The sequence below is a fragment of the Vibrio sp. TMPB1044 genome, from assembly GCF_030442075.1.
Classification (GTDB): Bacteria; Pseudomonadota; Gammaproteobacteria; order Enterobacterales; family Vibrionaceae; genus Vibrio; species Vibrio satsumensis.
Map to the genome: position 1 here is coordinate 125,668 of NZ_JAUJED010000019.1, position 57,671 is coordinate 183,338.

The 57,671-nt window shown below is 42.7% G+C and carries 49 protein-coding genes and 2 pseudogenes; 19 read left to right on the forward strand and 32 right to left on the reverse strand.

What is annotated here, in order from left to right:
• Positions 1-122 precede the first annotated feature (122 nt).
• Positions 123-485 (forward strand): NirD/YgiW/YdeI family stress tolerance protein, encoded by a 363-nt coding sequence (locus QQ041_RS12495; RefSeq protein WP_285954073.1) that lies wholly within the window; start codon positions 123-125, stop codon positions 483-485.
• Positions 486-921: 436 nt separating this feature from the next.
• Here QQ041_RS12495 and QQ041_RS12500 read toward each other — a convergent pair whose 3' ends face one another.
• From QQ041_RS12500 to QQ041_RS12515, 4 genes are all read right to left on the reverse strand, one after another.
• The gene (locus QQ041_RS12500; protein ID WP_285954074.1) at positions 922-1,164 is read right to left on the reverse strand and encodes a hypothetical protein; all 243 of its coding nucleotides are present in this window, start codon (positions 1,162-1,164) and stop codon (positions 922-924) included.
• Positions 1,165-1,341: 177 nt separating this feature from the next.
• Complete coding sequence (locus tag QQ041_RS12505; protein WP_285954075.1) at positions 1,342-2,430, reverse strand: acyltransferase; 1,089 nt, start codon at positions 2,428-2,430, stop codon at positions 1,342-1,344.
• Between the two features lie 269 nt (positions 2,431-2,699).
• Entirely contained in the window at positions 2,700-3,425 is a 726-nt protein-coding gene (locus QQ041_RS12510; RefSeq protein ID WP_285954076.1) for a metallophosphoesterase, read from the reverse strand.
• Positions 3,426-3,503: 78 nt separating this feature from the next.
• Entirely contained in the window at positions 3,504-3,998 is a 495-nt protein-coding gene (locus QQ041_RS12515; RefSeq protein WP_146491259.1) for a YcxB family protein, read from the reverse strand.
• Between the two features lie 536 nt (positions 3,999-4,534).
• Between QQ041_RS12515 and QQ041_RS12520 the strand changes: the two genes are divergently transcribed.
• On the forward strand, positions 4,535-5,626 hold the full coding sequence (locus QQ041_RS12520; RefSeq protein ID WP_285954077.1) for a transporter substrate-binding domain-containing protein: 1,092 nt from the start codon (positions 4,535-4,537) through the stop codon (positions 5,624-5,626).
• A 42-nt stretch (positions 5,627-5,668) separates the two neighbouring features.
• On the opposite strand, the gene QQ041_RS12525 is transcribed toward QQ041_RS12520, so the two are convergent.
• Entirely contained in the window at positions 5,669-5,872 is a 204-nt protein-coding gene (locus QQ041_RS12525; protein WP_102530138.1) for a hypothetical protein, read from the reverse strand.
• Between the two features lie 1,169 nt (positions 5,873-7,041).
• On the opposite strand from QQ041_RS12525, the gene QQ041_RS12530 reads away from it, so the two are divergent.
• The gene (locus QQ041_RS12530) at positions 7,042-8,592 is read left to right on the forward strand and encodes a PAS domain-containing methyl-accepting chemotaxis protein (protein ID WP_146491256.1); all 1,551 of its coding nucleotides are present in this window, start codon (positions 7,042-7,044) and stop codon (positions 8,590-8,592) included.
• Between the two features lie 210 nt (positions 8,593-8,802).
• On the opposite strand, the gene QQ041_RS12535 is transcribed toward QQ041_RS12530, so the two are convergent.
• From QQ041_RS12535 to QQ041_RS12560, 6 genes and pseudogenes are all read right to left on the reverse strand, one after another.
• Positions 8,803-9,702 carry a VirK/YbjX family protein gene (locus tag QQ041_RS12535; protein ID WP_285954078.1) on the reverse strand — a complete coding sequence of 300 codons (900 nt, stop codon included), beginning with the start codon at positions 9,700-9,702 and terminating at the stop codon, positions 8,803-8,805.
• A 344-nt stretch (positions 9,703-10,046) separates the two neighbouring features.
• Positions 10,047-10,190, reverse strand: a complete 144-nt coding sequence (locus tag QQ041_RS12540) for a hypothetical protein (RefSeq protein WP_017059112.1) — start codon at positions 10,188-10,190, stop codon at positions 10,047-10,049.
• A gap of 25 nt (positions 10,191-10,215) precedes the next feature.
• Positions 10,216-10,491 carry an HU family DNA-binding protein gene (locus QQ041_RS12545; RefSeq protein ID WP_017059113.1) on the reverse strand — a complete coding sequence of 92 codons (276 nt, stop codon included), beginning with the start codon at positions 10,489-10,491 and terminating at the stop codon, positions 10,216-10,218.
• 358 nt (positions 10,492-10,849) lie between these two features.
• Complete coding sequence (locus QQ041_RS12550; protein ID WP_285954079.1) at positions 10,850-11,545, reverse strand: VC0807 family protein; 696 nt, start codon at positions 11,543-11,545, stop codon at positions 10,850-10,852.
• Between the two features lie 203 nt (positions 11,546-11,748).
• Positions 11,749-12,107 (reverse strand): annotated as a pseudogene (locus QQ041_RS12555) (MarR family winged helix-turn-helix transcriptional regulator).
• Between the two features lie 38 nt (positions 12,108-12,145).
• The gene (locus QQ041_RS12560) at positions 12,146-12,769 is read right to left on the reverse strand and encodes a cytochrome b/b6 domain-containing protein (protein WP_285954080.1); all 624 of its coding nucleotides are present in this window, start codon (positions 12,767-12,769) and stop codon (positions 12,146-12,148) included.
• Between the two features lie 178 nt (positions 12,770-12,947).
• Here QQ041_RS12560 and QQ041_RS12565 point away from each other — a divergent pair, with 178 nt between their 5' ends.
• Positions 12,948-13,409 (forward strand): cytochrome c, encoded by a 462-nt coding sequence (locus tag QQ041_RS12565; RefSeq protein ID WP_285954081.1) that lies wholly within the window; start codon positions 12,948-12,950, stop codon positions 13,407-13,409.
• Between the two features lie 589 nt (positions 13,410-13,998).
• Positions 13,999-15,885, forward strand: a complete 1,887-nt coding sequence (locus QQ041_RS12570) for a methyl-accepting chemotaxis protein (RefSeq protein ID WP_285954082.1) — start codon at positions 13,999-14,001, stop codon at positions 15,883-15,885.
• Between the two features lie 106 nt (positions 15,886-15,991).
• On the opposite strand, the gene QQ041_RS12575 is transcribed toward QQ041_RS12570, so the two are convergent.
• On the reverse strand, positions 15,992-16,393 hold the full coding sequence (locus QQ041_RS12575; RefSeq protein ID WP_285954083.1) for an ACT domain-containing protein: 402 nt from the start codon (positions 16,391-16,393) through the stop codon (positions 15,992-15,994).
• Positions 16,394-16,868: 475 nt separating this feature from the next.
• Here QQ041_RS12575 and QQ041_RS12580 point away from each other — a divergent pair, with 475 nt between their 5' ends.
• The 3 genes from QQ041_RS12580 to QQ041_RS12590 all read left to right on the forward strand — a co-directional run bounded on the left by QQ041_RS12580 (position 16,869) and on the right by QQ041_RS12590 (position 22,043).
• Positions 16,869-18,461, forward strand: a complete 1,593-nt coding sequence (locus QQ041_RS12580) for a S8 family peptidase (RefSeq protein ID WP_285954084.1) — start codon at positions 16,869-16,871, stop codon at positions 18,459-18,461.
• A 460-nt stretch (positions 18,462-18,921) separates the two neighbouring features.
• Complete coding sequence (locus QQ041_RS12585) at positions 18,922-19,737, forward strand: TauD/TfdA family dioxygenase (protein ID WP_285954085.1); 816 nt, start codon at positions 18,922-18,924, stop codon at positions 19,735-19,737.
• Between the two features lie 257 nt (positions 19,738-19,994).
• The gene (locus QQ041_RS12590) at positions 19,995-22,043 is read left to right on the forward strand and encodes a response regulator (RefSeq protein WP_285954086.1); all 2,049 of its coding nucleotides are present in this window, start codon (positions 19,995-19,997) and stop codon (positions 22,041-22,043) included.
• A gap of 153 nt (positions 22,044-22,196) precedes the next feature.
• Here QQ041_RS12590 and cqsA read toward each other — a convergent pair whose 3' ends face one another.
• Positions 22,197-23,378, reverse strand: a complete 1,182-nt coding sequence (cqsA, locus tag QQ041_RS12595; RefSeq protein WP_285954087.1) for an alpha-hydroxyketone-type quorum-sensing autoinducer synthase — start codon at positions 23,376-23,378, stop codon at positions 22,197-22,199.
• A 268-nt stretch (positions 23,379-23,646) separates the two neighbouring features.
• Complete coding sequence (locus tag QQ041_RS12600; protein WP_285954088.1) at positions 23,647-25,029, reverse strand: PLP-dependent aminotransferase family protein; 1,383 nt, start codon at positions 25,027-25,029, stop codon at positions 23,647-23,649.
• Positions 25,030-25,132: 103 nt separating this feature from the next.
• Between QQ041_RS12600 and QQ041_RS12605 the strand changes: the two genes are divergently transcribed.
• On the forward strand, positions 25,133-26,026 hold the full coding sequence (locus QQ041_RS12605) for an EamA family transporter (RefSeq protein ID WP_239717910.1): 894 nt from the start codon (positions 25,133-25,135) through the stop codon (positions 26,024-26,026).
• A 42-nt stretch (positions 26,027-26,068) separates the two neighbouring features.
• Here the strand turns inward: QQ041_RS12605 and QQ041_RS12610 are convergent, their stop codons facing one another.
• Positions 26,069-26,833, reverse strand: coding sequence for a helix-turn-helix domain-containing protein (locus QQ041_RS12610; protein ID WP_285954089.1), 765 nt, complete (start codon positions 26,831-26,833; stop codon positions 26,069-26,071).
• A 128-nt stretch (positions 26,834-26,961) separates the two neighbouring features.
• On the opposite strand from QQ041_RS12610, the gene QQ041_RS12615 reads away from it, so the two are divergent.
• Together QQ041_RS12615 and ihfA are read left to right on the forward strand one after the other, a co-directional pair.
• On the forward strand, positions 26,962-27,693 hold the full coding sequence (locus tag QQ041_RS12615; protein ID WP_146491241.1) for an SDR family NAD(P)-dependent oxidoreductase: 732 nt from the start codon (positions 26,962-26,964) through the stop codon (positions 27,691-27,693).
• Positions 27,694-28,140: 447 nt separating this feature from the next.
• Positions 28,141-28,437, forward strand: coding sequence for an integration host factor subunit alpha (gene ihfA / locus QQ041_RS12620; protein WP_004734853.1), 297 nt, complete (start codon positions 28,141-28,143; stop codon positions 28,435-28,437).
• Positions 28,438-28,701: 264 nt separating this feature from the next.
• On the opposite strand, the gene QQ041_RS12625 is transcribed toward ihfA, so the two are convergent.
• Positions 28,702-29,478, reverse strand: coding sequence for a RelA/SpoT domain-containing protein (locus QQ041_RS12625; RefSeq protein WP_285954090.1), 777 nt, complete (start codon positions 29,476-29,478; stop codon positions 28,702-28,704).
• Between the two features lie 323 nt (positions 29,479-29,801).
• Between QQ041_RS12625 and QQ041_RS12630 the strand changes: the two genes are divergently transcribed.
• Positions 29,802-30,455: a thiopurine S-methyltransferase gene (locus QQ041_RS12630; protein WP_285954091.1), complete on the forward strand. Its 654-nt coding sequence runs from the start codon at positions 29,802-29,804 to the stop codon at positions 30,453-30,455.
• A 114-nt stretch (positions 30,456-30,569) separates the two neighbouring features.
• Here the strand turns inward: QQ041_RS12630 and purT are convergent, their stop codons facing one another.
• The 5 genes from purT to sbcB all read right to left on the reverse strand — a co-directional run bounded on the left by purT (position 30,570) and on the right by sbcB (position 35,652).
• The gene (gene purT, locus QQ041_RS12635) at positions 30,570-31,745 is read right to left on the reverse strand and encodes a formate-dependent phosphoribosylglycinamide formyltransferase (RefSeq protein WP_146491238.1); all 1,176 of its coding nucleotides are present in this window, start codon (positions 31,743-31,745) and stop codon (positions 30,570-30,572) included.
• Positions 31,746-31,912: 167 nt separating this feature from the next.
• Entirely contained in the window at positions 31,913-32,800 is an 888-nt protein-coding gene (gene cdd / locus QQ041_RS12640; protein ID WP_285954092.1) for a cytidine deaminase, read from the reverse strand.
• Positions 32,801-33,150: 350 nt separating this feature from the next.
• A complete protein-coding gene (locus tag QQ041_RS12645) occupies positions 33,151-33,828 on the reverse strand; it encodes an LrgB family protein (RefSeq protein ID WP_004734865.1) in 678 nt (225 codons plus the stop codon).
• Positions 33,829-33,830: 2 nt separating this feature from the next.
• Positions 33,831-34,202: a CidA/LrgA family protein gene (locus tag QQ041_RS12650; protein ID WP_004734867.1), complete on the reverse strand. Its 372-nt coding sequence runs from the start codon at positions 34,200-34,202 to the stop codon at positions 33,831-33,833.
• Positions 34,203-34,227: 25 nt separating this feature from the next.
• Complete coding sequence (sbcB, locus tag QQ041_RS12655; protein ID WP_146491237.1) at positions 34,228-35,652, reverse strand: exodeoxyribonuclease I; 1,425 nt, start codon at positions 35,650-35,652, stop codon at positions 34,228-34,230.
• 956 nt (positions 35,653-36,608) lie between these two features.
• Between sbcB and QQ041_RS12660 the strand changes: the two genes are divergently transcribed.
• From QQ041_RS12660 to QQ041_RS12675, 4 genes are read left to right on the forward strand one after another with little or no spacing between them, the layout of a single operon-like run.
• Positions 36,609-37,043 (forward strand): DUF4402 domain-containing protein, encoded by a 435-nt coding sequence (locus QQ041_RS12660; protein WP_146491236.1) that lies wholly within the window; start codon positions 36,609-36,611, stop codon positions 37,041-37,043.
• Positions 37,044-37,095: 52 nt separating this feature from the next.
• Positions 37,096-37,533, forward strand: a complete 438-nt coding sequence (locus tag QQ041_RS12665) for a DUF4402 domain-containing protein (protein WP_285954093.1) — start codon at positions 37,096-37,098, stop codon at positions 37,531-37,533.
• Positions 37,530-38,240, forward strand: a complete 711-nt coding sequence (locus tag QQ041_RS12670) for a molecular chaperone (protein ID WP_146491234.1) — start codon at positions 37,530-37,532, stop codon at positions 38,238-38,240. Before QQ041_RS12665 ends, QQ041_RS12670 begins: the two co-directional genes overlap by 4 nt.
• Before the next feature lie 47 nt (positions 38,241-38,287).
• The gene (locus QQ041_RS12675) at positions 38,288-40,726 is read left to right on the forward strand and encodes a carboxypeptidase-like regulatory domain-containing protein (protein WP_285954094.1); all 2,439 of its coding nucleotides are present in this window, start codon (positions 38,288-38,290) and stop codon (positions 40,724-40,726) included.
• A gap of 15 nt (positions 40,727-40,741) precedes the next feature.
• Here the strand turns inward: QQ041_RS12675 and QQ041_RS12680 are convergent, their stop codons facing one another.
• A complete protein-coding gene (locus tag QQ041_RS12680; protein ID WP_285954095.1) occupies positions 40,742-41,590 on the reverse strand; it encodes a sterol desaturase family protein in 849 nt (282 codons plus the stop codon).
• A 40-nt stretch (positions 41,591-41,630) separates the two neighbouring features.
• Positions 41,631-42,644 (reverse strand): DUF2804 domain-containing protein, encoded by a 1,014-nt coding sequence (locus QQ041_RS12685; protein ID WP_285954096.1) that lies wholly within the window; start codon positions 42,642-42,644, stop codon positions 41,631-41,633.
• Between the two features lie 170 nt (positions 42,645-42,814).
• Between QQ041_RS12685 and QQ041_RS12690 the strand changes: the two genes are divergently transcribed.
• Positions 42,815-43,849, forward strand: coding sequence for an AraC family transcriptional regulator (locus QQ041_RS12690; protein ID WP_285954097.1), 1,035 nt, complete (start codon positions 42,815-42,817; stop codon positions 43,847-43,849).
• Positions 43,850-43,853: 4 nt separating this feature from the next.
• Here the strand turns inward: QQ041_RS12690 and QQ041_RS12695 are convergent, their stop codons facing one another.
• Positions 43,854-44,804 (reverse strand): chromosome partitioning protein ParA, encoded by a 951-nt coding sequence (locus QQ041_RS12695; protein ID WP_285954222.1) that lies wholly within the window; start codon positions 44,802-44,804, stop codon positions 43,854-43,856.
• A gap of 39 nt (positions 44,805-44,843) precedes the next feature.
• On the reverse strand, positions 44,844-46,178 hold the full coding sequence (locus QQ041_RS12700) for a sphingomyelin phosphodiesterase (protein WP_285954098.1): 1,335 nt from the start codon (positions 46,176-46,178) through the stop codon (positions 44,844-44,846).
• A 402-nt stretch (positions 46,179-46,580) separates the two neighbouring features.
• On the opposite strand from QQ041_RS12700, the gene QQ041_RS12705 reads away from it, so the two are divergent.
• Positions 46,581-47,102 (forward strand): DUF2058 domain-containing protein, encoded by a 522-nt coding sequence (locus QQ041_RS12705; protein ID WP_016786196.1) that lies wholly within the window; start codon positions 46,581-46,583, stop codon positions 47,100-47,102.
• Between the two features lie 242 nt (positions 47,103-47,344).
• On the opposite strand, the gene QQ041_RS12710 is transcribed toward QQ041_RS12705, so the two are convergent.
• From QQ041_RS12710 to QQ041_RS12730, 5 genes are all read right to left on the reverse strand, one after another.
• Positions 47,345-47,527 carry a hypothetical protein gene (locus tag QQ041_RS12710; RefSeq protein ID WP_285954099.1) on the reverse strand — a complete coding sequence of 61 codons (183 nt, stop codon included), beginning with the start codon at positions 47,525-47,527 and terminating at the stop codon, positions 47,345-47,347.
• 179 nt (positions 47,528-47,706) lie between these two features.
• Positions 47,707-49,326 (reverse strand): M91 family zinc metallopeptidase, encoded by a 1,620-nt coding sequence (locus QQ041_RS12715; protein WP_285954100.1) that lies wholly within the window; start codon positions 49,324-49,326, stop codon positions 47,707-47,709.
• Positions 49,316-51,610: a hypothetical protein gene (locus QQ041_RS12720; protein WP_285954101.1), complete on the reverse strand. Its 2,295-nt coding sequence runs from the start codon at positions 51,608-51,610 to the stop codon at positions 49,316-49,318. Before QQ041_RS12720 ends, QQ041_RS12715 begins: the two co-directional genes overlap by 11 nt.
• A 187-nt stretch (positions 51,611-51,797) precedes the next feature.
• On the reverse strand, positions 51,798-53,270 hold the full coding sequence (locus QQ041_RS12725) for an aerolysin family beta-barrel pore-forming toxin (protein ID WP_285954102.1): 1,473 nt from the start codon (positions 53,268-53,270) through the stop codon (positions 51,798-51,800).
• A gap of 482 nt (positions 53,271-53,752) precedes the next feature.
• Complete coding sequence (locus tag QQ041_RS12730) at positions 53,753-54,514, reverse strand: YdcF family protein (RefSeq protein ID WP_285954103.1); 762 nt, start codon at positions 54,512-54,514, stop codon at positions 53,753-53,755.
• A 398-nt stretch (positions 54,515-54,912) separates the two neighbouring features.
• On the opposite strand from QQ041_RS12730, the pseudogene QQ041_RS12735 reads away from it, so the two are divergent.
• Positions 54,913-55,014: pseudogene (locus QQ041_RS12735) on the forward strand (heme-binding protein); the annotation flags it as partial.
• A gap of 98 nt (positions 55,015-55,112) precedes the next feature.
• Here QQ041_RS12735 and QQ041_RS12740 read toward each other — a convergent pair.
• Positions 55,113-56,486 carry an L-cystine transporter gene (locus tag QQ041_RS12740; RefSeq protein ID WP_285954104.1) on the reverse strand — a complete coding sequence of 458 codons (1,374 nt, stop codon included), beginning with the start codon at positions 56,484-56,486 and terminating at the stop codon, positions 55,113-55,115.
• Between the two features lie 185 nt (positions 56,487-56,671).
• Positions 56,672-57,367 (reverse strand): NAD(P)H-binding protein, encoded by a 696-nt coding sequence (locus QQ041_RS12745; protein WP_285954105.1) that lies wholly within the window; start codon positions 57,365-57,367, stop codon positions 56,672-56,674.
• Positions 57,368-57,671 lie beyond the last annotated feature (304 nt).

Consider the following 57,671-nt stretch of genomic DNA (forward strand, 5'->3'; position numbering starts at 1 on the left):
GGTATTGTCATTCTACGTATTTTCAACATGAATGAATTATGAACGCTACTTTCATCCGCGATTAATACCACCTCCTGCATAGTACACCAATCAAAACAAACTATGACTCTTTAGAGGTTCTTATGAAAAACGTACTTATTGCTACTACACTGGTTCTGGCTTCAGGCTTAGCAACAGCAAACACTTTACCAGCAACGGGCGGATTTAATGGCCCGACGGCTAGCGCTCCTGTTACGGTTGCTCAAGTCCTAGAAGCAAGAGATGATACCCAAGTTCAGGTGACGGGTAACATTGTGCACTCTTTGGGAGATGACGAGTACAAGTTTACTGATGGCAAAAACACAATTGTGATCGAAGTAGAGGATGAAGCTTGGGCTGGTTTGACGATTGCTCCAAATGACAAGATAACGATTGTTGGCAACGTTGAAAAAGATAACTGGGAAGAGGCCACAATTGAAGTTGATAGAATTACAATTGGTAGCTAAATCGAGTAAATGCAGTAGTAACTGAAGCGATAACTTAAACTTCAAAGGAGCTCATTGTGGCTCCTTTAAAGTTTTAGAACTATGACAAATAGAGAACATGTATTTACTTTGTATTCTTGCTCATAGCTCATGACACATAGCTAAGTGCTATAACCGTCCAACATTAATTCAGTAAACAGTCACGTTCTCTAATAAAGCTAGATTATTAGGTAATAGACTGAATTTCTGCTGTACCAACCCATTTTTGTGTTGGGGAGCAAATATAACGGTGACTCATTTTGGGGAAAACGGTGAGAGCAGGAGCTAACTCATTGACGCAAAAAGTATCTGCTCCATTGGTTGTCAGCATGAAATGGCTCATGTTGAGATTACTCGGCAGAGAGACTCAAAAAGCAGTCGTTAGAGAGCGTTGTAACTCTCTCTGCTCACTCGTTTACTATCTAGGCTGGTGGCCAGTCTTCTTCGCAAGCTCTTGCATAGCCTCGGCAAACGTTGTTGTCCCGCTTTTAGCTTTAACCTGTACCACCTTATACCCCAGATTTTCCAGCGCTTGGCGCTCTGCTAAAACAGCTTTATCATCTGGCTGACTGCCCTGTACTGGCTGATGAATGTAACACCCCTCGAGTTGACCATCTTCGACCAGTTGGTGGTGTTTTAATGCATTGATATCAAAATTCATAGTAAGTCTTTTCGTTTAAAATGGAGAGTCTCTGTGGCAAAGGCCGCAAGTCTTCAGAATTCTATGTTTTGTACCATACGGCATTTTAACCATAAGAAGCTAGTGTAAATACAGTAATTCAAAGGAATGCGACCTTTAAAAGGGCTGTGTAGGTTGAGCTATAGAGAGCGTTTTAGTCTAATAGCCGATTAAGTATCTTGTTTTTTTGCTGCCTCGAAATACCATCTTCATTATTTTCGCACAGAAAACGGATGTGACTACAATGCCACTGCAGATTCCTATGTAGAGAGTAATGTTAAAATCGCTTTTTAAGGTGCCACCAAAATATTTAGCGTCTGCGATTTCGAGGATCAGTAGCAACCACGGGTGGATGAAAAAAATCGCAAAGCTTGTATCTGAAATGGTGTCTAAATATTTGGATTTAAAACTCAATTTTTCAAGAGCTCCATACAGTAAAAAGATGAGGGCAACCTTTTGAATAAAAACAACATCTATCCCATCGTATTCAAAAAATGGCTTGTGTGAATTACCATTGATACCAGTGTGATTTTGATAAATAGACAGCATGACAACGATAAATAGCAACAGAAGTAGTGTCTTATTATTTAAGCACTCAGTGACCTTCTCTTTATTCATACACACGCTAATCCCTATCAAATATATTGGCGTAAAATACACCAGAGACTGGAGTGGGTTAGTCCCTTCAACCGCTCGATGAACGAACAGAGACAGTATCGAAAGGAAACAAATAACCATAAGCTGTGACTTAGGCGCTAATTTGATAAAACGCATGTGCATAGGAGCAGATAAGAAGCACAAAAGAACAAAGGGGATATACCAATAGGCAGTGAGGAAGTGCCCTGTAAACAAATACTTTATTGCGGTGATGATGTCTGGATCTGACTGTTCGAACAATACACCATTGCGGTATGCACTTTCCGGGTCAACCATGTTCTCAATAGGATTAAAGTAACCCCAATTAAGGTAATAGAAAGCGAGGGTGGCGATACTTCCGAGAATTAAGTAAGGCACACCAACATTTTTAAATTTCCCAAGAACGAATTTACTGTAGCCATAGCGGCTGTAGAAGACGTGGTAAAACATATAACCTGATATAAAAACGAAGAGCGATGTACCTCCAGTTATTATGTTTTTTAGAATATTTCCAATCTCATCGGTGCTCGATAGTCCGTAAGTATACGAATGTCCCATGACGATTAGAACTATTGTAATTCCTCTAAAATTACTTATCGATTGTAGAAACATATAAACTTCCCGTTTGATTTTAGCGTCGATCTCCCTTTGATTTAACTATAGACCTGATTAAAAGTTATTCTTGCCATTTTAAGAGCATACACAATTGAGCTGCCTAATTTTTATTATGAAGTAGAGGTTTAAACTTTGTTATTGTGTCTTCAGGTGGTAAGAAGCTTTAAAAAGTAAATTTTGAAGCTTTATGCCGCTAGGTATTTGTTTTCTAAAAAGCATGGGGAACACAAGGGTAAAAGTAGCAACAAGATTAAAGCGAGATAATTTTAAAAATAGATAGCTTGGCAGTCGATAGAATGCGCCGAGAATGAAATTCTATTTAACCCGACCTTCTCACTGCGATTGTATTCATTGATAGAGTGGTTAAATCCATAGGCTGTTGAAGGGGCCATATATTGAGTTATGCCCTGTTGTGTAGCCGTTATCCCATCATGGCCGTGACCACAGATAACCTCACGTACGCGATATTTTCTCAGCACGTTCATCACATCGGCATCGTTTTCTAGACGGATGGCTTTCATCCAATCTGCACCGACTGGAATGAGAGGGTGGTGAACAACTACGATAGGGTTGTTGGCCTTTTTTAGCTGTTGTTTTAGCTGAGCCTTACCACGGTTATCAATACGCCCAGACCCGAGTGGATGCTGGTCATCGAGCGGCTTGAAGCTTGAGTCTAGGAACAAAACTTCTCGTCCACAGATAGTGGCTTTATCAGTGACGAAAATTGTCGATCCTTTTAACTCTGTACGCATTAGTGAAGAGTCATCATGGTTGCCGGCAATGGCGTAAATAGATTTATCGCTAATGTGTCGCCTAATGAACGCTTCTAATCGAACGTAGTCGCCGTGTTTTGGATTACAACATATGTCACCAGTCAGAAAGATGGTCTTACATTTTGTGTCTTCATTGACGTATTCCAGTGCTCGACGCAGGTTCTCATAGCTGGATTTATCTGAAAGGTGACAATCACTGATTTGGTATACGGTGTTCATTGTTATAGTCCGGTCATTCCATACACACCGTTTACGGTGAATTAAAAATGCCTGCAAATTGGCAGGCATTCATTGGTGTTAGTTAGCTTTTGATGCGGCGTGGTGTTCAATCATGAAGGCAATGGCTTCATCGCTTAAGCAAGATTTACTGACGTATTGGCGCTGTTTGCCGACATGAAGGATAAAGCCGAGATCGGTCTGCTCAAGCTGGTCGATGTCACTCCAAGCGATAGTGTTGGTCGCTTTATGGTTTTTATAACTCACACCGTTCGTGTCACCTTGAAAGACTATTTTGCTGCCAGCGCCAGAGCTGATTCTTTGTCGCCATAACCACCATGTTCTTTTACAGTACACACTGAACGCTTCAATGACACTCAAAACAATAAAGAACCAGCCAACGTAACCGTTAGGTAATAGTTCAAACTCCAGTAGAACCACACCAAAAATTAGAAACAGTATGCCTTTCAAATAGGCTTTGGGAAATTGAGTCGGAAGGCTAGTTTGATCATAACACTCTGCGAAAAACGTTTTGTCGAGGGTGTATTCTGTGGTGAAACCGGGATCTTTAGACATGTCTGGCTACTTTAATGTTTTCTGTGAATGGGTTTACTAAGCTGCGTTCTTGCAACGTTAGTATTGTATCGCTTCTCATGGCTTATCTTTAGCTATTTTGGTTATCTTTTGTAAATCGATAATACCAATGGATGTACTTTCGCCATCGCTAACTTGCTGCTTAAACAGGTACTAAATGATGTTCATAAAGGCGATACTGAATTAGCAAAGCAGTGATTGAAGTCGTTTTGTTTAGAGCTAATGAAAAAGCCTGTAGCGAGACTTCAGGCAAAAACACATAGCGACCAGGTCGCGGTGGAGTTTGTGTGTCATCTATTGCACTTAATTCTGGCTGATTCCTCAATTGTTAAAACTGCTGCTCTATTTTTTTGAACAACAAGTAGAGGTTTTCTATAGTTAAAGCAGTAAAGAATAATACTAGGGCAGTACTGAATTCATCATAAATTTTTTCCACTTCTGAGCCACTGACGTTCATTTGTTAGGTTAGGCTTCTTACTTGATCTAATTCATCGCTGCCTCTTTCTGGAGGATTGCTGATGCTTTTGGTCTTCAAATCGACACTTCGTTATTGTGTAACTTTAGTCATATTTCTTTGTGCTTTGTTCAGCGCTTTATCGTCGGCTTCTTCTCTGAAAGTTGGTGTCTATCCGTGTCCTCCATTTGTGATTAGTTCGATGGAAAATGAATGGAACGGCCTGAGTATTGAACTTTGGGAGAGAATTGCAAAAGAAATGGACGTTGAGTACACGATAGAAAACCACCGCTTGGATGACTTACTCAATGCGATTGAAACCGAGCAAATCGACATCGGCGTGTCTTGCATTTCAATCACGCCAGAGCGAGAGATTTTTGCTGATTTTTCCCATTCCTTTTACGAAACTCACCTTGCCATTGCAGTGAAGAAGCAGGGTTATCTTCATACCTTACACGCTATATTCTTGAACCCTGCACTGTGGATTATCATTGGAGTCATCGTGATGATCTCAGGAGTGATTGGAGCGTTTTTCTACTTATTGGAGCATGGAGAGAACGAAAAGCTTTACTCGATGAAAAGCCGGACTGGCCGTTGGCTAGAAAGCTTCATACTGGGTTTACTTTTCATCACTCGAGGTCCATTCAATTACTTTGAGTTTAAGAGCCTAACTGGACGAATTGCCACGGTGTTTATTGGCGTATTTAGTATGCTTTTTATCGCCAGTATTACTGCTGTGTTAGCCAGTAAACTGACTCTAAGCCAAGGCTCTTCCCATATCAAAGGTGTGAATGATCTTGCGGGTGTGGAGGTGGGTGCCAAAGTTGCCACGACGTCTTCTCTGATGCTCACAAGTTTCGGTATTCGACACAAGAGTTACATTGATATGCCAAGGCTATTAGCAGCTTTAGAGGATGGCGAGGTTGAAGCGATTGTCGCTGATGATGTGGTGCTCAAATACATGATTGGTAATGGTAGGGTAGGCGGGCAATTTGAGGATTTAGAGGTGCTGCCTTATCAGTTAGAAAAGCAAAATTATGGCTTTATCATCACTGAAAACAACCAGTACGAAGAAGAGATAAACCGAGCACTATTGAAAATTCGTGAGTCACGGAAGTGGCGCAAAATACTGGTCGAATACTTTGCGGATAAGTAGTTTAAGTAAATTAGATACACCAGGGCTTCTAAGCTCTTTCTGCTAGAGTTGCTCAGAACCAGCGGCTTTATTTTTCTTGAAGTACTTGAATACTGTCCAAACCAGATAAGCCGCAACACCGACAATAAGTGCCGAACGAATTAAGATAGGAGCATCATGCTCAAGCTGGCCTACATGCGGCACAATACTGGCAAACAATCGACTTGTGAAAAGCAACCCCATTACTAACATTACAATTTTATTCATGTGACTTGCCATTCTATTAGGTGCGTTACACAGAACAAGCTTTGGGCATTTGACACTATCAATGCGACCAAGAACGGTTCTGCTCGGAAACAAAAGCATGCGCTTCTCAAGAATAGTCGTCAATGCAATATCCGCTTAAAACCAGTAAGCTAAAGTTTCGTTTTTGGAAGAGGTTTGTTCTGCCGGATACAGCTATAAAGCGAAGCGTATATGAGTGGAAATGGGTTTAAAATATTTATGTCAGTGTCTCTTAGATTACCAGCGAATTGAAAGCAGGAATTGATTGACGAAAAAGTTATTATCTTTGAAGTATACAACTTATTTGAAATTATCAACTTCAAAGATAACATTGCTCATGAGTTCATGATTATTCGGAATTTATCTCGTCGAATATATTTTTTCCACAATAGATAAGTCCATGCAAAAAATGAGGTTATGATCAAGGTTGGTATACATTATACCAACTTCACCAGTGTTGAAATCAACAGACTTTGCGACATCTTCTTGAAAGTTATCAATGACTAATTGTAATAAGCAATCCTTATCTAATACATTCATAAGTTTCCTTTGATATGTTTTGATACTAGTTGCATAGTAAAGGATAGATTGTGTTCATAATCAAGGTGATTTTGATAATCTTTTAATTTAGTGATTTTTATAAATTTTAATAGTCTCATTTCATAATGAGAGCCTAAATAAATACTAATTGATAATTAATACCATTTTGGGACTGATTTCATTAATCTTACAAGGATCGAGTTCAGGGTAACAGGTAAATAATCTCAAGTTTGTCGAAATATCAAGGTTAAAATAAAAAAATTTATTTTATTGCTATATTAGAGCTTAATTATACATAGATGCTGCTTTCTTAGTGATAAAGTTTGTGAGCAAGGTAGCGTGTAGGTAAATACGCTTCACTCTTGCAGGGGGAGATGTTTAACGCCCCCTGCTTTACTTTTCATAAGCTAGTCTTATCTAACATCATTATGAAATTGATGGCATTGATATTGGTGGTGTTAGTCTTGCTGAGTGAAAATTTCGTTGACTCAATAGCGAATTGCCGTTGAGTCAATGAGGTGAGCAGCAAGTGCCTTTACTTTCAGCACCGTGTGATATGGATGGCCACACAACAAGTTGATTGTTATCTAGTTTAAACAGGGAAGCATTTTATGGTAGAGCAAGAGTATGATTACCCAGAGTCGTACAATTTAATTTCAGTGACAGACCCTTCAAGCAAGATCAAGTACGCAAGCCCACACTTTAACGAAGTAGCAGGCTACAAAGAAGGAGAGCTAATAGGTGAATATCACAATGTAGTTCGTCACGGTGATATGCCTAAAGCCGCATTTAAAGACTTATGGGGTCATATTCAGTTAGGAAATAACTGGATGGGTATGGTAAAAAACCAACGAAAAGGTGGTGGCTATTACTGGGTTGATGCTTTTGCTTCTCCGTTAAAAGAAAACAACGAGATTGTTGAATATCAGTCGGTTCGGTTTAAACCAAAAAGAGAATATGTTGAACGAGCAGAAAAAGCGTATAGAATTTTAAATAAAGGAAAAACACCACTCAAACTCATATTACCCAAAACAAGGCTTTGGCAGCGTCAAACTTTTATATCCTTATTATTAATAGGAGTTGTTTATGCACTCCATATTACCCAATTTCTAACTGTACTACAAAGTTTCTCATTGCTCTTTTTCGGAGGGACTGTGTCAATTTATATTCTCACGCGTCGTTTGGAGAGTATTTGTAAAATAGCGAAAAGTGAATTCGATAATCCCCTAATGGAGCATATTTATTTTGGTAAGGTGGATGATCTCTCCGAAATTGCTTTAGGAATGAAGGTGCGGAAACAATATGCGAAAGCGTTATTAGGCAGAATACGAATTTCGGTGAGTGATTCATGTGAATTAACTCTAATGCAGGCGAATAAAACAGCTGAGTCGAACGCAACGGTGTCTGAAAATCTTGAAAGTCAGAAAACAGAAATTGATATGGCAGCGACAGCTATTAATGAAATGCAGGCGGCTTCAAGTGAAATCTCTCAAAATGCACAAGGGACTCTAGATTCCACCTTTAGCACCCAACAAGAACTATTATCTTGTCAGAACGAACTAAACCAAGTAGAAGAAAACTTTGTCGAGTTGACTAATGAATTAGACAACATATCGACAATATCGCTGTCTGTAGAGAGAGAGACACAGCAAATAAGCTCCGTTATTGAGATGATTAACGCGATTGCAGACCAAACTAACTTGTTAGCCCTCAATGCCGCGATAGAAGCTGCACGAGCGGGCGACTCTGGAAGAGGGTTCTCGGTAGTGGCGGATGAAGTACGAGTGCTAGCTCAAAAAACACAGGAAGCAACTACAGAGATTCAAGCGGTTATTGAAAAGCTATGCACAGGCAGTGGTCAGTCAGTAACGGCCGTTAATAATGGCACTGAAAAAGCGAAACGCACTCAAACAACGATTAAATCGACTCTAGAAAGCCTCACTTTGTTGAGTGAAAAGGTACAGGGAGTGGTTGATAGGAATAACCAGATCGCCGTCGCTATTGAAGAGCAAGTGAATGTCTCAGAAGAGATTAACCAGAATATTCTTTCCATCCATAGTAAAGCTGAAGCTTCACACGAACTAATGGAAGACAGTAAAAAGCAGTATGAACAAAGTGTACTTAGCTTGAATGAGTTAAGAAAAGGAGTGGCTCGATTTTAAACTCATAGAGTGAGTGACTCGCTACTTTGATGAGAGGCTAAACTGTGAATTCAGATTTGAACTAGCTTTAGCTTTGCTCGCAAATATAAAACCTCGCAATTGCGAGGTTTTATATTTTTGTTCGGTTGAGCTTACTTGGATGGGGCATCTTAACAGCCAGATCAGATGCCGGGTTAAGTCACTGCGCTAAATTAACTGGCCGTCGCTAGTTCAATTGTTGGTACTACATATGAAGGGTTGGGCGTGACGGCTCATTTCGTTCTTCAGATCTTGTTCATACTGATCTAGCCAGGCATAACGTTCGCGATACAACTTACGCTTTTGACGTTTTAGAGCTTCAAGATCTTTCCTGTTCGGGTTTGTCGGGATACGATAAAAATAGTCATCATGCAGCTGTCCATCGTGCTCTTCCCACAGACTGTTGTATTTAAGGCTGATGTCTTTGTTTTTCTTACCGTAGCGTAATGAGTTCGACACATGACCAGATTCTTTTACCGCATAGATATTGTCGATACCCAAGTTAATAGCGAGCAGTCGTAGTGTTTCTACCATGAAGGATTTAGGCCTTAAACCGTAAAAAGCTTTGGTGAATGTGCGGCTAAATCCATTGTCATTGGCGCCACCCTGTATACCGCCGATGTAGATGTTGTTGTCGAAAACAGTAAACGAAATGGTATACATTTTTTCGAGTTGAGAATTGGTCAATGAAACTGTGAGTTCACCCTCTTTTCTCGCGTTTCTTTCAAAGCTGAGATTAACTAGATAAACGTTGTCATCTATCTCAAGTTTTAAAAGATTGAGCCTTTCGTTATAGATTTGGTGTCTAGCTTCTGTTGCGAAGGTGTTTTCAAACCAGTCGTAGTGTTTGGATAAGATATCGATCTTTTCTTTATTGCTAAAGCCAGTACATAAGTAGGGAGTGACAAATTTAGAAAGGAAGTTGGGTTGTTTGATAAATAATAACTTTCTCTCTTCAGAGTTGAAATTATCACTCATTTTTCGAGTAGCTGAATAATAAAACAGGGCTCGAATAGTAAACTTAACTATCGCTTTGTACTTACCCTTATTTTTATGGGTATTTGCTTCAATCCCCATGCGAACGACATTCATAATCACCTCAAAGAAGAAGGATTGCGCGAACACAGTCGTGTCATGAACCCTTCCAATAATCTCACCAATAACAAGAAAATGATGATAGTGAAAAAGGTGATTTGGGTAAGTATGGATATGTATAGCTATGTAACTCAATCAGTTACTTAGCGTTCAGATTTTGGGCAGATGTGTTTGTCGCTTTAGTGGGAAGGGGTATGGGTATCAATGTTATTTATTGGAGGCGCTTGCTCCTAAATCAAAAATGCCACTACAAATATGCAGTGGCATTAGAACGATAACAAACTATCACTTTGCTTAAACCTAAACTTTAGTTCTTATATAAACTATAGTACTTACATAAACTAAAGCTCTAACAGTTTGGCCAGTTCACGCTCTTCGAGAAGCTCTTCAATGCGTTGACGAGTCTTAGGCGTTTCGGCTTGCGCTTTAGTCGACTTACCTGCTTTTTTGCTTCGGCTCGTTTTCGCTTTTTCCTTAGTCGTCATCGTAACCTTCCTTGTGTTTTCTGTGTTACAGGTTGCACGTCTCTTTTAGTGCCTTGCCCGCTTTAAATGCTGGCGTCTTTGATGCAGCAATCTGAATCTCTTCTCCGGTTCGCGGGTTACGACCAGTGCGAGCTGCTCGAGAGTTAACTTTAAAGCTACCAAATCCAAGGATCGATACGTCATCACCGTTAGCAAGCGAAGTAGAGATCCCTTCAACTAGCGCATTTAGTGCTGTGCCTGCTTGGTCTTTTGAGATGTCTGCAGAAGTCGCGATGTGTTCAACTAATTGAGATTTGTTCATAATCTATATTCCTTATTGAGTACGGCTGGCGTCTACCTTTAGCACCTAGCTTATGCGATCTTATCAACAGCAACTGAAATAATGTCAGTGATTGGGTAGAGCTTTGTAAAGTAACCAACAGAATTGACTATAAAAGCATCTGTCGGTTCAATCAATGCAATTCATTGATTATTATTGGTTTATAGACATGTTGCCCAAATTTACGTGAGAAAAGAGCATTAGGGTTGCCCGATCGATTCATAATCCAAATTGAGGCTGTCATCTATCACGTTGACAAACGAAACTGCAAAAACAAAGAAGCCCAGCTTAATTGCTGGGCTTCTTTGTTGTGCAGTCAGAGCGATTTGTTAATTCAGAACTATTTAGTAATAAAAATTTGTTCTGTTTCTAGTGATGTCATCGTGCGAATTTGACGCCAAATGTAGTAGAAAATACCTAACATCATCAGCATGCTTGGGATAGCGATTGCTGGGTAGCTGTAAAGTGTCAGCTTGCCAAGTTCTTCATTAAAGGCAGCGGTGCCAGCAGGGCTTGTCACAATCCAAGTCGCTAGGAAGTAGTTCATAGCTGAAGAAAATGCGAAAGTACTCGCGAATAGGTAGTTGGATGTCATTAGGCAACGATCAAACTGAGCCTGCTTACCAAACTGCTTCAAGCGCTCTTCTATAAGAGAGATATTTAACAGAGCTGGCGTGAAGATAACTTTTTGGATAAACGGATAGCGAGTGAACGTTGAGCCAAGTACCGCTAAACCAATTAGACCAGGAATTAATGCTTCTTTTAGTGCTAACCAACGAGTGTCTAGTTCGAAGAAACCAATACCGCCGGTTAATAGCACGCTGACAAAGCCGAGCGCAGCGATGAAGTTGAACTTCTTATTGCGGATTAACTCCATGCCACCATAAGCAATAGGGAAGGCAAGGGCAACAAGCAAAGCTAAGCCCGTTCCTAGGTGCTCATCTCCGCTGAATTTCATTAAGATGAATGAAGGAAGAAGGACGTTAAAGACGACTTCGAAAAGAGGACTCGATTTTTTATTTTCTGTACTACTCATAATTTCTAAATACATTATGTTATGGATTTATTCTCAGGGATTGTTGTTTACCTCGCCCAAGATGTAAAGCCTTAAGGTATCATGCAGTGTAACGACATGTGACATCAACGACATCTATGAGCCTATTTTACGTTCGATTCAGGACTTTACTTGTCCTATTTATCAGCCTCTTAGCAGCTTAATATCATGGTGTCGCAGCTGCGCTATATTCGAGATACTATTTTTTTAAGCAGATGGATCATCTCTTTTCGTTCATCCGGCTCTAGTATGTTAAATAAATATTGAAAGAACGACGGCTACTTGGGGCGGGTCGTTGTTCAATCAAACCAAGACGTTCGAGCTTATTCAAGGCTCGAGTTGTAGTCGAGTTTTCTACCTTGGATTTCTGAGCTATTGCTCGTTGAGTTATTCCTTCCTGTTCCCATAAACACATCAAGGTGGGGCAAAGCGCGACAGTTAATCCATGTTTTTTAAGCTCAAAGTCAAATCTCTTTGCTGTGCTGTTTGCGATTCCATGGATCAACCAACAAGCGGTGTGCTCGCTATCAAGTATTTTAGTCATTGATTCATTCCGGTGTACCAAATTACACCTATTTTTATTTACGCTAATGCAACCAGAGTAACGGTAAGCATTGCAGCTAAAGTAAGTACGGACAACGCTCGCCATTGCGAAACAAATGCTACGCGGCCATCAAATTGCATTCGTGTTTGAAAACCAGTGACCATTGCCCAAGTTAATGGCTTTGAACGTAATTTGTAGAATAGAACGGCAAAGATGTGTATAGCAACCAGAGCCGATAGCACTTTTACCATGGCTAGGTGGATGTTTTCTAGCAAGGTAAAAACTGAATCATTCAACCAGATACTTGCATAGGGTAAGTGATCAAGAAGGCCAGCTAAGGCTAAGCCAGAAATACATTGAATGAATAAAGCTGATAGTAGCGTCACAACCATCCAACCCCCAGCAGGGTTGTGACCAGGTTTAGCACTTTCTTTTCCTAGTAAATAGTGAACCACTGATTTTGGGGATCGCAAAAATTGTCTGAATTGGCTCGTTTCGCTACCAACCCATCCCCAAATTAATCGCCAGATAATTAAGGTAATCAGTGCTAGCCCTAGTTGAACGTGGGGACCATTGCCTGAAATGCCAGACGCCATTAACCCGATGAAAAGCGCTGCTTGAGCCCAGTGGTATAGGCGAGTTGATAGATCCCAAATTTTCATAACGTCATTCTCTCTGTTGTATTTATTTACTTAGCATCAATTTGATTTGCACTAATTTACACAACAATAGTTGCGCACGCAACTATTGTTGTGTAAATTAGGATCATCAAAGCAAGACACTACATAGAAACGAACTATTGAAACTAGACAACAAAAGCTAAACTTAGCGGAGAGAGATATGAACAAGATAATGACGGGCCTACTGTGTACTACAACAGTTCTACTCAGTACCTATGCTACCGCTGAACAAGGCGATGATTTACCCGATTACTCAAACCAAATTGAACAGCGTCAACACGCATTTACGCAAATCGAAACTTTAGTAGAGAAAGCCAGCGACACTTTAGATGGCAATGATACGAATTGGCAGACACTAGAAGAAACGAGCTTAGAGCTAACGAGTCACAGCCAATCATTGCTGACGTTATTTCCGAAAGGCAGTCACGAGGGGAGTAAAGCAAAAGAGAGTGTTTGGAGGCAACCTGAAAAATTCCATCGTCTGTTAACACAAATGGACCAGGGGTTTCAGGAGCTTTTCCAAGGCAGTCAACAAGGTGATGTATCGCTTGCGGAATCAGGATTAGAAGCAGCACAAGATACTTGCAAGAGCTGTCATCGCTCATACCGCTCACGTTGGTAACACAGGTTAAACCGCTCAATTAACTTAATCGAATTAAGCTAACCAAACACATTTATTCGTCTAAGCCTTATTAGCGATTGGCTTTTCTCGTAGGTAACACCCCAAAAAACAGGCTGATAAATATAAAGCGTGCTGTATAAATAATCGATGGTTCAATAGTCTACTCATTAAAAATATCTGTTTTTATAGGCCAGTAATTTAAAGAATTTCAGCAATCTAAGTATTCGAGTATAAATATTGACTTGAGAGGAAGTGAAGATTCTATTTAGTTAGATTTGAGATAAATAAAAAGGACTGAACGTCATACGTTTAGTCCTTTTTGTTTTGAGGTTTACAGCATGCCGAGAAAATAGAGCGCAATCAATAAGTGCTGCAGCCAAAAGGTTGCCTGATCTCATTTGGCGTAGAGGGGGATGATATTTACTCGATGAATGTGCCCCTATACGTGCCCTCGTTCACATATATCAATAATTCAATTCGTTAGCCGGTTTCTTAATTTATTTTAAGGCGTAAAATATATCGCGCTTGCAAGCCGTTTTGGCAACAAACTTGTTGCCACGGACTTTTATTTCCAAATTATAGGTTTCCTATGTTCAAGAAACTCTCGCTTAAAAATAAGCTGGCGATTTCAGCCAGTATGGCCATTATCCTGGGGGGGATTTTGGTTGAGGCACTGTCTTTTCGTGCTTCATTGCAACGACTAGATATTGAAGTTGAACAGCGTTTAGAGGGCGCATCGGCTTCTTACAATCAATATGTATCGGATTGGATCTTATCCAAAGAACGTGCGCTGACTTCTTTGTCGCAAGAGTCTAAGCAAGAAAGCTTGGTGACTCACCTAAAACAGGTTCGTGATTCTGCCTCTTTTGATAATGTCTTCTTGGCATTTCCTGATGGTTCGCAAAAGAACGCGAACGGAGTAGTACTGCCGCCGGGCAATGATGATCCTCGTTTGTGGGGCTGGTATACCAATGCGGTTGCCAATCCAAGTAAGGTTTTCATGGATAACCCTACGGTTGCAGCGGCAACGGGAGCGAATGTAGTGTCTCTGGGCACTGCAATGCAACTGCATGGCCAACAGGTAGTATTGGGCGCGGATGTTGAAATTACCGACATTCTAAATAGCCTTGAAAAAGTAATCCTTCCGGGTGAAGGTTACATGTTCATCGCGACCAATAAAGGTACGGTCTACACGCATGCTGACACTAAGTTGTTGAACAAGGATATCAGTTCACTTGGTTTGAATTTTTCAGATGTGCAAAAGGCATTGGTAAGCGGTAAGGACATCTCTATTGAGTTGAAAGGTACCGACTATGTGCTATATGCGCGCGCAATTGATGGAACCAATCTAATTACGATTAGCGTGGTGAATCATGACTCTTTAGTGGCGCCACTCTTTGACGCTGTTATCGGGCAAGTGTTGGTGACATTGCTAGTGGTTGTGGTTTGTACGGTACTATTTAACTTACTTTGTACCATTCTATTCCGTCCACTAAATCATGTGTCTCAAGCTCTGGCGCAAATCGCTAACGGTAGTGGTGATTTAACTCAACGTATTCATGTTGAAAATCAAGACGAAGTAGGCGAGTTGGCTCATAACTTTAATACCTTTGTGGGCAGCTTACAGCTGTTGATTGGTCATATTCGTGGGCAGTCAGAGCAGTTAAATAGCCAGTCAGAGCAAAGTGCTCAACGTGCGAACCGTTCTGTGGACGAGCTTAACCACCAACAGCAAGAAATCACTATGGTTGCAACGGCAGTCACTGAAATGGCGAGTGCAACGCAAGAGATCGCATCGCATGCAGAGCAAACGGCAAAAGCAGCGCAAGACTCAGCGGCGAGCACCAACAGCGGTCATGCACTGGTTGTCGACACTAAAGGTTCCATTAACAACCTAGCGAATGAAGTGAACGAAGCGGGTAGTGTAATTAGCGATCTGAATAAACACGCTCAAGAAATCTCGACCGTATTAGCCACTATTCAAGGCATTGCGGAGCAAACGAACTTGCTTGCTTTGAATGCCGCTATTGAAGCCGCTCGTGCTGGTGAACAAGGTCGTGGTTTTGCCGTAGTAGCTGATGAAGTTCGTGTGCTTTCTCAACGCACTCACTCTTCAACGGAAGAGATCAAGGCTACGATCGATGTTCTACAGCGCACAACAGCACAAGCCGTTGAACTGATGGAAACAAGCTCTAAGCTAGCACTACATTCTGTAGAAGATGCAGACCGAGCTTCTCTCGCGCTAGAAGAGATCAATACGTCTGTTGCCTTGATTAGCGACATGGCGACTCAAATTGCGACTGCAGCAGAAGAGCAAACACACGTGACGGGTGAAATTACCCAAAACATTACGACCATTAAAGATGTCACTGACCACTTGGTTGTGGGCGCACAGGACAGCTTAACTGAGTCAAACGAACTTAAAAGCCAAGCCGCTGGTTTAAGTGACAAAGTGGCTACTTTTAAGCTTGCTTAAGCGTCTAATGGACTGATGCCTGATCAGTCTGCTTGCGTTAAGCAATAAGCCAAAGCGACGTACATTACGTCGCTTTTTTTGTATTTGTTAGTAATAGAACTCTTTATCAATCTGTTTCTGAGAACTCTTTCAGCGCACTTATTGCTGCATCAGCTTTGTGCTTCTGGACGAAGATATGATCGTGATAATAACCTGCAATCACATTGGCACTTATGCCGTACGAGCCTAGTTTAGTCGCAAAGGCGGCTGTTAGCCCCACGGCTTCTAGGCTCGAGTGTACCGATAAAGTGATCATGCTAAACACACCGTCGAAACTTAACTGCGCTTGAGTCGCAACTTCTTTTGTTAGTACTAAAGTTAACCCTTCTTTTTCTCGAAAGGTCGCCATCGGATTGAGGTGGGCATAGTCGGCTAGTCCTCCCTCTACCGTACAAAAAACATAATCACCTTCAATGAGATCAGGTGACATGGACTTTAACAGAATGTCTAAATCGGTAATGGCGGTCATCGTTTTCCCTGCGCAATCGCGTTGTTTTATGGTGTTGGGTAATGTAGCCAAGATAGAGATAAGCTGTCGGCGAGTACAATTAATAATATTTATTCACTATAAGTACGACTAATCGTATGTGATTTTGATGCTGCATTTTTTAGTTTTTTCGGGATTTTTGGTGTGTGATATGTCAACAAAGAAGATCATTTCTCTTACATGCACCATTTTTAACCAACCATTCGACTTTTGTTAAAATTAGAGCTTTTGATCAAATTATATAAAATGTGATTGCATAAGCTTTTCAAAATAGTTTGTTCCAACTCGAAGTTCTTAGTGTGAGGGATGTAAATTAATAAGCAATCTCATTCGTACTGTCTTAGGTTGAATTTGTAACACTGTTGCTTCACGTATTGAGCGTATAACGCTAGCTGTCTGCATTTTCGTGTTTGTCGTAGGTAACAACCAACAAACCTAAAATATCAAGGAACAAGCTATGTTAAAGAAAGTATTAAGTTGTTGTATTACAGCCACATTTGGTATTTATTCCGCATCAAGTTTGGCTCAAGGTTCGGTTTTAAATTCGACTGAAAACTCACAACAACCTATTGCTCCACTGATGTTGGCTTCATCAGATGATGCGATCACCGAACGCTATATTGTTGTATTGAAACAACCTCAGATGCTAATGAATGATGCGGTTGGATTACAGCAGTTCACTCAACAAACGGTGGGTCAGATGGCCAATTCGTTTTCAATCAAAACAGACGATGTTTTTGATAGTTCCATTATTGGCTTTGTGGCAAATCTAGACGCACTTCAATTAAAGCAACTCAGACGTGACTCTCGCGTTGAATACATTGAACAAGACCAAATACTCAGTATCGATCCTGTTGTTTCAAATGAAGCCGTCCAAAGTAACGCGATTTGGGGTTTGGACCGAATAGACCAGAGAAGTCTTCCTTTGGATCGAAACTATAATGCCAATTTTGATGGTTCTGGCGTAACGGCTTACGTGATTGATACGGGCGTTAATAATAATCATGAGGAATTCGGCGGTCGCTCGGTTTCTGGCTATGATTTCGTAGATAACGATGCTGATTCGAGTGACTGTAATGGGCATGGTACCCACGTTGCAGGAACGATTGGCGGCAGCCAGTACGGTGTGGCTAAAAACGTTAACATTGTTGGGGTAAGAGTACTTAGCTGTTCGGGTTCAGGAACTACATCTGGCGTGATATCTGGTGTGGATTGGGTAGCGCAAAATGCATCAGGGCCTTCAGTCGCCAATATGAGTTTAGGTGGCGGGCGTTCAACTGCATTGGATAGCGCGGTACAAGGTGCAATTCAATCCGGAGTGAGCTTTATGTTGGCGGCGGGTAACTCAAATGCCGATGCGTGTAATTCATCGCCGGCTCGTGTACCAAGTGGTGTGACGGTGGGCTCAACAACCAGCTCTGATTCGCGTTCAAGTTTCTCGAACCGGGGCAGCTGTGTTGATCTATTCGCACCGGGATCTCAAATCAAGTCTGCTTGGTATGATGGCGGCTATAAAACGATTAGCGGAACTTCCATGGCGACACCACATGTTGCCGGCGTTGCTGCCTTGTATTTACAAGAAAACAACGGCTTAACACCGCTTCAGCTTGCAGGGTTACTGAACTCAAGAGCCTCGGAGAATAAGGTTTCTGACACAAGAGGAACCACCAATAAACTGCTGTATAGTTTGACTGATAGTGGTTGTGAACCGGATTGCGGTGGTCCAACACCTGGACCAGATCCAGATGGAAAACTAGTTTCTGGCGTGCCGGTTAATGGACTGAGTGGCAGCCGAGGACAAAAGGACTACTTCTACATGGACTTAGAACAGGGCCAACAGCTGACAGTGGTCACCATTGGTGGCACAGGCGATGCGGATCTGTATCTACGTTTCGGGGATAAACCAACGCTTAGTGCGTGGGACTGCCGACCTTACCGATCGGGCAACAGCGAGACGTGTACGGTGAATGTCACCCAAAGCGGCAGATACCACGTTATGTTGAATGCATACTCGGCTTACAGTGGTTTGACGCTCCAAGCAAACTTTTAAGTTTAGGTTTTAATGATGGTTTCAAAAGTTACTTACTAGTTTGGTAAGTTTAGAAGCCAGATAGCCAAAGCCCACCTCGTTGTGGGCTTTTTTGGTTTGTAGCAGGCAACAAAAGGATATGGCGTTGTTTTCTTAGATTGATAAGCAGGAATTCACGCTACTTAAACGAACTTTCGACTACGTCTCAGAAAAACCTGAAGTTTGTATGCTAGATTTAGTAGTGATACACAACTGGAGATATCGATGATCTGGCTTTCGGTGAAAGTACTACAGATTGGACTTGTCTACGGATACAGGAAGTATCAACAAACAAAAAGAGCTCCAGTGTAGGGGCTCTTTTCTTTTTCGAATAAACCGGTTTTATTTTGCGTGGTACGGAAAGAAAAATCGGTTCTGTCCGGTTTAATAACGAGTAGCTAATTGACTCTCCATTAATATCTCTTAACCGATAAGCGAAAGTATGTTGAAAATTGAACCCATTACACCTCACATTGGCGCTCGTATTCATGGATTAAATCTTTCGGATTGCAGTGAGAGTGAACTAGATGATGTGTACCAGGCTCTTGTTACTTATCAAGTCATTTTCTTGGATGAGCAAAGCCTCTCGCCTGAACAACACTTAGCGCTTGCAAAACGGTTTGGAGAGCTTGAACCCGCTCATCCTTTCTTCCCACGTGTAGAACAAGTACCGCAAGTCAGTGTGATAGAAACCACTCGAGGCAATGCGCCAATGGAGAGTTATTGGCATACCGATTTAACCTGGCGCAAATTGCCATCGAAAGCCTCTCTATTACATGCTCAATATATACCGGATGTCGGTGGCGACACGATTTGGTGTTCGATGACTGCAGTGTTCGATTCATTAGATGAAAGCATGAAAGATAAGCTAAGAGGCTTATCGGCAACGCATTCATTAGTCGCGTTTGAAGGTATTGAATCGGATCAAATCGAGCTAGATTGGCATAAGTCACTGCTGAAAACCGCGCAAGAAAATCCGCCTGTGGTGCATCCCTTAGTACAAGTTCATCCAGAAACGGGCAAAGAGACGCTATATATCAACGAGCAATTTACCCGTTACATCAATGAGCTTGAGCGTGAAGAAAGTGATTCGCTACTTAGCCAGCTGTTTGAAATTGCACGACAACCAGAATATCAAGTGCGTTTCAAATGGAACAAGGGCTCAATGGCGATATGGGACAACAGAGTCACTCAACATTATGCTGTGATTGATTACGGTGATACACCACGGAAAATGCATCGAGTAACAGTGACATAACGGTAAGCTGAGCACAGTTATCAAAGGAACACCGTGCATGCCCATCCCTTGAACCAAACTCTCGTACTTAAATTTAAGTGTCGGCAGGGTGCATTATTTATCTACGCTTAAAAATAAAAACAAATGCGTTGGTACATATTTGATTGAAACCTCACTGCTCGGAGGTGATGTGTAATATAATTGGCGCCAAAATATAAGTATAAAAACTAAATCATAGAATTAATAAACGTCAGGGCTTAGAGAACAAAGTATTTCGTATGAACGCGATTCGTAAAGTTTACCAATACGCAGAACCGAATCTAACCCTCGTGGGTTGGATGGGCCTTGTCGGCTTTCCAATTTACTACATTGTGTGGGAGTTTTTGTTTCCACAACCCTACGAAAACTTAGCGCTTCGCTTGTTTTGCTCGGTATTGTTCTTTGGCATTATATTTCGCAATCGTGTCCCATTTGAATGGCGAAAGTACCTCCCGGCTTATTATCAAGTCGCTGTAACTATCTGTTTGCCAGGTTTCTTTTTCTACATGCTGCTGATGAACAATTGGTCCAACGTTTGGGTCATGTCTTTTATGTCGGCCATATTCCTGCATATCTTGTTGGTACACGTGACTAAAGTCATGTTCGCTCAAACCTTTGCCGGAATCGGAATTGCGACGTTTTGTGCATGGGTGGCACAAGGCTTCTACCTCGAACTCACAATGGATTGGACGCACGTGCCAATCTTTTTGTTTATCTACTTATTCGGCAACTTATTCTACTTCCGCAATCAGGTGGAACATGAGAACAAGGTATCATTGGCGAAATCTTTTGGGGCTGGCATTGCCCATGAGATGCGAAACCCTCTAAGTGGTTTACTGACCTCTATTGATGTTATGCAATCCATATTACCGAACCCTAAAAGTGGTGATCACAAAGGGCAATATGCTTTAAGCAGTGAAGAAGTTATACAGTTGCGTGAAGTGGGCGATGAAGCGATGGAGATCATTCATTCCGGTAACGAAACGATAGATCTGTTACTGACTTCAATCGATGAAAACCGAGTATCTCGTTCTACGTTTAAGAAGCATTCAGCGCAAATGGTGGTTAAGGATGCCATAGACAGCTTTAACTACAAGCGTTCAGCCGATAAGTCTGCGATATCTTTGGATGTACAAAGCGACTTTGACTTCTTGGGCAGTGATACCCTGTTGAAGTACGTCATGTATAACTTGTTCAAGAACGCATTCCATCATCGCAGCCCAGAAGATTTTCATATTCATGTCTCGATGTGCAGTGATGAAGTGACCAATCAAATAATGGTCACCGATAACGGTGCGGGTATTTCAAGCGATTTAATTCGACGCATTTTCCAAGATTTTTACACCACGGGCCAATCGGGTAATTACGGACTGGGTTTGCCATTTTGTAAGAAGGTGATGCGTTCGTTTGGTGGTGAGATTAAATGTCAGTCGGAAGTGGAACAATGGACTCAGTTTACGATGACGTTCCCATCTTTGGCTTCAAATACAGTGAAAGAGATTAAGAGTGATCTCACTAAGCTGAAGACTGTGTTGATGGTAAGCGACCAGAAGATTCTGACCAGTAAAATGACCGAGATATCGCGTTTTATGGGCTTCGACCTCGCCATCTTAGATGTCGCATCCGCCCTAAAAAATAAGGAATACCAGTTCGAATTCGATCTGATTTTTGTTGATATGGAGAGCTTGGACTTACGAGCCAGTTGCCTAGAAAGGATTGAGTCACTGCTTTCGTTCACTGAAGCGCGAATCATCTACTTGTATGAGCATCATCCTATTAAGCGTGTACGTAACGTTTCTTTCGAGCCTATTTGGGTGGAAACGCAAGTTTGGCTGCTGAATACTAAAGCGACCATCGACCGCTTACTTTTCGATTCCAATTACGTGATGCCAGCAGCGCCTACAAAACCGCTAGAGGCCGCGAATAAGCGGACGATTATGGTGGTGGATGACAACGAATCTTTGCGCCGCTTTACTGCGATGTTACTGGAAAAGCAGGGTTTTGATGTTGTGCAGAAAGAAGATGGCCAACAAGCATTAGACGCGTTGGATAGCGACGAGATCGACTTGATTCTCATGGATATCGAAATGCCCATCATGGATGGTGTGGAAGCTTCTCGCCGAATTCGAGGTGCTAATAAAGCGTACTCTTCGGTGCCAATCATTGCTCACACAGGTGATAGTTCCCCCGTCACTTTGGAGAAAATGGAATCGTCAGGCATGTCAGACTTTATCGTCAAACCGGCAGATAAAAACCGACTGTTCGATAAGATTGCTCACTGGATTTAGTGAATGCCATAGGTTGAAGCACACGACCATTTTGTCAGCGAACACAAGCACAAGAAAGAGCTCAGCGAAATGCTGGGCTCTTTTTGTTTCGCGACATGATAGTGTCCATTCCGTCCTGCCGTTTTGTTGGTTATAGAATTGGTGTGTACAGAGTTATACGAACTCTAACTCCGGATGATTGTACGCTTCGTGACAAACCGTGAGCACATGGTCAATGTCTCTTGGTGTCATGTCGGCATTCACTGAAAAACGGATGATGTTTTTATTCTTGCCCGTAGCGGGGCGGCAGAACACAGCACCGAACACATCACGCTGTTCTAGGAAGTCACGCACACGTTCAGTGTTTCTTTCATTGCCGCACTCTAGCGCTACAATTTGAGACTCACTGCGGATGTTAAAGCCAATCCGCTTGAGGCCTGTAGTCAGCGATTTAGCCCGATTGAATAAGGCTTCTCGTTTGTCTTCCGCACCTTTGATCACCTCCAACGTTTTCTCTAAACGAACTACCTCTTGTGGTAACACCGTCGAGCTAAAAATCGCAGGGTACGCCACAAACGGCAAGGTTCTAGATAGTTGTTTAGGGCCAAGGATTGCACCTGCACGATAAGCAAAGGTTTTTGCCAAGCTAACGGTGATGAAGTCGACTTGGTTGGTGAGCCCTAACGCTTGAACTAAGCCTGCACCATTTTCCCCATGTGTTCCCAGTGAATGCGATTCATCAACAACGACTGCACAATCAAATTCCTGCGCCATTTCGTAGATGTCGCGTAGTGGGGCGATGGTGCCAATTGTGCTATAAACCGAATCGATCACAATAACGCCTGAACCGTGGCGTTCAAGCTGCTTGCGTAAATGACTCATATTGTTATGCATAAATGGATGGGCTATTGCACCAGCCGCGCGAATGCCTTCCCACAGCGACATGTGTGCAAAAAAGTCGATATACACTGGCGTATCTGGCGGACAGATAGTTTGAAGTAACCCAATATTTGCCGCCCAGCCAGATTGAGAAAGCAAACAGCTCTCCATTCCAACATAGCTTGCGAGTTCGGTTTCAAACGCAGATTTAGATTCTTCGTCTTGTAAGAAAATCGCAGACATCACCACGTTGTCATCGTGTTCACTGATTGCCGCTTGGTGAGCTTGTTGGATCTGCTTGTTATGTGACAGGGCTAGGTAATCGTTGCTCTGCATGACAACAGCGTTGCACGGTGGACGTTTACCCAAAACCAAGTGTTTCTGGCTTTCATTCTGGGTAATCAGGTCTTGAATATAGAAGTTCAAGCGTTCTTCAATAAAGGAAGGTAATGGTTTTTTTTTGGTTTTATCACTCATAATAGTTCTCTTCAAATACAGGATAACGCCAGCGCTGACGGCTGTATATTGACGACAAAAAGTGATGTGTCATTAGCTGAGTTGCATAATTTTGTGGGTGCTTGCAAACTCAGCATTTAAGGGTTTTGAGGTAAGTGGATTTCCTTACGGTTCAGGGGCTTTAACCGAATCAAGATAGGAATAATAGCCTTATTTTTTATGACAAAAGGCTATTAAAATTCGGCGTTCGAATGGCTATGAAAAGTCTATTCTGAAAAGTTACGGCCTGTTAGCTGTGAATGTGGATAAGCTCAATTAAAGCATCTAATTGTTGCTTAGCTTCACCGTCTAACGAATACCCAATATTGATGCGTAAGCAGTTGCTGTAGAGATCGAGAGTGCTGAATAGATGTCCAAGCCTAATATCAATGTTCTGGTCGGAAACTGCTTGAGCGAAAAGTGGTTGGTTCAAATTTGGGATTTGCAGCCAAAGTACCATGCCACCTTGTGGGTTACTTATCTTCACGTCTTGAGGGAGGTGTTGGGCTAAATAATTAAGGTATTGCTGGCGCAACGAAAGGATTTGAGAGCGTCTTCTTCGAACGTGTTTTGCGTATTGGCCAGATTCGATAAAGTCAGCAACCGCGAGTTGAGTCGGTAAGGCAACGCCATAGCTCGCGGCAGAAAACTGCGCTTTGTATTCATTAATATACCTTCCCGGTAAGCACCAACCTAAACGGTAGCTCGGTGATAGGCTTTTCGATACCGAACCGCACCACAGTACATAGCCGCCTTTGTCATAGTATTTCGCTGGCAGTGGTGTGTGTGATGAGTAAGAGAGCTCTAGATACACATCATCCTCAATGATCGGCACTTGGTAATCATTAGCTAACTCGGCAAGTTTTTGTTTTTGATTAGCTGACATATTGATCCCTTGAGGGTTCATATGAGAGGTACAGAAGATCGCGGCGTCCACTCGTTTGTTCTTCAAATGAGTTTCCAGTTGTTGTAAGTCGACACCGTCATTGAGAGATGGGATCTCGATGATCTGGCGTGACATCTTTCCGAGCAATTCCAGAATACCGTTGAAACAAGGTGAGCTAATAGCGATGGTGTCGCCTTGTTTAGTGCACGATTCAAGTGCAGCCTTAATCGCCGACATACAACCAGCCGTGATCACCATCTCTTCAGGTGAAAAGTGCACATCGAGCTTGGCAAAGTGAGTGGATAATGCTTGTCGCAACATCGGCTCACCTTGTGTATCTGGGTAATGGTTGAGTCTGCTTCCCATCCGTTTGGTTGAACGGCGGAAACTGCGTTCTAGCTCAACAATCGATTGTTCATCATTGGTGGTGCTCGAAACCCCTAAAGGCCCATTGATTGAGTTGTGAGCCGATGACGTTTCTTTAACTCTGGAAACCTTACTCTCAAACTGTGCCCACTCAGGCGTTGAATGAATAGGCTTGTGAGGCGAGACAAAATACCCAGCTTGCGGTCGCGAGTGTATCCAACCCTGCGATTCTAATTCTTGGTAACAGCTCACCACGGTCGACATGCTGATGGCCTGCTGCTTAGCCAATTGACGAAGTGAAGGCATGCGTCCGCCTTCCGGTCTTTTACCTGTTTCTATTTCATCGATAAACTGATTGGCTAGCTTTCTGTAGATGCTCATTATCACGACCGTTATTAACTGTACTGGTTTTTATTGTAAAAATTGTATCTGTACTGGTTTTATTGTTCAAGGGATACTCTTTTAAAACAAAGGAGGGGTGAGTATGAAAAGAAATGATTTGTTGTTAGCGGTATTTGTGATGGCAATTTGGGGATTCAATTTCTCGATGATAAAAATGGGTGTGACCAACGTTCATCCGTTGTTGGCAACCGCCGCGCGTTTCTCGTTAGCGGTTATTCCGGTGATATTTTTTGTGGCAAGACCGAATGTCGCTTGGCGTTACTTAGTCAGTTACGGCTTTGTGTTCGGTGTGGGTATTTGGGGTATGGCTTCATGGTCGATCACTGCTGGGTTATCTTCTGGGCTTTCATCGGTATTACTGTCAACCAACGTATTAATCGGCATGGCAGTTGGCGTATGGGTGTTCAAGGAGAGTGCTTCTATGCGCAAATTAATGGGAGCGATGTTAGCCATGTGTGCCTTAGCAGTATTGGTATCAGCGGCAACAGGTAATGTCACCTTTAACGGCGTGATATTGATTATGATTGCGGCATGTAGCTGGACGCTGATGGGTGTAATTGTTAAAGCTTCAAAAACCACTCAAGCTTTTGCGTTTAACGTGTGGGGAATGTTGTTTGCGCCAGTTCCATTAGTGTTGTTTGCCGTCATGTTACACGGTGACCAAATTATCTGGCAGGGCATAGAACAATGGGATTCGAACACGACGATTGCAGTGCTTTTTCAGGCTTACCCAACTACGCTGTTTGGTTATTGGGTTTGGAACAAATTACTAATCCAATACCCTTTAAGCACTACCGCACCGTTAACCTTGCTCGTGCCAATCTTTGCATTGATCAGTGGTTACTTTATGTATGACGAGGTGCTGTCTGTGGCTCAGGTTGTTGCATCAATACTGTTTCTTGTCGGGATTGGTTTGATTGTGAAACCTGCGAGTGCGGCTCTAACCGATAAGGCAACTAAACTCGTAAAACAGTAATTGCACAATGTTGTTAGAACAATGGGCACTGTTAAGGCATACCTAAACTAAGTTTACTGGTACTTTGAGTTTTGGGTGGAAGATACCTTTGGCGCCCATGTCGACAACGGCATAGTCGTTGACTCCTTCAGTCATTCGGCTATGCGACTGACTGATCTTTAGGGTTTCGAACATTAACTCCTCAAGCTTGGTGTTATATTCTTTAAATTCGCCTTCGGTCAGCCTAAGTTTGGTCGTAATAAAGTAAGCTTGTTTGTTGCTTACATCGATATATTGCACGGCCTGTTTTAGAGCATCTATGACTTGGTTTTTGAACATGACGCTAAATCGCGCTTGTTCAGAGAAAGCTATATTGGCAGGTACAATGACATGGAATTTTAAGCCTAATAACATTGTTATTAGTTTTAACTGTTCAAGTTTCCTTAGGTAGATATACAGTGATGGCTCGTTTAAGTCAAAACTGGCCATTAACTGCTGGGCGTTTGCTCCTTCATTGACAATCTCGTGGAAAATCGTAAACAACGGTGGCTCTTTACAGAAGGCTGTGTCTTGCTCATCCGTAAATAATGACACCGAAGCTGAAGCTAATGCTTCTTCTGCTTCTGTGATAATGGCTGATAAAGGAAGCTGAATTAATTTACATATCTTCTGTAACTTCAAAATAGAGAGCGATTGATGGCCGTTCAGCAATCGTTTAATGCTTATTTCGGAAACTTCTGTGAATTCTGAAACTTCTTTATAAGAGATACCCGCCTTTTTTAAATGGCGTTTGATTGTTGTGCAAATTTCATCGTCAAGTGGATCCATTACTCTATACCGTCACTATTTTATACACTTAAGGTAGCACAAAATGTCACTTTTATAATTTTCTTTGAAATATAAGCGATCATTTTTGATACTTTATTTCGGTAGTAGGTGCTATTTGAGAGGTTAAGATGAATTTAGGGTTAGAGAATATAAATGTTGTTGTCACTGGCGGTTCTAGTGGAATTGGGGCGAAAATAGTTGAAGGCTTTGCTAACGAAGGGGCGAATGTTTGGTTCTGTGGCCGTTCTCAACATCGGATAGATAAGCTGCTTAAACAACTTGGAAAAGCGTCAAAGCAAGTTGTCGGAAAAGTGGTCGATGTCCATGATTTGGCACAAATGAAAGCTTGGATCGAGTCAATTCCGAATATCGATATTTTTGTACCCAATGTAAGTGCACTCTCTGATGAATGGGAAGATGTTCTGCAAAAAGACATTGCAGCCACGCAACAGGGCATTGCGTTAGTTTTACCTAAATTGCTTGAGTCGCGTTGCGCAGCAATCACCTATATTGGGTCGAAAGCGAGTGGATATACAGTTTGTAACGCCAATGCTTATGGAGCAGGGAAGGCCGCGCTAGCCCATTATATGAAATCCTTGTCCTTGACTTACATTCCTAAGGTGAGAGTCAATACTGTTTCGCCTGGAGACACATATATTGCTGATGGTTTATGGGGGCGGTGTAAGCGTGAAGATCCGGACACTTTCCAGAAAGTTATCGATAGAAATCCAATGGGTCGCTTAGCTACCCCTGAAGAAGTAGCCAACGTGGTGACCTTTATTTCTAGTCCTGCTGCGAGTTTTGTCTCGGGAGCTAACTGGTATGTTGATGGTGCATCAACGCCTCATGTGCAATATTAGCTATGTCGGTATAAACTATTCACGCCGATTCGAATTAAATTCTGAAATGATACAAATCTCATATTTAATACTGATCATTTAGTAACCTCTGTTGAGTTCGATATCAAATCAAGTAGCTGATTTTATTGAGTATCGGAGAAAAGTCTCAAAATTTATTATTTATATCGTTAAAGTTTTTAATTCTTATTTATTGTCTTATTTTGGAGTTTAACTCTGATTGGTGGCTTGGGAATAGATGTTTTTTAGCTATATATGTAAATTTACAAGCGCGTTATCTTTCTGATTTGAAAGAATAATTAAATAGTTGAGATAAAAAAGTTGGCGAAAATCAGAAGCTTGGCATACACTTTCCTTGTAAACGGCCTTATCTTATTGATTGGATAGGGTAAATGCTTTGGCGCTACTGGCGATGGTAGCAATGTATAACATAGCTTTGAGGAAAGTTTTATGGCACTCACGAAGGCCGATTTGGCTGAGAACCTGTTTGAGACACTCGGATACAGCAAGCGGGATGCCAAGGAAACGGTTGAAGTGTTTTTCGAAGAAGTTCGTAAGGCACTCGAAAATGGCGAACAGGTAAAACTGTCTGGTTTTGGTAATTTTGATCTTCGCGAGAAAAACGAGCGACCTGGTCGTAACCCGAAAACTGGTGAAGACATTCCAATTTCTGCTCGACGTGTTGTTACTTTTAGACCGGGACAAAAACTAAAGGCCCGTGTCGAGAATATTAAAATCGAGAAGTAGCCAAGCAATAGACCACGCCTAGCGTGGTCTTTTTGTATGTGACGTCTAATTTTAAACTGCGTTAAAACTATTCCCTTTATTCTTATCTCTATCCCTATCTCTATCTCGTCTAGCTTTCTAGAGCTATGAGCCGATAGATTCACTTTGAGCTTTTCGGCTAGCCACGCTGCCTAACTGATCTTCAGAATGTAATCTAGCCAAAAAGAAAGGGCTGCAAATTAATGGCAGCCCTTTGAGTTGATATTCTGTGGTGTTCTAAACGGTTTACGCGGCTTTAATATGAGTCGTGATATACGGCTGCCACGCTTGTTGGTAAAGCTCTAAAGATTGACGTCTTAGGCTATTGATTTGCGCTGCTTCGATGTCGTTGATTGGGCGTTTTTCTGCAATTGCGTGGCGCTCAATGCCTTGGATGATTTCATATAGTTCGTGCTCAGGGCCACTTTTCACATCAGCAATCGCTTTTAAGTGAAGTTGAACCTCTGCAATGATGTTGGTTTTAGGCAAGCGAACCAACAAGTTAAGGTCACGGTAACCAGAGTCAGCTGGCGATTTAAACTTGTTTTTCAGCTTAACAACGTCTGCTTCACGGCTTAGCGCTTCGTAAACTTCAACCAAGCTCTCGACATCGTTCGCGATGATAGTTGCACGGGCTAGGTCGGTAATTCTTGTTACGTCGCCGTCAAGCTCAAGGTCAATTTTCTCTTCTGCACGAGCTTGAGATTTAACACCTGCGAACAGGGCTTCTGAATTGGTTAGTAGGGCAGTACTTTTACAGATAGTTTCTAGCTCAGCTTGTGCTTGGTGAGCTTTGCTGTAAAGGATGTCGAAATCGGTATAAGGCTGAGTCGGACGTGAGTCGAATGCTTTAATGCCATATAGACCGCTTAGGCTATGGCGGAATACGTTTGATGAAACTTGGTTTTGCGCTGGAGTGCGCGATTGATCAGTTGAACTCGTTGAAACAGGTGCTGCTGCGAATGCAGGCGCTCGGCTCAATACTAGAAGCATTAGGGCCGTCGTACGGAGAAATACACTCATTCAAACTCCAAAATACAAGGTTACAAAAACGGGTAGTCAAAAGGGGTAACCAGTAACGCACAAGAGTAAAAACAGCTTAACTAAACTCACTACATATTAAATGGGGCTAGCTAAGGCAGAAACCAACTCTAACGTTTAATATTGCTTTAAAATGTGAACATATAGACAAATAATTCAAGCGTTGGTTCCGCAATTTTAAGAACTTTGAACTTAGCCAGTTTCTGATTCTGCCGAAACCAATTTGGTACTTTAAACCAAGCTAAGGTTGCTCTTACCTCTCTATACTGTACCCTTGCATTATGACTGTTTAACATGAACGAAAGATGAATAATCCTGAATTTTGGCACAATAAATGGGCAGCCAACCAAATTGGTTTCCACCTCGAAGATGTAAACCCACTTCTGATTAAATTTTGGGAAAAGACTGAGACTAGCTACGAGAAGAGTGTGTTTGTTCCACTTTGTGGCAAAAGTGAAGATCTGATTTGGCTAGCTTCAAAGCATGAAGATGTTCAAGGTGTCGAGTTAAGCCAGATTGCGGTTCGCGCATTTTTTGCAGAGCACCTTTACACGCCGACTGTGACTCAAATTAGCGGTCAGCACGAGCTGTATCAATTTGATGAACTGAACATCTATACAGGCGATTACTTCACTGCACCTATCCAGCCTGTTGATACCATTTATGATCGCGCGTCTTTGGTCGCACTGCCTGAAGAGATGCGAGTGCAGTACGTAGAGCGTTTAAAACAACTGCTGAAACCGGGTGGAAAGATCCTTCTGGTCACTCTGGATTATGACCAAAGTGAGATGGCAGGGCCTCCGTTTAGCGTACCTAAACTAGAGATCGATCAGTTGTTCTCTGGGTACAAAATCACATTGTTGAATCAAGATATTGCGGACGATGAACATCCGAAGATTGTTAAGAAAGGCTTATCTCGATTCAGTGAAGAAGTGTATTTGATTGAGTCAGATACATAAGTTCAGTTTGCTTAGTTAAGCCAACGGATAACACCAACAAAAAGACGAGCCTGATAGCCCGTCTTTTTTATTGTTCAGATTTGAACTCGTGATTGTTTAGAATTGAATTGCTGGTTAGTAAATCACTTTTACTTTAGATGCACTTTCAATAGCATCTTCAATCGCAGTCTCTGTACTGTTGCGACGAGTAAGCGCCACACCTAGGCGGCGGCGACCATCGATATCAGGCTTACCAAACAAGCGAATTTGCGTTTGTGGTGCGTCTAGCGCCTCTGTAAGACCTTCAAAACGAATGTTAGTTGAAGTGCCTTGGCCTAGAATAACCGCTGATGCACAAGGGCCGTATTGCGTGATTGATTTGATCGGCATACCAGTAAAGGCACGTACGTGCAGTGCGAATTCCGATGAGTCTTGAGACATCAATGTCACTAAACCAGTATCGTGTGGGCGAGGGGATACTTCGTTGAAGATCACATGGTCGCCTTTAACAAACAACTCAACACCAAAGATACCATGACCACCTAGAGCATTAACCACTTGTTCAGCCGTGTATTGTGCGGCTTTAAGCGCGTTGTCTGACATAACCTGAGGCTGCCATGATTCGCGGTAGTCTCCGTCTTCTTGGCGGTGGCCGATAGGTGCACAGAAATGAACACCGTCGACTGCACGAACAGTGAGAAGAGTGATCTCGTAATCAAAGTCGATGAAGCCTTCAACGATTACACGCCCAGCGCCAGTGCGACCGCCTTCTTGTGCATAGTCCCACGACTTTTGGATGTCTTCTTCGGTTTTGATAACGCTCTGGCCTTTGCCTGAAGAACTCATTACTGGTTTAACAACACAAGGCATGCCGACAAATTCAACCGCGGCAGCGAAGTCTTCAAAGGTGTCTGCAAAGCGGTAAGGAGAAGTGCTCAGTTTTAGCTCTTCTGCGGCTAGGCGACGGATACCTTCTCGGTTCATCGTTAGCTTAGTTGCGTTAGCTGTTGGAACGACATTCAAGCCTTGCGCTTCTAGCTCTACCAATTTGCTGGTGGCAATAGCTTCAATTTCAGGAACCACATAATCTGGCTTTTCTAGTTCAATGATGGCTTGAAGTGCATCGCCGTCTAACATGTCTAATACATGGCTACGATGCGCAACTTGCATCGCTGGTGCGTCTGCATAACGGTCACAAGCAATAACTTCCAAACCTAAACGTTGGCATTCGATAGCAACTTCTTTGCCGAGTTCACCTGAACCTAATAGAAGTACACGAGTAGCATTTTCACGAGTAGCAGTACCAAACATAGAAATTCCTTCCGATCTTTTGAACGATTGATTGAAAACGGGGAGATCATACTTATTTTAACGATAAAAGCAAACGTTTGCGCGAGCTGTTTCGTTAATTGCAGGGATAAAAAAAGTAGCCCCGTTAAATGGGGCTGCTTATTTAAATTTTTGTTAATTAGATGTGCTTAGATTGCTAAGTAAGTCACTGGAATGTCTGGATTAATCGCTTCTAATGTAGATTGCGTATCCGCAAGGTGGCTGATGCTACCTTCTGCGATTTCAACCAAAGCAGCACTTTCAATTTGTTCAAAATCGAAGCCAGCCAGTTTAAGTTGAATCAACGCCACTTGCAGAGGGGGTAGGCTCGGGTTAAACGCGGCATTTTCTGCATAAGCACCCGTGAAGATCTCACCTGACGTCAGTTGTAGTGAAACACCACTTAGGTTTTTGGTGTAAGGAGCATGGCTGCGGTTTAGTGCCGCTAGCGCTTCCACAACAATAGGCGTTGTTTCTTCGGTCGTGTATTTATGATCAAGCTTCGTCATTAGGCCAGTTGTCACACCTAAATCAGCAGGGCCGAATGAGTCTGGCAGGTACTCTTGCAGAGACATTTCATCACGTTGTGGAAGCTGAACTTTAAGTTCTTTTGCTGTTGTCAGTTCGTTCATGAATTGACGACAGTGACCACAAGGACTGAAGTTGATCGTGATATCTGAGATACCTTGTTCGCCTTTCATCCAAGCGTGGCTGATTGCAGATTGCTCTGCGTGTACTGTTTGGCCAAGTTGAGCACCAGCGATTTCAAGGTTTGCACCAAAATACAGAGTACCGGACAAACCGCGCACGATTGCACCAACATAAAAGTCAGATAACGGAGCGTAAGAATACGCTGCGGCAAAAGGAAGTAGTGCAATACGTAGCTCGTCATCCGCTAAATCACTTGCTTGCAGTAAGCTAGCAAATTGTTCTGGAGACAATGTCGCGTCAAAGTTGTCTGCTAATACGATGTCACTCAAAAGTGCTTTGATTGCTGTTGGAGCACTTTCCAGCGCCAGGGTAATACGACTGTTCATGTTGAATCCTTAATTGACCTTAGGCTTTAATTCTATGCAATGCTCAGGAATTTTCTGTGATATCGATCACTACTGTGCTGTTGTTGTTACATTGGTTTGCATAATTAGAGTGAGGTCACAGATGAAATCGATTGCAAGAGCAAAAACTACCATTGATATCCCACTTATTGGCGCTAAACAGAGCGCGATTTGTCTGCTATTGCTGACTAAATGCGAAAAAAAGCCCAAGCCAACACTGAAATAATCAGAGTTCTGCTTGGGCTAATTGGATATTTGTCACGCTTTAAACCACTAGCTATATCTATCAGGTAACCAATGAACAATCAGCGTTTAAACTGCACTCACGGTGGTTAAGAATAAAACCAAACTACAAGCGAAAATATACTCGGTGCGATGATTGAGGTAATGACGCCACAAAGTACAAGAGCCAAAGAACTGAATGCTGCATCTTCCTGATTCTTTTCAGCACAGGTTGCAGTGCCTAAAGCGTGAGACACAGTACCCATGGTTAAACCACGGGCGATAGGGCTCTTAATACCAATGAGATTGTAGATTGGATAAGCAAAAATTGCCCCAAACAGACCAACAATCAATACCAGTATTGCCGCAATCGCTGCTTCACCACCTAAATGGCTTGATACTTCCATCGCAATTGGCGTGGTGACTGATTTGCCTAACAAACTCGCGATCAAAGTTAAGTCCGCTTTAAAAGCCACTGCGATTAATGCCGTTGTTGTCATCGACATTACACTGCCTAGCGTGCAAGCAAAGGTAATGATGCGCCAGTTGGCTCTGATTTGAGGTAGCTGTTCATAAAGCGGGTAGGCAAGTGCAACAACCGCAGGCTGAAGCATGTAGGTAATCCAGGTGTTGTCAGCATAGTAAGTCTCAAACGGTACTTTGAAGAACGTGAGAATCGGAATGATTATACCAATGCTGATAAGCAGCGGGTTACACAGCGGCGAGTTTACTTTTTGGCTTACCCAGCGAGCAAACAGGAATACCACGATGGTGAGTAGAATCCACATGATCAATTACCTCTCGAAAGCAAGCGGTCTAAGAACCATGATAAGGACACCAACACCAGTAATGTGCCACCAACGGCGCTCGCCATAATTGGCAATGCGTTCGCGATGAGCATGTCGAAGTGATCCATCAACCCGACACTGATCGGAACAAATAGTAAGATCATTAGGCGGATAATCAAGCTTGCACCGGGCTGTACCCAGTGCGAAGGAACAATACCAATCACCATGGCGGCAAACAGAATCAACATGCCAAAAATACTGCCTGGGATTGAGGTATCCAAAAAGTGCTGTAACGCATTACCTGCTGTAAGAGCACCTATGATTAAGGTGAAGGAGATTAAGCAGTAAACCAGTTGGATCAATCTTTCTTTCAAAGTGTTACGTCTCTTGATAATGGAATTAGCTAGCTAACTTTTCTACGTATTGATAAACCGCTTTCAAGATAGCCATTTTCTTCTCGTCGCTTTCATGTTCGTGCGCGAGGTTTTCAAGGTTGAGCATGTACTCTTCTAAACGGCTCTCATAAAATTCACGACAATGGTTCGCCCATTTCAATTGTTCAGCTTCGTCGAGCGTCCATGGGAAATTTCGAGCACGGTAACGGAACAGTAGCGGTTTAATACGTTCGTCACTGAAGGTGATATCCAAAGCTGCTAAGTTATTTGGGTCAGTTTCGCGAATGATGTTCATTGCTGTTTTATCAGCAGGTGAAAAGAAACCGTCGTAAAGGTGTGTATCAACATCATCACTCTTCTCGTACTCACGCTCTTGCGAGTAGAGGCCGATCAGTTTTTCGCGGATCTCTGGGTGTTCACGAAGCAGTGCTAGGTTCTTTAAGCATTGTTGGCGATCGATACCGATGGTTTCGGCATTTTCAGCCGTCAGTGTTTTGGCTGGCGCAAGAATAGGGCACTTGTTCAGTTGAACCAATTTGATTGGTACGGGTAGCTCGTCTTCACCCAGTTCACTGCGTTTGGTGTAGAGCCTGTCTCTGAGTTCATCAGCATCCAGTTCTAATAACGGGCTTGGATCTTTGGCTAAATCAACCACGATAACGGCATTCTGATTGGTTGGGTGCCACGCCATAGGCACAACCCAACTTGTGTAGTTGCAGTCTCGACCAAACATGCCTGAAACGTGCATCAATGGTGTCATGTTTACGATATCAACCAGGTCATTCAGCTTACGCTTATGACGCATGTTGTAGAGGTAATCGAACATCTTAGGTTGTGCTGCTTTCAGCTTCTTCGCTAACTCGATGGTCGCAATAACATCGGCCATTGCATCGTGCGCGTTCTCATGTTCAATGCCGTTTGCCACAGATAGGTGTTCCAGTTTGAAGCTTGGATAACCTTCTTCGTTCTCTGGCCAAACAATGCCTTCAGGACGCAGTGCGTGAACAGCGCGCATTACATCTAACAGATCCCAACGTGAGTTGCCGTTCTGCCAGCTCCACGCATATGGGTCAATGAAGTTTCGGTAACAGGTGTAACGCGTTACTTCGTCATCGAATCGAATACTGTTGTAGCCAAGGCTTGTGGTGTTTGGTTTGGCTAACTCAGCATGGATCTTAGCGATAAACTCTGGCTCAGGAAGACCTTGTGAGGCAGCCTTCTGTGGTGTGATACGGGTGATCAGTGCTGCTTCAGGTGCAGGGAGGTAATCAGCAGGAGGTTGGCAATAGATAACCAGAGGCTCTCCAATAACATTGAAATCTTGGTCGGTACGAACACCCGCAAACTGACTCGGACGGTCTTTTGCTGGGCTAACGCCCCACGTTTCGTAATCGAAAAAGAAGTAGGTCGGCTGATTATCTGAACTCATTGAAATTCCTGAACAGCAAGCGCAGAACGTTTACTGTGGCTGAAGGTTAGTTTTGTTCAGTATCTGATAGTATGCGGTACGCGTGCAACCCAGATCACAAATAAATTGCAGGAAAGTGCTGCATTCCTATTCAATCAGACCGCTATCGGGGGAATGGAGCCTCAGATTGATTATTTCTTGGCAAGATGAACCAACAAAGTGCTGCGGTTAAAGTGCTCGAAGCGGACACAATTTGGAGGGGCGAGTAAGCTCTGGACAGCCAAAGCGCTCTGAGTCTAGCAATGAGTGTGTTACCGCTTTTATTTACCTTACATCAAGCTTTCAATGTCACGCGCTTTTCTGCATTCAACGCTCGTGAGAAATGAAACTGAATAGGTCATTAGAGCAAATCACAGAATCAGTCATTAATATCAAATTATTCTTCTTTTTGGACGTTATTTAATAGTCTTAATCACCGTAATAAATAATGATTTGATATGTCTTATTTTTAATACACTATCAATAGTGAGGTTAAATAATTAACCCCTGGCCAGTTATTATTTCAATTTTATTACAAGGTTAAGGTTTCTCCAGTTTGTTTCAAATTTGAGACTTTATTGCAACATGCTGATCTATATATGTCGTTTTTTAGTCTGACTTCAAATTTATCTCGTATTGTATTTTTTAATATATTCTAAAAAATTAGGTGTGCTTGATTAAATAAATAGATTAATTAACTGATTAGGATGTAAAACAAGTTTTATATATTGTTGGATGAAATGCTCCAATACCATTATTTTTATTAGTGTTATTTCTATCTATTTGCGTGATCTTATTCTCACTGCGTCCCATTTCTTTATAAATAAGTGTCAATATATATATTTTCTAAATAGGATTATTGCTACTTAATTGTTAACTCTGGTTGACTGTTAGGTAACCCTAATAATAAAACCGATTTTATATAAAGGATTAAAGAAATGAATAAAGTCTTTAAGGTTGTTGCTGTCTCTGCACTTTCTATCTCTTCAGCGAATGTTTTCGCTGTGAGTGACACTTTTGATGCAACACTAGAAGTAAAACAAGCAATTACAATGACAAAAACGAGTGATTTGGACTTCGGTATCATCACTTCAGACAACACAACAGATGTTGTTATCGCTCAAGGTGATGCAGGAGCTGCGGCATTTACTCTTTCTGGGGAGGCTGGTGATGCAGTAACAGTAAGTATTTCTGATACTAACTTGGTGAATGGTGTAAATACGATTGCAGCTGAATTTGACTTTAATAATGCTATTACCCTTACGGGTGGTACTGCGGATCTTAATATTGGTGGTACTGCACGTACTTCAAGTGCGACATTAGTTGCTGGTACATATACTGCTAACGTTGCAGTAGATGTTACTTACCAATAAATAAATGAAACCAGTATAATATTACGGCTGTTGCAAAGCAGCCGTCTTTACTATGAGTCTTCTATTCAAATACGCGATTTATATCGGTCTGATTTTTTATTCTAGCCCTTTTCATGCGCTAGAAATTATTCCTGAGAATATGGAAGTCAAATTTGCAGGCATGTATATCTCTGGATCGGGTCAGAATGCGGATTCAAACCCAGCCAATAGTCAGGTTTATGTGGTGCGTTTTTATGTTGAAGGTGAGCCGGGTAAAAAAATCGTGGTTTCCCTCCCTTCTAAGCAATACCTAAACCATTCTCGTAAATCCAAGCGCCTGCGTATTAGAAAGTTTTATTTTGGTTGCGGTTTATCCAAGCGAGGTCGAGCCAAAATCAAAGGGAATGGAAGAAGCAAATTATTGTGTATTGGCGCCAAAGTGAAAATCGGTGCTAACCACCCCGCAGGACTTTACACCGGTACAATCCCTTTTGAGGTTAATTATAAATGAAGTTGTTTATCTCATGTGTTCTCGGCTTAATCTTCACAACACAAGCCTATGCTCAGCTACTTATCGCTCCGACTCGTTTTGTCTTGGATGCCGACACTTCGGTGACTGAAAAAATCGTCGTCGAAAATAACTCAGATCAACCGATCCGCTTGGAGATAAAACCGATTTATCGCCCTGTAAAGGCGAGTGGCTTGGTTCGAACTGACGCTAATATTGCTGAATCGGAAGATATCGCGAGTTGGATTAAAGTGTCACCACCAATAATTCGAGAACTTAAACCCAATCAAAGACGCACGGTTCGCTTACGTATGAATGCTCTGCCTGCTGACATGGCTGATGGTGAATATCGTGCTTACTTGTGGTTTTCCCCAATAGCAAAAGCCATAGAGTTATCAGACATTGCGTTGTCTTCAAGCAAAACCAACAGTGATGGTTCAGCCTTTCAATTGAACTTTCACATCAACAGTTATGTACCTGTTTATGTTCAGAAAGGTGAGCAGGTACAAGATGTTAAGTTTGCGTGTGACAGCCAAAGCATCAAGATTCGCAACGATGGTAACTTTCAGTTTACTGCGAAATTGAATGTCGACGAGCATAGCGAAAAAGTGGTGCTACTTCGTAATGCTGAATTAACTAAGCCTTTCCCAAAAGGGTCGAAGATCTCACTGGTTCAGAACGAACAGCCTCTGTACGAATGTGTTCTGTAGTGCTCGTTTCATTGTCGCAGACTCTGTAAAAGCCAGTGTTCAATCGCATGCTTTGGCGACTTTTGTTACTCGCTTCACTGTTTCCTTTTGCTGCGTATTCGGAATCTAAAGCAGAGAGTGAGGCGAGTGAACTCTATCCAGCCCATGTTGAAGTTCGAGTCGGGAAAGTGGGGGATAGCTTTTATCGTGTCATGATGGATGATTACGAAGAGCCTTTTATTTCGATATCCAATGCCGCTTTTTATCTGCTCGAAATGAATGGTCAGTGTGATGAGAGCGGATATTGTGAACTGTATTTGCCCCAAGATGTGGGAAGAGAATCTCCTCCGTACATTTTAGATACCGAACAAGCCATCTGTTATCGCGATGACAACAATATCCAGTCGATCAAATATCAAGTCATCGACTCAGAAACTTACATCCATTGGTATAGCTTACAAGCTTGTATACCGGCTAAAGTGCGTTGGGATATTGATGACTATCGGCTCACCGTTACTCCAGAATTCAGTTCATTGACTGAACTGGAAGCCGCTATTTCTAAGATGAAAAATGAATCACGTAAGAAGGCTGAGGATCTCAAGCGAGCAGAAAACACGCCAGCTTTCGAGCCTGTTGACGCCGTGGGTTTGGCGAGTCGGTTAGCGACTTCGGTTTATCATGACAGTGAAACTGGCGGTGATGTTTACGCAATCTCAGACACCATATTAAGCACTGAGCACTCCTCGTCTCGCTTGTCGATTGATTCACGAGAAGATAACCCTATCGTTTATTACAACATTGAGGTAGAAGCTCATGACGGCGAAGGCTCTCTGGAAGTCGGCCATGTGTTATTAGATGGCAGCGTCTTTACCGTGAATCAAACCCTCGAAGATGGGCTCTATTATACCAATCGAAAGCGACAAACAGAGTTCGGCAACCTTCAACTCGAACGAACTACTCAACCAAACATCAGCATCGATGTTTTGGTCAATGGCATTTATCAAACCACTTATCGCTCTGATGAGTTTGGACGCTTCGTTGTTGAAGAAGACAATATTTCCCCCGGTGACACCATCAAGTTTCGCTACTACCTATCTAAAGGTGTCTGGCAGGAAGAAGAGATCACCGTTGCCGGTTTAGAAGATGCATTTCTGCCAAGAAACGAGTGGGGCGTACAAGTGGTGGGTAACGAAGGTGCAGACCGAGCGGGCGCTGTGTCACTTGAATATGGGCTTGCCAATTACTTCACCGTGGGTAGCGCCTTTATGAGGCAACATGGCAAAGATCAGATTGGCTTTCAAGGACGATATTTACCAGCGCACTGGTTTGCGGGTCATATCGGTTGGTTACCAGAGTTCGATCGCTTTCCAATGGAGTTTGATATCTTGATCAACGGCGATCAGTCGGCATCGATAGAGCTTAATAAAACCGATGAATTGGACTTAGAGTCAATGGAGTACGATGTTTTCAAATACAACCTGTCGCTTGCAAACCTAACAGCCTTTTTAGCGGTAAGAGATGATGATGACGAATTGAGCGTTGAACCTAAGCTCAATTTGAAAGTGGCTCGTAATCTGTTTGTATCATATGCTGGCGACTATCGATACACCAAAGCTTCTCATCAAGAAGACTATCTACATACCATTGGTTTGGCCAAAAGTGGGTTCTCAGATACATCGTGGAATATCTCAGGAACTATTGATGGCTCGGGTCATCATGAACGAACGGAACTATCCCTAAGGAATGCGTGTAAAGAGTGCCTGCTCGATCCGCTGGAGGTTTTTCAAGAGCTCACGACGAACGTATCGGCTCGCTATCAAAAACATGAGGTTTCGTTTACTGCCTCTTTAGAAGCTCGTATGAATCCTTATTTACTCTTTAAACTGGAAGGAACAGAAGACCGATACGGTGTCGAGATGACGACCGAATTCGGTGCTAAAACTTACTTTGATGAAAGCATTGGTGAGTTTGTTGAGTGGAATCGATACAACCATTCTAAGTTGACGGGCATTGTCTACGATCACCACAAACAGCCCATACAAGGCGTAAGCCTACAAATTTTGGACCAACGAGCGGTCAGTGATGCAAAAGGCCGATTTGAATTCTCAAGTGTTCCAGCTCGAGATAATCTGCCTATCTATATCGATGAAGGGGCACTCGATCTTAACCTGACACCGATTCAAAACCCTGTGTTTGTAAATACTAAACAGGTAGGCCTGACTCATGCTCATATCGAAATGGTGGTGTCATTTGGCGTCGATGGCACGGTAAAAGGTGACCTAGAAAACAGTGCTTATCTCCACTTTAAACATATCCAGAAAGGTACTGAGTATTCGAGCGAGATTGAGAGCGATGGCTTTTACATGGTAGAGGGGCTCATCGCGGGCAAATACATTGTGACTTTAGAAATGGGAGACAAGCGATACGTGCAAGGTGCCGACTTGAACGGAGATTTCTGGGTAAGCGACCTCACATTCAATCTCATTGATTTTCATAAGGTGTATTAGACCTGATCGCTTTGATTAGTCTGAAGGAGGCGAGAGTATCAATTGAACTTTCTGTTTCATGGTTAACTCTCGGTTGTTTAAATCTTTGAATATGGATTTCCATTCTTGAAAGGTGACCACTATCGGGTTAAAACTGTTTACTGGTTTGGTGACGCCGTAACGAACTATTTCAACTTCAGGCTCGAAGGTACCAAACAACTTATCCCAAATGATCAAAACACCGGCGTAGTTCTTATCGATGTATTGCGGGTTTTGACCGTGATGTACTCGATGATGCGAAGGGGTGTTAAAGATGTATTCAAGTGGCCCTAAGCTCCGTATCCATTGTGTATGGACAAAGAACTGCAAACCTAGATTCAGCAGCACCACAAAGATGACCCATTTAGGGTCAAAACCTATGATGACCAACGGTACCCAAAATAGCCACATACCTGCGAATGGGTACATTAAACTCTGACGAAACGCAGTACTAAAGTTCATCTGTTCTGAACTGTGGTGTGCCACGTGTGCCGCCCACATCCAGCGAACGCGGTGGCTTGCCCTGTGAAACCAGTAATAGAAAAAGTCCTGTAGAACCATCAACACAATGAAACTCAGCACACCCATTTCGATATCCATTAAGTGCCAGCCGAATAACCAAAGATACAGTTGAACAATCAGTAATCCGGTTAACAAATCGGAGAGCTGGTGCATACCCGCCAACGTAAAGTTACAGAGCACTTCAGACAATTTATAACTCGAGTTGTCGGGTAATCGACCTTGCTTCTGGCCGATAAAATACTCGGCCAACATACAAAGCAGGAACAAGGGCGCTAAAACAAGCAGTAGCCATTCTGGGTGATTGATCAGTGAGTCGATATCCATTTCCGGTTCCTTTTTTCTTTTTGTTTCCCGACGAGGTGTGCTACCAGCGTGCGAAATGATCTTCAGTAAGACCAAGCACATTCTCTAGCTGATGGATGATCCCGTCGTTGTCTTGAATTGAGCCTGAAAAGTGGCCGATGAACTGTCGGAAGTTACTTTTAAGTACCCATAAGTTGAGTTTTTCACTGCGTCGGTTAATAGGGGTAAACGTCAGGTTGATGCGCCCATCTTGCGAGGTTACCTGCCAAGGTAAATCCGAGTTTTGACGACTAAACGTAAACTGCACGGCATTGAGCAAGTGTCTGGTGCCATTCACCCACAATACGTTTTCACACCCTCCGGTTTCATTGACACCTGCTGCAAGGTTGAGGCCAATGTCGGTACTGTTGGATTTCGCGTTGATGCTCGCCCAGCGCCAACTGGTTTCACGTCTCATGTAACCCGCTGAAAAGTCATACCCAGCACGAGCTGGTTCGAGATCGAGTGATTCTTCTTTGATTTGGATATCGCCCGTGATGCGCAAAGCATTGTGCTTTTGAGTGTAAGTCCAACCTGAATAACCGGTTGGGCTGCACATCGCCATGGGCAAGCTATCAGTTTCAGGCTCTAAAGCGATATCGGCCTTGATGAGTTTGGTATTCAAGCGAACTCGCCATTGTCCGCCTTCAATATCGAAAGTAATGCTTTGATCTGCAATGCTTGTCTTTCCTTCAAATGGTGAAGGCGTTACATGCTTATCAAACCCTAATGGCCTCAACCAAGATGACTCTTCCAGATGGTTGTTTTCTATGTCGTACAGATAACAAAATGCCGAGCCTAAGTAACGAATATCCGCGATAGCGACGCCGATAATGTGTGTGTCGGTGACGATGCTGACAAACTGGAATTGTTTGTAGTGGAAGTGCTTCTGCCAAGAGTTTGCTTTTGCATCCATCGAGTTTCGATAGTCAAAATTCTCTATGTTCAGGCGTTTAGGGATCCCATCGAAATGTCCGATGGTCGGCTGACCATTCGAATCAATCAAACTGTGTGGGGCTGGGCTGGTTTTTATCATTGCGATGGTTCACATAAAATTAACAACTAAAGCCATTGTGCGATGAGTCGCGTAGAATTGGGAGGTCATATTCGGACAAGAGCGCGTTGCCAATCACGATTTTGTCAGCATGTGTTGTTGAGGCTGAGTAGTCATATTTATGGGAATGTGCTCGATATAAGGAGAGACGATTGGAGATTATCGCGGAGTATAAGCCAACCGGACATCGGTATCAGTTGGGTACATTAGATATTGCGCTGCTGTTAAATACGCTAGAGCAACGAGGCGTCGATATTGAAAGAGTACTCATGGATGTGGGTTTAGAAACCATGGATTGGCGAGACCCGAATGGAAAGCTGACTTACGCTGACAAGCTTTCGTTGTTTAGCGCGGCTAATCAGAGTTTTCCTCATGATGGCTTGGGGCTTTGGTTGGGGGAGCACGCTAGCTTGAGCCACTTTGGTGTGTTGGGTTATGCGCTATCGACCAGTCAAAATGTCGGGGAGGCGATCAAGTCGGGCTTTAAGTATTTGCGCCTGAATGGACCTATCTTCTCGGTTAAATTGTTTCTAGATTCCGAGCAAGCAGTGATTCAGATTGAGAACACCTTGGAAGTGGGCGATCTGCTTCCTTTCTGCAGTGAGTATTTCTTGAGTTCAATCGTCTCTTTGTTCAAAGAACTGACTGGTCATGAGTTGGATATTCACACTTTGGCTTTGCCTTATGCTCGCACTAATTACGCCAAGCTCTATGACGAGCGTTTCCAGTGCCCTGTAGTTTTTGAGCAGAGCCATTGTGAACTGCGTTTTGATGCCTCGGTTTTGTCACAAACCTTATTGACTCATGATGCAGCGACACTGAAGCGCTACCTTGCGTCTTGCCAGTCGATAGTTGAGACATTGGACTCGGAACATTTGCTGACTAACCAGATCAAAACGATCTTTTATCAAACCGCAGGCTGTTTCCCGAATATAGAACAGCTCGCAGACGAATTTGGTTGTAGCTCTCGCACGCTCAGGAGAGAGCTGGTTACTCATGATTCCAGTTATCAAGTATTGCTTACCGAAGTTCGAGTGGAACTAGCCAAAGAGCTATTACTTGGCACATCCATGAGCATTGATGATATTGGTGAAAGGCTTGGTTATAGCGACCCTGCAAATTTCAGAAGGGCGTTTAAAGGTTGGCTCAATAAAACGCCCGCGCAGTTCCGTAACGGTTTAAGTTAAAGCGTTACTTGCTAAAAAACTGCTCCCTGAAATCGGATACTTGCTGCTGATAGTAATTGTCCCAATCTTGTTGAGTCCAAGTGGCATAACTTGAGCTTCGCTGAGAGTCCAAGGTCGCTTTGAGCTGATCAAGTTGCTCATGATAACTCATTACGGTTTGTTGCTGTTGTGCGACTTGTTGTTCTCGCGCGGTAATGTTGCTGGTCTGCGTTTCATCTAAGTAGGTTTCTTGAAGGTCGGCTTTGACTGATGCGATTTCAGCAGGGCTATAGCTGCTGGGTATCAAAGAGACTGCCAGTTCATATTTTTGAAGCTGGGTTTCGGCGTTCAATGTCGCTGTATTGTTTTGCCATTCACTAAGCAAATCTTGATAGTTGGCCAAAAACTGGCTCGCTTCGTTCTCTTCAAGGGTGTTGGCGTCAAGCGTAAAATCTAGATGAGCAAATTGGTCTGCGAATAGCTGGTGGGCCAACTCTCCCCACACTTGCCGTGCAGACTGTTTGAATAGGGCAACACGCTCTTCAAGAGTCTCTATGGATTCAAGAGGGATGGTACTTTGGGTTAATTGCCAATCGACGAATAGCTGCGGATAGTCGCTCAGTAACTCAAACCATATACTTGGCAACTCTGATTTCAATCGTGCGAGTTGCTCAATGCAGTCATCGCGTTGTTTGCAAAGCGCCCAGAACCCATCGAGTTCATCGAATAGAGCTTTACCTTCAAGTTCGCTTAAGTTTTCAACATGCGTTTCTCCGCCCGATGATTCTGCTTCGGCATGCTTGTTTTGCGATGCTGCATTTTCCGAACTGGCGGTTGCAGTTGGCATGGAATTGTCGTCAGCAGTTGTCGTAGAAACCCGCTGTTTTGCTTCTGTGTGTTGAGCAGAAGATAGCGGTGTTTCAGTGGATTTTGATGACCAAGAATAGCCAATAATGCCCGTCGTTAAGACGAGCATTAGGATTAAGATGACTCGATGCATTATGGGTTCACCGAGTTATTTAATGAGGGCGCTAACAGGGAAGTGGTCTGAAAGGTTGTAGTGCTTCCATAACTCACTGCTTGTTGATCTTGGGACATCCACACGATTGTCGTTATGAGCTTTAGCAGCATACTCTGAACTCACCACTACATAATCGAGATACTCAACATTCTCGCCACCCGACATAGGTTCGCCTGCAAAGTTGTTGATGCGAGGGTCAAAAGTAGACGCGGTGTAACCTGAATATTGTGGCTCTTCAGCTTGCAGGTTAGCGAACATCTCTTGGTAGTCGCCTGGGAACTTCAGCTTGTTCACGTTAAAGTCACCGCTGTAAATAACCGTCTCTGAAGTTGGTATTTCCAGTGATTGAGCAAGCTGACGCATCTGTTTAAATTGACGTTGTCGGTAGTCACGAGCTGTGTCCGTATCGAATGAGGCGGTGTGAGTGCCAAACACGTGGTAAGCCTGACCATTTTTGATGACTTCAGCGTAATTTACCCCTTTGTCTGCGAAACAATCTGTGCCTGTACAATCCGGGAACACGTATTGCGCTTCGTTGACGATAGGGTAACGGCTCACAATGATCACGCCGCCGTCATAGATGTTGATGCCATCTTTATCGAGCATCTTGGTTTGGTACGGGTACTCTTTCGCAAGTTCACGTAGGAACTCATCTCGTCCGTTGGCAAACACCTCTTGAAGCGCCAACACGTCGTAACCTTTTACGTATTGAGGAAGAAGATCGTAGCGGTCACCAATATGCGAAGCGATGGCAGGCAGTGCCCAGATGTTATAGGTCATGACTTTTAGTGTCTTGGCATTCGGCTCGGGTTGCTCATCTACTTTTGGTGGGGTGATGGTGTAATAAATATCATCATAGCGCGCTGTAGAATCGGCTTTGAGGGCTAGCTCTGCATTGACCCCGAATGCATCGGTTGTGCTGCGATGAATATTACGATCGTCATGCAAAGTTAGGTTGATGTCTGCGGCACTCAAACCATGTTGCAGTGTCGAATTATACCAATGTCCTTCCATGGTTTGCTTGAGCGTGACACTTTCTCCAATAGAGTTTGATACCACTGTGTCAAACTCGTATGTCTTACCGGACTTTACGCCTGTCCAGCGATTGAAACTGATCAGTTTTTTGGTTTCCCACGGGCCAATCTGCTCAACGTGTTGTTGCCACTCATCGCCAAGTTGCAGTAAGTCGGTACCGGTATGATTGGTTTGAATCGTCATCACTTGGTTGGTGTTGTTGGTCAGATACACATCGGTATCTGCAATAGCCGAGGTTGAAATGAATGAAGCTGATGCAAGTAATGCACTCAGGCAAGTCCATTGAGTTTTCATTTTCACGTTATCCTTACTGATTGGTTTAAAGAATAACGTAGTAAAGAGTTGTGACATTGGAGTTATAACTCTATCAGAATTATCCAAATATTAGATATATGCCATGGTTTTATAAATTCGATTACTCATTGATAATTAACATATTGCTTTGTCTGAATGATAAGTGATACGCGCGCACGCTAATAAATAGAGGAACGATTTGGATTTGAGGGTAAGTCACTAGTGGTGTGTTTTTGTGGAAATCATAGGTCGGTAAATAACCAGAAATGGATGCTGTGAATCACGATAAGGGATAACGCTAGCGGCCTTGCTCTATCAGCATAAATTTTGCCATTGTTCAGTAAACAGATTCCTCAAAAACAGGTATGATAGTGTCGTTTTTAATCCTGAACTGGGAAAGTCATGGCAAAGTTAACACTCCAAGAGCAAATGCTTAAAGCTGGCTTGGTAAATGAGAAAAAATTAAAGAAGGCGAAGAAGGGCTCTAAAAAGTCTCGCGTTCAGTCTCGTGAAGCAAAAGCGGCAGCAGAAGAAACTAAACTGGCGCAGCAAGCGAAAGACAAAGAGTTAAACCAACAGTTGAAAGAACAGCAGTTGAGCAAAGAAATTAAAGCTCAAGTGAAGCAACTGATTGAGATGAACAAGATCGAACAGAAGAACGGTGAGATCAAATACAACTTCACCGATGGTACGCTAGTTAAATACCTTTACGTAGAAGACCTGACTCAAAAGCAACTAAGTAAAGGTATTCTAAGTATCGCGCGTCAAGGCGAAAGCTATGTTGTTATTCCAACAGCAGTAGCGAACAAAATTGCGATGCGCGACGAAGAATCTATTGTTGATACGCAGGCAGGTAGCACAGACGAAGTCGACGAAGATGACCCGTACAAAGACTTCGTGATCCCAGATGATCTAATGTGGTAGCCTTCGACTAAACCACTATCTAATTCGTCAATTACTTGTGGCGTTGAAGAAGTATTAAAAGCCCCGATGTGTTTTACATCGGGGCTTTTTCAATGTTGGCAACTGCATAGAATTATTTACGGGCTCATCTGAACCGGTCGTGTCTCTATATTTGAGAAATAATTCATTGCCAGTGCCTCACTTTCGACCGCTTTACTGGTAAGTAGGTAAGCAAGTAGGTTACCGACTAAGGCTTTGGCCAGCTAATCGGCAACAATGTCTGCGATGTCGAAAGTTGAGTCTTGTTGGTTGTTTTTAAGTTGATGATATTCAAGCTGATATTGCTCATAGCCATCAAAGTAGCAGTCGCCGATTTCATTGCGCGGGCAAATTTTTACATCGTCTCTTGCGACCAGTTCAGTTGAACAAGATGGGCAGTGTTTCATAGATCCTCCTGATGGAATACCAGTGTATAAACGGCCCCATTAACTCAAACTTTTGTTTCGTTGTGATTTCATTTTTAAGTCAAGTAGCGGGTTTATTGGCCATAAACTCGCTACTTGTTGCTGTGCTTGGCCACAGAAAGGAGCAGCGATATAAGGTGCTTCGAGTTCGACAATGCTGTTTATTGGATGCTACATATATTGAAGCGAGAGCGGCTACCTCCACCTAACATTTTCACATTCTCTTTGTTGCTAAGTGCCTTCCATGCAGTACTTTCTTCCGCACTAAGGTTTGAAGGTTGGTAATCTAAGTTAGCGTATCTGGATACAACCACTTGTTTATCCATGCCACCAGATAGGCTATCGATTACATTAGTTGTCACTTTTCCATCGGAGTAGGCCATGACCAAAACTTCATCATTTTCTTCAAGCGCTGAGACTAACGTGCTTTGATTGTCTTTGCTGTATTGAACATCACTGTAACCTTGGTCTGAGCCTGTTCGTTTACCTGAAATTGAACGATAAAGAAGGCTCTTTTTACGTTTCTTTAAGGAGCTAAGTGGGGTCTCATTCTGCTTGCTATAAATATTGACCACTTTAATATCGTTTTGAGCAGCGTATTTCAGAATTGAACTTTGGTTTCCGAGTCCTCTGCGTGTCAGCGCTGGCGAGTTTTGCAAGCTTTGAGATAAGCGTTGTTCGGTAGCATCAACGATGACAATCGCAGGTTTGTTACCTTCACTTAACGATTTCTTTAGTGCTTGTCTAACTTCGACATGTGCCATTTTCCCTTCTACAGTATCCCAGTTCGGTGCATGCTGAGGTGTTGCGGATGGTCTTGTTTCAAGCGTATATGGCTTGTAGTCGTAGTGCTCTTTCGGCCAATAGGTGTTTCTTTTTGCTTTTCCCAAATCGTCAGCCAAATGAAATTCACTCACGAGCTTTTCATTTTTTAAATACGCCTTAGGTTTTTCTTGTCCTAGCGCTTTCCATTGGAAGTACATCTCTTCACGAAGGTTGATGATTGACTGCCTGGCACTACTGATTTCCGTAACGGGATCTCGACCGTGTTCAGCATTGTTGTAGTGAGTAATTCCTGTGGTCTGATATTCATAATTTGGAATCACATACTCTGTCGCTTTATTGGTGTCTAGGTGTCGGTGAGACAGAGGCACATTACCTTGAGGGACGGCACCAGAAGAGAAGTCTCTCGCGTGTATGAGTTCATGCGCTAATGCGACGGTTTGATCAAACGGTGTCTCTGTTCCTGGAATATTGACTATCTCCGTGGTGGAGAAGTAAACCGTATTCGAGACCCCCTTACCATTAAATTGTCGCTGCCAAGCAAGCGAGGCCTTTTGTTGATCTTCAAATATAGAGGGTATCGTCTCAAAGAGTCTTCCTGGTCCTTCTGGTTCTCTTATCACAGTGACAATAGTAGCTTTAGACTGATCGACCCCTATCGTGTGTTCAATTAATGGGGCAACACCATCATTCGGCGCATTGACCGGTGTGTAAGTTGCTATTTGTCGTAAGATTTCTCGTCCAGTTTGCGATAGCTGCAGTTTGCGGATCAATACGCTCATATCGGAGAGGTAGGCGTCACTCTTTGTTTGTACATAGAGGTTTCTCGACATGCGATAGAGTTTTCCGTAGGTGTCTGAATTGTAGCCAGCAATGACTTTTACGCCATCCGGAGCATCGTAAAAAAGACCAAATTCTGACCCTTTTCCTGCGTATGCATTTATTGAGTTAACAAGCATTAAAAACCCTGATAGGGCTAGGATAATACTATTTTTCATAAACTGACTCCTCTAACGCTATTTGTAATTCAATCCAATCTTCGAGTTCTACAAGAAGAAAATGGGTGATATGTGGAAGCAGAGTCAGCTCTTCTTGTTTAATGATTCGCCCAAGTTGGTCAATTGCAGACTCAAGGCTTCCTTCGTTCAACGCTATTTTTATGTCCGCTAGCTGGCTCCATAGCGCATGCGAAGCTACATAAGCTACCTGCTGTTCCATTTCATCTTGATACTCATTGGAAAGGTAGTTTAGGTGAGGAGTTGAAAGCGTACTGTTAAACAGCTGATGCTTGCTGTTAGGTGATACATTGAATTCTGACTGCTGATGTTGTGCGATTTGAAGGTAGAGAGAAAGATCGCCTAATAAATATTGAAGTTGGTTGGCATTCGTCGTCTTCATTGCCTCTTCAATGATGCTTTCAATAGCGCTTTGAAAGTTTCGTTCAAAGTGAGCGCTTGGCTGCGACATCACGTCATCGAGTATGTCTGCCATTTTAGGGGCATAAAACCTAAGGTTTGCTGCAGAGTATACACTTGGATACGGTAACGAGTAGTTGAGAGAGCGGATGTAAGACATTGAAATAGCGAGCTTGAATTGAGGTTGAATAAAATGTTTAAAAATTTCATATTGTTTGATTTGATCTAACACTCCGCCGCTCGGTCGCTCTGTTAGCAGTAGTTCATACCAACGGCTAATCTGATGCCAACTTTTACGAACATTTGGATCAGAGCTGTCAATTCCTTTGCTATCTAAGTATTCGCTGAAAGGCGTTTGGTAGCTAAGAATCTCGATGTTCGCTAACTCGGACACTAGCTCTTCAAATAGTTTATTCGATGACTGGCCGGATATATAAGCGCTAGCTGTGTTGATCAGCTGAGTTCTAAATAAGCCTATTGGCCAACCATTAACCACCCTCGATGCAATATGCTGTTCGACATTAAATTCTACTTTTTTTAGCAACAATTCGGATAACTCAGGATCCTTTTTAGGGTGGTAAGTATCGTACAATGGGCCAGAGTCTTTACATGCATCTAGAGAAGCTTGAATACCGCCTGGGGCAATGGAAGGAACACCCCAGCAAGTTCTTGCGGGATGGACTTCTATAGTTGCTGTACTGAGTTGTTCCTCGCTCAGGTAATCGATATCCCACATTTCTTTCGCATACTCTCTCAATCCACTTTGTCTTACTTGAAATTCCAATATACTTCGGTTGATTTTGCTGTGTGTAATGATCGATACCACGTGAGGCTTTGACTTTTCTATGAGCCGTTTAATTATGTTCTCTCTGTGTGTGGATAGTCGGCGCAAAGCAATTTCAACAAGTTCTCTTTTCTTGCTATGTATATTCAAAGCGAGTTCGTTATAGTCGTCTGCGTTCAGTTTATTAATCAGATCATCGATGCGTGCTGGTCCTTCAATGCGAATGCAGCGTTCGAGCTCTGTTAAAGAGTCTTGAGCATTTTGGCATAGCGACTGGTGTAGATTTGAATTAGGGGAAATATGCCCGATTGACTTCAACAGTTCTAAATCAATTCGTGCCATTTGCTTAGAAAGTTGCCTATCGTATGCAGAGGTGAGTCGTCGGTATTCGGTGTCTGCTTCAAGAAGCAGGTGGTCGACGTACATTGAGGCACTGTGTAATACGTGATTGTCGTATTTGTTAAGTAGAGAAATTGCGTCCTCTTTTTTGTGGTGGAAACGAGAAAATTCTGAGGAGTGGTTGGTAAACACGTAATGTGATTGGTTTTCAAATTCGGTGATTTTTTCTTTGGCTGCGAAGTACTTAATGTCATTCGATAATAGGTTTAGCTCATCACCAACTAGAGGAACTAAGGAAAAGATAGAGGCCGCTTTATCGAGCCGAGTTGAGGATTCCTGAGAGAATGTTTGGACCATGTTGTCGACCCAAAAGCCGACTGCGACTGCATCTCCGATTGGTCCTAATACTTCCAACGTCGAAGAACCAGCCTGACCTAGTCGGTTTATTAGGCTTTCTTGGCTTAACGAGCTTTCGAATGTCTGCGGGACATTAGCTAACGCTTTCTCTGTTTGTGGCCATGCTGATGCGAAAGATTGCGCGTGCGCACTGAGTTCAAGTTCGCCTAACGCAGTACCAAAATCTGGCTCTGCATAAAGCTCATTTTGAGACCATAAAGCGGCCCGATTATTGTTTATTGTGTGTAGTGATTGTGTATCTTGAACTCCGTCACTTAAGCAAAGTGCGGCTGATAAAGGACTATATACGATAGCTGTGAGCCACCATAGATCGTTTTTTTTGGTCATATTCAAATACTAGTTTTTTTATCGCGGTTAGGTGGATAGCACTTTTCGATTAGCTTTTTACTGACAAAAAGGAGATCAGTGTGGGCATAAGTGGCGAATAGGTGCTTTGGCTTTCTTTGGGTTTGTCATCAACAAAAAAGCTCATCACCAGTGTGATGAGCTTAGATAGGGGGAAATGTGAGCTTGTTTATCGCTGTATAGGGTTAATCATAAGTTGAGCATCTTCATATCCCAGCTGCGCGAGGGTTTCAGAATCAAAGTCAGTTACCACCTGAACATCGCCGACATAGTAGATTTTATGATTGTTCAGTGCGGTCATCGCATCGAATGAGTCGACAGAGTGTTCTTCACCGATATCGATTAGGCCTGAATATTGAGATTCAGCACTGAATTGACCTGATACGTGAGTGTAGAACGGACGCAAACTTGCTCCTGCTGCATATTGCATGCTGCTCAATCCATTAGTGTTGATAGCCCAGCTCCAATCCCACCATTTCATCTCACCAGGAATATAACGGTGATCCCATTGATAGCGTATGTTCGCTTGTTCTTCGCTATTAGTCCCCATGGTGAAGGTGTGTGAGATTGTTGGTCGGTTTGTTGGGTGTGAACTTAGTGCATTGCCGCTAAAGCGAAGGAAGCCAGTAAAGTTAACGTCATAACTCATGTTGGCTTTTATGCGGTAAGGGTAAGAGATGGTCGATCGTAAGAACTCGACTTGAAAGGGTAGTACTGAATTCGCGGGAACCGTAATGATAGCTTGCAGTTCACTCGATTCAGAATGAGAGCCATTATTGCTCTCAGAGAAGCGTTGGCCTTTCTCTAGCAACACTCTTACGTCCGTTTTTCCGACTTGTGGCCAACTAAAGTTATCAGAAATGATCACCGAATCAGCAAGGTCAAAGCTATTGTTTTTTTGCCAACGAGTTGATTGTTCAAACTGAAGGTCAACGATGATCTGCTTAGGCTCATTACTTTCGTTTATTGCGTAGGCAGAAACGGTTTTGATTAGCTCTTGGTTTGGTTCTGTGATTAAACCATGCCAAAATGCGTTGCCATCGAGCGTGTAAGAGAAGTTGTCGATTGTGATTTTTGTTTTTTCGTCACAGCGATCACCGGTGCAGCTTCTATCGCTATTCCCTTTAATCTCCCAACCATTGTTAAGCGGTTTTATTGCCATATCTTGACCGACATAACGCCCGTTGTCGCCTCCAACCCAAGCGTAACCCAGGTTATGGGCCAAGTAACTCAGTGGTCTGATAAAGTTCGTGTTGTCGCTGACTAACGCGCGTTGAACATCAAGGTTATTGTTCGTTTCGATGGCTTGCGCTTCGTAGTAAGGGAGGCCTGCGTCTGGGGTATTGGGGTAACACCAGGTATTGTCGCTTGGTTGTCCTTGTTTGATGAGCCCGTGGTAGCCAGACCCCATAATCCCCCAGTCATTTTGAAGGCCTGCTATGTCCCACACGTTCATGCGAGAGATTAGCGCTGTTTTGTGTTCTTGTGCTTCGGTATGAGTAAGTGGGCGATAGTCCGAGCGACAAACATCTTCCCCAAGCTTGTCTAAGACAATTTGGTCTGAGTATATTTTTGAATGAGCCGTCAAAGGTATTAATGATAGGGCAGTGCTAAATAGCATGGTTTTACTGACGTTGAGCATGAATAAATTCCTAGGTGCCAATATTTGGCTATTATTTTTAGATGCGATTTATATGTGTTTTTATAAGTATTTTTAGCCGAGGGTCTCTAGCGGGGTGTACTCTGTCATATAAAACAAAGCCAAAAGTACTGAAATGAATTGAAAATAAATACTCATAAATATCAGAGGCTTGTACTGATCAACTTGTCGTTTGATAAAGACTTATCTTGATTGATTTCAATTACTTTCAACCATCCAATTAATGGGCGGTTAATTGTTGAACGTTTGTGTTTCTGTAACTTCGTTATCTAGGGCATGGGTTTGGAAAAATAAGTCAGCAAGATTGATTAGAAAGATATATTGTTGACTGGGTGGTGAGTAAGAACGTAAGCCAGAATAAGAAATGATGTTGTGATAGGTAGGATCAAAAAATGCAGCGAACAACCTTTCGATTGTTGCTGCATTTTTGTTTGTATCGCTCGAATTAACTTGATTGAACGCGATTAAGCATCCCCAGGCTTTTCCCGTTTGCTGTTCCAGCCCATAAAATTATAGATGTTGTATCGAGCAAAGCCGACTTGTTCGTGCAGAGCAAAGTCTGTTACCGCAAAGTTGTACCACAGTGGCAGCCATGAGATTTGAGCCGCCATGTAATCAGCTCTAACCGGAATCACGTCCAACCCGAAGTGGTTGAAATAGAGTTCACTACGGCGAATGTGCAGGCCAGATGAAACCAGCACAATGTTGTCGAATTTATGATGCTTCATCAGGTCGCTGGTCAGCTGTGCATTTTTCCACGTGTTCACGCTGTTCGGTTCTTGAATTATGTCGGCCATTGGGACGCCAAGCCTAAGCAGTTGCTGTTGATAAACTTCAGCCTCTGTAACGCCGTTATTCTGAGCATCACCACCACTGATGATCACTTTGCATGTGGTTTGCGCTTTTGCACAATCTTTATATTGGCTTGCGGTTTCGCTGATTCGACCAAAAGAGAAAAAGGCTGGCTCGAACTCTTGCGTGCTTTTAATTAACTGCGTGCCTGCGCCTAGAAGAACAATGGCGTTATTGTCAGACCATTGGATATCAGGCTTATTTTCATAATTCGCTTGTAGGTCGTCTAATAAATAACGAGGGATCAAACCTGAGCCAATCAACACAAATGACGATATAAGAACAAGAGATAAAAACAGAGAGGTTTTTCGCCACTGAAGTAAACGTGTAAAGCCTACGAATAGCAGAAGAAGTAATAATATAATAAAGCTCATGAGGATCCCGTTGTCGAACTGATGCCAAGGTGGTGTAGCATGTTGAAGCGTTGCATCATATATCAATCATGATGATTCTTCATAGCTAACTCATTGTATTATTGAACAAATGCACGATTTCTCTCTATTAGCGATTAATGTTCGCGATAGTAGTAACTAAAATGCTTCATTATTGTTCGATTAATCCCTCTTAAAATATAGGCATATAAATCAGGAGGATTATTTAAATCTTATTTTGTGTCATTTAAACCTTATTTCGTGTTATTTAGTTTATTTGTTTATCAACTTCTCATCTTTTAAATTCATCAACTCAACTCAACTCAACTCAACTCAACTCAACTCAACTCAACTCAACTCAAGCTATCAAAGTAATTCTGAGAAAACTTGATGAACATTTTATTCAACATCAAGGGCAGGTGCTTGGGGCGGTTGGTATCAGTGGGTTGAGTGAAGGGGGCGATGGAGCATTAGCTGAGAAAGTGATTCGATTAGTGCTTTAAGCTCTACTGTTCAGAAAGTGGCTCTGACATAAGACAGAAAATAAAAAACCGATGCATGAACATCGGTTTTTTTGTTGGTCGAGCTGTTTGATTCAGAATTAAGCGTTCGCTTGTTCCAGATCTTGTTGCTTGTCTTTCTTACCTAATAGGCGACTTGTAATAGTACCGGCTGTCATTGCACCAGATACGTTAAGCGCCGTACGAGCCATATCGATAAGTGGTTCGATAGAGATAAGCAGTGCTGCAATCGTTACAGGAAGGCCCATAGCTGGAAGTACGATAAGTGCTGCGAACGTTGCACCGCCACCCACACCTGCGATACCGAAAGAGCTTACTGTGATAATTGCAATCAGAGACAGAATGAAGTTGATGTCCATAGGGTCGATGCCAACTGTAGGTGCAACCATAACTGCTAGCATTGCAGGGTAGATACCCGCACAACCGTTTTGACCAATTGTTGCGCCAAAAGATGCAGATAGGTTAGCAATTGCTGGTGGCACGTTTAGCTTCGTGATTTGAGCTTCAACGTTCAGTGGAATCGTTGCTGCAGAACTACGCGAAGTGAAAGCGAACGTTAGAACAGGCCAGATTTTTTGGAAGTACTCTTTCGGGTTTACACCAACAAAAGAAACCAACATACCGTGAACAACGAACATCAATAGAATTGCTACGTAAGAAGCGACGATGAAACCTAGTAGGCTTAAGATGTCAGAAGCGCTTGATGTTGCTACTACTTTCGCCATTAATGCTGCGATGCCGTATGGCGTTAGTGCCATGATCATCTTAACTAAGCGCATCACGATAGATTGAGCCGCTTCAACGAACGTACGAATTGGAGATTCTAGCTCTTCTTTCTCTGCCATTACTTTACGTGCAGCAATACCCGTTAGCACACCAAAGATAACAACCGCGATGATAGACGTAGAGCGAGCGCCCGTTAGGTCTGCAAATGGGTTGGTTGGAATGAAGCTAACCAGCATTTGAGGAATCGTTAAGTCAGAAACAGTACCAATGCGGCTTTCTAGCGTTGCGATACGTGCTGTTTCACGAGCACCTTCTGTCAAACCTTCAGCAGATAGGCCGAATGCTTGAGTCACAACAATACCGACAATCGCAGAAATCGCTGTGGTTGCGAGCAACACAGAGATTGTGATGCCAGAGATTTTGCCCAGTGAGCCGCCTTTTTCAAGCTTCACTACTGCAGCAATCATTGAAACCAATACTAATGGCATGATCACCATTTTCAGTAGGCCAACGTAACCACGACCAACAATGTTTACCCAGTCTAGCGTTTCTTTAATAACAGGGTTGCCTTCACCAAATAGCAGCTGAAGACCTAGGCCGAAAGCACTACCAAAAACTAAACCTAATAGAACTAAGCGCGATAACGTGTTTTCTTTTTTCTGCTGTCCGTAGAGAAAGAAGAGGATACCAGTGAATACCGCTAAGGCAGCGATAGCTGAAAATGACATTTGTTTTCCTTATGAATTTCTTTAAATCGATAGGGCGCTTAGATATATGGGCGCAAATACTGTTAGCTACAGTAGCGACCTGTAACAAAACGTAAAATAAGGAAAAGTAATTAAATAGAACGATAGGTAATATCCACTGAATAGAATGAGTGGATATCCAACATTGTGGTGAATAGATGAGCTTTTTAGCGATATTTTGCCAATAAATTGAGCATGTCACTTGACGAGTAAATTTCTATATTTTGGAAATTATTTTCGAATAATCGGAACAACATTGCTTTGGCTACGTCTTCCGACTGAATAGGGCGTAGGTTTTTGAACTTACCAAACATAAATGGAGACAGCAGAGGAAAGACACTTTGCAGGAGTTTTTCATCGGCTCTTGGTTCATCACGTTCACCAACCAGCGGCCCCGGACGTGCGATGAAAAGCTGCTTGAAGCCAATACGTTTTAAGTTTTGCTCCATTTGCCCTTTGCAACGAAGGTAGTGTGAATAAGAATCTGGTGAAGCGCCATAGCTCGAAACAACGGCAACGCGTTGTACCCCAAGAAACTTCATCGACTGTGCAACTTGGCTAACCAATTCAACATCGACTTTGCGAAGTGCTTCTTTTGATCCTGCCTTTTTCTTAGTCGTACCTAAGCAGATAACGCCAAGTTTAGGTGTCGCATTCGTATCATCCCAACTGGTGACTTGCAGGTCATTATGAATGAGTGTGTGGAGTTTATTGGAGTGAAACTGTGCATGGAGTGATCTTCGTGATAACGCATAGATATTGTCGACCGCGGGCTCATCAATGAGCTGCCTCATTACATGATGACCAATTAGCCCTGTTGCACCAGCCACTACGACCGATGTTTTGTCTCCGGAAATGCTCATTCGAATTCCTTATTCATTCCACAAGTGCTTGTTTAATATAAACAGTGTTTGAATTTTAAGCGAATGAAAGTTTGTTAAACGAGTGGTCAGTAGTGTGCGGGGAGTCAGCGATTTATGGAAAAAGAGATGATTTAACTTGGCCTGCAATATAAATGCGGTGTGATACATGAGTAGGGTATTAAACATAACAAAGCCCGCTGGGCGACGGGCTTGTTATTTACTTTGTTGCTTACTAGGTAAAGGAGAGTGGGATTTTCCTTACCTTCTTGCTAGTTTTCTTACCTGATTTATTTGGTTTTCTTTT

Bases quoted from the DNA above. Each gene is read 5' to 3' on its own strand.
- QQ041_RS12660 (WP_146491236.1), top strand. From the start codon at position 36,609: ATGAATAAAGTCTTTAAGGTTGTTGCTGTCTCTGCACTTTCTATCTCT.
- QQ041_RS12625 (WP_285954090.1), bottom strand. From the start codon at position 29,478: ATGAGTGTATTTCTCCGTACGACGGCCCTAATGCTTCTAGTATTGAGC.
- QQ041_RS12530 (WP_146491256.1), top strand. From the start codon at position 7,042: ATGGTAGAGCAAGAGTATGATTACCCAGAGTCGTACAATTTAATTTCA.
- QQ041_RS12540 (WP_017059112.1), bottom strand. From the start codon at position 10,190: ATGACGACTAAGGAAAAAGCGAAAACGAGCCGAAGCAAAAAAGCAGGT.
- QQ041_RS12675 (WP_285954094.1), top strand. From the start codon at position 38,288: ATGCTTTGGCGACTTTTGTTACTCGCTTCACTGTTTCCTTTTGCTGCG.
- ihfA (WP_004734853.1), top strand. From the start codon at position 28,141: ATGGCACTCACGAAGGCCGATTTGGCTGAGAACCTGTTTGAGACACTC.
- QQ041_RS12685 (WP_285954096.1), bottom strand. From the start codon at position 42,644: ATGATAAAAACCAGCCCAGCCCCACACAGTTTGATTGATTCGAATGGT.
- QQ041_RS12725 (WP_285954102.1), bottom strand. From the start codon at position 53,270: ATGCTCAACGTCAGTAAAACCATGCTATTTAGCACTGCCCTATCATTA.
- cqsA (WP_285954087.1), bottom strand. From the start codon at position 23,378: ATGAGTGATAAAACCAAAAAAAAACCATTACCTTCCTTTATTGAAGAA.
- QQ041_RS12730 (WP_285954103.1), bottom strand. From the start codon at position 54,514: ATGAGCTTTATTATATTATTACTTCTTCTGCTATTCGTAGGCTTTACA.
- QQ041_RS12615 (WP_146491241.1), top strand. From the start codon at position 26,962: ATGAATTTAGGGTTAGAGAATATAAATGTTGTTGTCACTGGCGGTTCT.
- QQ041_RS12590 (WP_285954086.1), top strand. From the start codon at position 19,995: ATGAACGCGATTCGTAAAGTTTACCAATACGCAGAACCGAATCTAACC.
- QQ041_RS12545 (WP_017059113.1), bottom strand. From the start codon at position 10,491: ATGAACAAATCTCAATTAGTTGAACACATCGCGACTTCTGCAGACATC.
- QQ041_RS12700 (WP_285954098.1), bottom strand. From the start codon at position 46,178: ATGAAAACTCAATGGACTTGCCTGAGTGCATTACTTGCATCAGCTTCA.
- QQ041_RS12575 (WP_285954083.1), bottom strand. From the start codon at position 16,393: ATGACCGCCATTACCGATTTAGACATTCTGTTAAAGTCCATGTCACCT.
- QQ041_RS12525 (WP_102530138.1), bottom strand. From the start codon at position 5,872: ATGAATAAAATTGTAATGTTAGTAATGGGGTTGCTTTTCACAAGTCGA.
- QQ041_RS12565 (WP_285954081.1), top strand. From the start codon at position 12,948: ATGAACAAGATAATGACGGGCCTACTGTGTACTACAACAGTTCTACTC.
- QQ041_RS12580 (WP_285954084.1), top strand. From the start codon at position 16,869: ATGTTAAAGAAAGTATTAAGTTGTTGTATTACAGCCACATTTGGTATT.
- QQ041_RS12550 (WP_285954079.1), bottom strand. From the start codon at position 11,545: ATGAGTAGTACAGAAAATAAAAAATCGAGTCCTCTTTTCGAAGTCGTC.
- QQ041_RS12645 (WP_004734865.1), bottom strand. From the start codon at position 33,828: ATGTGGATTCTACTCACCATCGTGGTATTCCTGTTTGCTCGCTGGGTA.
- QQ041_RS12715 (WP_285954100.1), bottom strand. From the start codon at position 49,326: ATGAAAAATAGTATTATCCTAGCCCTATCAGGGTTTTTAATGCTTGTT.
- QQ041_RS12510 (WP_285954076.1), bottom strand. From the start codon at position 3,425: ATGAACACCGTATACCAAATCAGTGATTGTCACCTTTCAGATAAATCC.
- QQ041_RS12515 (WP_146491259.1), bottom strand. From the start codon at position 3,998: ATGTCTAAAGATCCCGGTTTCACCACAGAATACACCCTCGACAAAACG.
- cdd (WP_285954092.1), bottom strand. From the start codon at position 32,800: ATGAACAGTCGTATTACCCTGGCGCTGGAAAGTGCTCCAACAGCAATC.
- QQ041_RS12705 (WP_016786196.1), top strand. From the start codon at position 46,581: ATGGCAAAGTTAACACTCCAAGAGCAAATGCTTAAAGCTGGCTTGGTA.
- QQ041_RS12585 (WP_285954085.1), top strand. From the start codon at position 18,922: ATGTTGAAAATTGAACCCATTACACCTCACATTGGCGCTCGTATTCAT.
- QQ041_RS12630 (WP_285954091.1), top strand. From the start codon at position 29,802: ATGAATAATCCTGAATTTTGGCACAATAAATGGGCAGCCAACCAAATT.
- QQ041_RS12535 (WP_285954078.1), bottom strand. From the start codon at position 9,702: ATGAATGTCGTTCGCATGGGGATTGAAGCAAATACCCATAAAAATAAG.
- QQ041_RS12740 (WP_285954104.1), bottom strand. From the start codon at position 56,486: ATGTCATTTTCAGCTATCGCTGCCTTAGCGGTATTCACTGGTATCCTC.
- QQ041_RS12720 (WP_285954101.1), bottom strand. From the start codon at position 51,610: ATGACCAAAAAAAACGATCTATGGTGGCTCACAGCTATCGTATATAGT.
- QQ041_RS12710 (WP_285954099.1), bottom strand. From the start codon at position 47,527: ATGAAACACTGCCCATCTTGTTCAACTGAACTGGTCGCAAGAGACGAT.
- QQ041_RS12520 (WP_285954077.1), top strand. From the start codon at position 4,535: ATGCTTTTGGTCTTCAAATCGACACTTCGTTATTGTGTAACTTTAGTC.
- QQ041_RS12745 (WP_285954105.1), bottom strand. From the start codon at position 57,367: ATGAGCATTTCCGGAGACAAAACATCGGTCGTAGTGGCTGGTGCAACA.
- QQ041_RS12495 (WP_285954073.1), top strand. From the start codon at position 123: ATGAAAAACGTACTTATTGCTACTACACTGGTTCTGGCTTCAGGCTTA.
- sbcB (WP_146491237.1), bottom strand. From the start codon at position 35,652: ATGAGTTCAGATAATCAGCCGACCTACTTCTTTTTCGATTACGAAACG.
- QQ041_RS12570 (WP_285954082.1), top strand. From the start codon at position 13,999: ATGTTCAAGAAACTCTCGCTTAAAAATAAGCTGGCGATTTCAGCCAGT.
- QQ041_RS12695 (WP_285954222.1), bottom strand. From the start codon at position 44,804: ATGCTCGTCTTAACGACGGGCATTATTGGCTATTCTTGGTCATCAAAA.
- QQ041_RS12680 (WP_285954095.1), bottom strand. From the start codon at position 41,590: ATGGATATCGACTCACTGATCAATCACCCAGAATGGCTACTGCTTGTT.
- QQ041_RS12665 (WP_285954093.1), top strand. From the start codon at position 37,096: ATGAGTCTTCTATTCAAATACGCGATTTATATCGGTCTGATTTTTTAT.
- QQ041_RS12610 (WP_285954089.1), bottom strand. From the start codon at position 26,833: ATGGATCCACTTGACGATGAAATTTGCACAACAATCAAACGCCATTTA.
- purT (WP_146491238.1), bottom strand. From the start codon at position 31,745: ATGTTTGGTACTGCTACTCGTGAAAATGCTACTCGTGTACTTCTATTA.
- QQ041_RS12560 (WP_285954080.1), bottom strand. From the start codon at position 12,769: ATGAAAATTTGGGATCTATCAACTCGCCTATACCACTGGGCTCAAGCA.
- QQ041_RS12670 (WP_146491234.1), top strand. From the start codon at position 37,530: ATGAAGTTGTTTATCTCATGTGTTCTCGGCTTAATCTTCACAACACAA.
- QQ041_RS12500 (WP_285954074.1), bottom strand. From the start codon at position 1,164: ATGAATTTTGATATCAATGCATTAAAACACCACCAACTGGTCGAAGAT.
- QQ041_RS12505 (WP_285954075.1), bottom strand. From the start codon at position 2,430: ATGTTTCTACAATCGATAAGTAATTTTAGAGGAATTACAATAGTTCTA.
- QQ041_RS12600 (WP_285954088.1), bottom strand. From the start codon at position 25,029: ATGAGCATCTACAGAAAGCTAGCCAATCAGTTTATCGATGAAATAGAA.
- QQ041_RS12605 (WP_239717910.1), top strand. From the start codon at position 25,133: ATGAAAAGAAATGATTTGTTGTTAGCGGTATTTGTGATGGCAATTTGG.